At 46.5% G+C, this 48,382-nt stretch carries 45 protein-coding genes and 1 pseudogene (1 of these 46 only partly in view); 26 read left to right on the forward strand and 20 right to left on the reverse strand.

The window, feature by feature from the left end; all coding sequences use genetic code 11:
* On the reverse strand, positions 1-176 hold the 5' end (the start) of the coding sequence (moeA, locus tag BM082_RS02110; RefSeq protein ID WP_074925092.1) for a molybdopterin molybdotransferase MoeA. It extends 1,060 nt beyond the left edge of the window; 176 of the gene's 1,236 nt are visible here — the first part of the coding sequence; it begins with the start codon at positions 174-176; its stop codon lies off the left edge, out of view.
* Positions 177-398: 222 nt separating this feature from the next.
* Between moeA and folE the strand changes: the two genes are divergently transcribed.
* Positions 399-1,058: a GTP cyclohydrolase I FolE gene (folE, locus tag BM082_RS02115; RefSeq protein WP_017009890.1), complete on the forward strand. Its 660-nt coding sequence runs from the start codon at positions 399-401 to the stop codon at positions 1,056-1,058.
* A gap of 87 nt (positions 1,059-1,145) precedes the next feature.
* Here folE and BM082_RS02120 read toward each other — a convergent pair whose 3' ends face one another.
* Entirely contained in the window at positions 1,146-2,339 is a 1,194-nt protein-coding gene (locus BM082_RS02120; RefSeq protein WP_017011917.1) for an amino acid aminotransferase, read from the reverse strand.
* A gap of 380 nt (positions 2,340-2,719) precedes the next feature.
* The gene (gene asnS / locus BM082_RS02125) at positions 2,720-4,120 is read right to left on the reverse strand and encodes an asparagine--tRNA ligase (RefSeq protein ID WP_026024727.1); all 1,401 of its coding nucleotides are present in this window, start codon (positions 4,118-4,120) and stop codon (positions 2,720-2,722) included.
* A gap of 397 nt (positions 4,121-4,517) precedes the next feature.
* Here asnS and queD point away from each other — a divergent pair, with 397 nt between their 5' ends.
* Positions 4,518-4,880, forward strand: a complete 363-nt coding sequence (queD, locus tag BM082_RS02130; RefSeq protein ID WP_017011915.1) for a 6-carboxytetrahydropterin synthase QueD — start codon at positions 4,518-4,520, stop codon at positions 4,878-4,880.
* Between the two features lie 117 nt (positions 4,881-4,997).
* On the opposite strand, the gene queE is transcribed toward queD, so the two are convergent.
* Positions 4,998-5,663 (reverse strand): 7-carboxy-7-deazaguanine synthase QueE, encoded by a 666-nt coding sequence (gene queE / locus BM082_RS02135; protein ID WP_074925093.1) that lies wholly within the window; start codon positions 5,661-5,663, stop codon positions 4,998-5,000.
* Between the two features lie 258 nt (positions 5,664-5,921).
* Between queE and mlc the strand changes: the two genes are divergently transcribed.
* On the forward strand, positions 5,922-7,136 hold the full coding sequence (mlc, locus tag BM082_RS02140; protein ID WP_074925095.1) for a sugar metabolism global transcriptional regulator Mlc: 1,215 nt from the start codon (positions 5,922-5,924) through the stop codon (positions 7,134-7,136).
* A 76-nt stretch (positions 7,137-7,212) separates the two neighbouring features.
* Here mlc and BM082_RS02145 read toward each other — a convergent pair whose 3' ends face one another.
* The 8 genes from BM082_RS02145 to bioA all read right to left on the reverse strand — a co-directional run bounded on the left by BM082_RS02145 (position 7,213) and on the right by bioA (position 15,503).
* Complete coding sequence (locus tag BM082_RS02145; protein WP_074925097.1) at positions 7,213-8,052, reverse strand: energy-coupling factor transporter transmembrane component T family protein; 840 nt, start codon at positions 8,050-8,052, stop codon at positions 7,213-7,215.
* Entirely contained in the window at positions 8,049-9,743 is a 1,695-nt protein-coding gene (locus tag BM082_RS02150; protein WP_074925099.1) for an ABC transporter ATP-binding protein, read from the reverse strand. Before BM082_RS02150 ends, BM082_RS02145 begins: the two co-directional genes overlap by 4 nt.
* An 8-nt stretch (positions 9,744-9,751) precedes the next feature.
* Positions 9,752-10,300, reverse strand: coding sequence for an ECF-type riboflavin transporter substrate-binding protein (locus BM082_RS02155; RefSeq protein ID WP_017011909.1), 549 nt, complete (start codon positions 10,298-10,300; stop codon positions 9,752-9,754).
* A 387-nt stretch (positions 10,301-10,687) separates the two neighbouring features.
* A complete protein-coding gene (gene sstT, locus BM082_RS02160; protein ID WP_017011905.1) occupies positions 10,688-11,926 on the reverse strand; it encodes a serine/threonine transporter SstT in 1,239 nt (412 codons plus the stop codon).
* A 248-nt stretch (positions 11,927-12,174) separates the two neighbouring features.
* Positions 12,175-12,879 carry a ChrR family anti-sigma-E factor gene (locus BM082_RS02165; RefSeq protein ID WP_017016331.1) on the reverse strand — a complete coding sequence of 235 codons (705 nt, stop codon included), beginning with the start codon at positions 12,877-12,879 and terminating at the stop codon, positions 12,175-12,177.
* Positions 12,872-13,504 (reverse strand): sigma-70 family RNA polymerase sigma factor, encoded by a 633-nt coding sequence (locus BM082_RS02170; protein ID WP_017011903.1) that lies wholly within the window; start codon positions 13,502-13,504, stop codon positions 12,872-12,874. Before BM082_RS02170 ends, BM082_RS02165 begins: the two co-directional genes overlap by 8 nt.
* Before the next feature lie 67 nt (positions 13,505-13,571).
* A complete protein-coding gene (locus BM082_RS02175) occupies positions 13,572-14,135 on the reverse strand; it encodes an LON peptidase substrate-binding domain-containing protein (RefSeq protein WP_017011902.1) in 564 nt (187 codons plus the stop codon).
* A 99-nt stretch (positions 14,136-14,234) separates the two neighbouring features.
* The gene (gene bioA / locus BM082_RS02180) at positions 14,235-15,503 is read right to left on the reverse strand and encodes an adenosylmethionine--8-amino-7-oxononanoate transaminase (RefSeq protein ID WP_074925100.1); all 1,269 of its coding nucleotides are present in this window, start codon (positions 15,501-15,503) and stop codon (positions 14,235-14,237) included.
* A gap of 192 nt (positions 15,504-15,695) precedes the next feature.
* Between bioA and bioB the strand changes: the two genes are divergently transcribed.
* The 4 genes from bioB to bioD are packed head-to-tail and all read left to right on the forward strand — an operon-like array spanning position 15,696 to position 19,435.
* Positions 15,696-16,748: a biotin synthase BioB gene (gene bioB / locus BM082_RS02185; protein WP_026024724.1), complete on the forward strand. Its 1,053-nt coding sequence runs from the start codon at positions 15,696-15,698 to the stop codon at positions 16,746-16,748.
* Positions 16,749-16,763: 15 nt separating this feature from the next.
* Positions 16,764-17,942, forward strand: coding sequence for an 8-amino-7-oxononanoate synthase (gene bioF / locus BM082_RS02190; protein ID WP_074925102.1), 1,179 nt, complete (start codon positions 16,764-16,766; stop codon positions 17,940-17,942).
* On the forward strand, positions 17,935-18,762 hold the full coding sequence (gene bioC / locus BM082_RS02195; protein WP_017013818.1) for a malonyl-ACP O-methyltransferase BioC: 828 nt from the start codon (positions 17,935-17,937) through the stop codon (positions 18,760-18,762). Before bioF ends, bioC begins: the two co-directional genes overlap by 8 nt.
* The gene (gene bioD / locus BM082_RS02200; protein WP_017011897.1) at positions 18,755-19,435 is read left to right on the forward strand and encodes a dethiobiotin synthase; all 681 of its coding nucleotides are present in this window, start codon (positions 18,755-18,757) and stop codon (positions 19,433-19,435) included. The genes bioC and bioD overlap by 8 nt, the downstream gene beginning before the upstream one ends.
* Positions 19,436-19,541: 106 nt before the next feature.
* Here bioD and BM082_RS25035 read toward each other — a convergent pair whose 3' ends face one another.
* Entirely contained in the window at positions 19,542-19,715 is a 174-nt protein-coding gene (locus BM082_RS25035; protein ID WP_017011896.1) for a hypothetical protein, read from the reverse strand.
* A gap of 283 nt (positions 19,716-19,998) precedes the next feature.
* Here BM082_RS25035 and htpX point away from each other — a divergent pair, with 283 nt between their 5' ends.
* The 6 genes from htpX (at position 19,999) to BM082_RS02230 (ending at position 27,948) form a co-directional block, all read left to right on the forward strand.
* Positions 19,999-20,880: a protease HtpX gene (htpX, locus tag BM082_RS02205; RefSeq protein WP_017011895.1), complete on the forward strand. Its 882-nt coding sequence runs from the start codon at positions 19,999-20,001 to the stop codon at positions 20,878-20,880.
* Between the two features lie 126 nt (positions 20,881-21,006).
* Entirely contained in the window at positions 21,007-21,369 is a 363-nt protein-coding gene (locus tag BM082_RS02210) for a VOC family protein (protein WP_017013817.1), read from the forward strand.
* Positions 21,370-21,638: 269 nt separating this feature from the next.
* On the forward strand, positions 21,639-23,942 hold the full coding sequence (locus BM082_RS02215; protein WP_074925104.1) for a penicillin acylase family protein: 2,304 nt from the start codon (positions 21,639-21,641) through the stop codon (positions 23,940-23,942).
* A gap of 388 nt (positions 23,943-24,330) precedes the next feature.
* Entirely contained in the window at positions 24,331-25,860 is a 1,530-nt protein-coding gene (locus BM082_RS02220) for a DUF1800 domain-containing protein (protein WP_017015855.1), read from the forward strand.
* Positions 25,857-27,179 carry a DUF1501 domain-containing protein gene (locus tag BM082_RS02225; RefSeq protein WP_017015854.1) on the forward strand — a complete coding sequence of 441 codons (1,323 nt, stop codon included), beginning with the start codon at positions 25,857-25,859 and terminating at the stop codon, positions 27,177-27,179. Before BM082_RS02220 ends, BM082_RS02225 begins: the two co-directional genes overlap by 4 nt.
* Before the next feature lie 196 nt (positions 27,180-27,375).
* Positions 27,376-27,948, forward strand: coding sequence for a class I SAM-dependent DNA methyltransferase (locus BM082_RS02230; RefSeq protein WP_017015853.1), 573 nt, complete (start codon positions 27,376-27,378; stop codon positions 27,946-27,948).
* Between the two features lie 59 nt (positions 27,949-28,007).
* Here the strand turns inward: BM082_RS02230 and punC are convergent, their stop codons facing one another.
* Positions 28,008-29,219 (reverse strand): purine nucleoside transporter PunC, encoded by a 1,212-nt coding sequence (gene punC, locus BM082_RS02235; RefSeq protein WP_017010052.1) that lies wholly within the window; start codon positions 29,217-29,219, stop codon positions 28,008-28,010.
* A 181-nt stretch (positions 29,220-29,400) separates the two neighbouring features.
* Here punC and punR point away from each other — a divergent pair, with 181 nt between their 5' ends.
* Positions 29,401-30,303 carry a DNA-binding transcriptional activator PunR gene (gene punR / locus BM082_RS02240; RefSeq protein ID WP_074925106.1) on the forward strand — a complete coding sequence of 301 codons (903 nt, stop codon included), beginning with the start codon at positions 29,401-29,403 and terminating at the stop codon, positions 30,301-30,303.
* A 119-nt stretch (positions 30,304-30,422) separates the two neighbouring features.
* Here punR and BM082_RS02245 read toward each other — a convergent pair whose 3' ends face one another.
* Complete coding sequence (locus tag BM082_RS02245) at positions 30,423-30,965, reverse strand: hypothetical protein (protein ID WP_017015852.1); 543 nt, start codon at positions 30,963-30,965, stop codon at positions 30,423-30,425.
* 249 nt (positions 30,966-31,214) lie between these two features.
* Here BM082_RS02245 and BM082_RS02250 point away from each other — a divergent pair, with 249 nt between their 5' ends.
* Positions 31,215-31,784, forward strand: coding sequence for a LysE family translocator (locus BM082_RS02250; protein WP_407718796.1), 570 nt, complete (start codon positions 31,215-31,217; stop codon positions 31,782-31,784).
* Positions 31,785-31,877: 93 nt separating this feature from the next.
* On the opposite strand, the gene BM082_RS02255 is transcribed toward BM082_RS02250, so the two are convergent.
* The gene (locus BM082_RS02255) at positions 31,878-32,852 is read right to left on the reverse strand and encodes an MBL fold metallo-hydrolase (RefSeq protein WP_074925108.1); all 975 of its coding nucleotides are present in this window, start codon (positions 32,850-32,852) and stop codon (positions 31,878-31,880) included.
* A 121-nt stretch (positions 32,853-32,973) separates the two neighbouring features.
* Here BM082_RS02255 and BM082_RS02260 point away from each other — a divergent pair, with 121 nt between their 5' ends.
* From BM082_RS02260 to BM082_RS02285, 6 genes are all read left to right on the forward strand, one after another.
* Positions 32,974-33,900: a LysR family transcriptional regulator gene (locus tag BM082_RS02260; RefSeq protein WP_017015849.1), complete on the forward strand. Its 927-nt coding sequence runs from the start codon at positions 32,974-32,976 to the stop codon at positions 33,898-33,900.
* 38 nt (positions 33,901-33,938) lie between these two features.
* Entirely contained in the window at positions 33,939-34,553 is a 615-nt protein-coding gene (locus tag BM082_RS02265; protein ID WP_017013806.1) for a Crp/Fnr family transcriptional regulator, read from the forward strand.
* 130 nt (positions 34,554-34,683) lie between these two features.
* Complete coding sequence (locus BM082_RS02270) at positions 34,684-35,415, forward strand: SDR family oxidoreductase (protein WP_017013805.1); 732 nt, start codon at positions 34,684-34,686, stop codon at positions 35,413-35,415.
* The gene (locus BM082_RS02275) at positions 35,416-35,862 is read left to right on the forward strand and encodes a DUF2141 domain-containing protein (RefSeq protein ID WP_017015847.1); all 447 of its coding nucleotides are present in this window, start codon (positions 35,416-35,418) and stop codon (positions 35,860-35,862) included.
* 9 nt (positions 35,863-35,871) lie between these two features.
* Complete coding sequence (locus tag BM082_RS02280; protein ID WP_017015846.1) at positions 35,872-36,537, forward strand: TVP38/TMEM64 family protein; 666 nt, start codon at positions 35,872-35,874, stop codon at positions 36,535-36,537.
* A 133-nt stretch (positions 36,538-36,670) separates the two neighbouring features.
* The gene (locus tag BM082_RS02285; protein ID WP_244275895.1) at positions 36,671-37,966 is read left to right on the forward strand and encodes a ferredoxin reductase family protein; all 1,296 of its coding nucleotides are present in this window, start codon (positions 36,671-36,673) and stop codon (positions 37,964-37,966) included.
* A gap of 83 nt (positions 37,967-38,049) precedes the next feature.
* On the opposite strand, the gene BM082_RS02290 is transcribed toward BM082_RS02285, so the two are convergent.
* Positions 38,050-41,007 carry a calcium-binding protein gene (locus tag BM082_RS02290; protein ID WP_074925112.1) on the reverse strand — a complete coding sequence of 986 codons (2,958 nt, stop codon included), beginning with the start codon at positions 41,005-41,007 and terminating at the stop codon, positions 38,050-38,052.
* A gap of 619 nt (positions 41,008-41,626) precedes the next feature.
* Here BM082_RS02290 and BM082_RS02300 point away from each other — a divergent pair.
* The 3 genes from BM082_RS02300 to BM082_RS02310 all read left to right on the forward strand — a co-directional run bounded on the left by BM082_RS02300 (position 41,627) and on the right by BM082_RS02310 (position 44,864).
* On the forward strand, positions 41,627-42,292 hold the full coding sequence (locus tag BM082_RS02300; protein WP_244275897.1) for a protoglobin domain-containing protein: 666 nt from the start codon (positions 41,627-41,629) through the stop codon (positions 42,290-42,292).
* Between the two features lie 411 nt (positions 42,293-42,703).
* Positions 42,704-43,969 carry a glycoside hydrolase family 18 protein gene (locus BM082_RS02305; protein WP_074925115.1) on the forward strand — a complete coding sequence of 422 codons (1,266 nt, stop codon included), beginning with the start codon at positions 42,704-42,706 and terminating at the stop codon, positions 43,967-43,969.
* Between the two features lie 268 nt (positions 43,970-44,237).
* Positions 44,238-44,864, forward strand: a complete 627-nt coding sequence (locus BM082_RS02310) for a glycine-rich domain-containing protein (RefSeq protein WP_083417908.1) — start codon at positions 44,238-44,240, stop codon at positions 44,862-44,864.
* Positions 44,865-45,038: 174 nt separating this feature from the next.
* Here the strand turns inward: BM082_RS02310 and BM082_RS02315 are convergent, their stop codons facing one another.
* Together BM082_RS02315 and BM082_RS25265 are read right to left on the reverse strand one after the other, a co-directional pair.
* The gene (locus tag BM082_RS02315; protein WP_244275899.1) at positions 45,039-45,527 is read right to left on the reverse strand and encodes a hypothetical protein; all 489 of its coding nucleotides are present in this window, start codon (positions 45,525-45,527) and stop codon (positions 45,039-45,041) included.
* Positions 45,528-45,813: 286 nt separating this feature from the next.
* Positions 45,814-45,906: pseudogene (locus BM082_RS25265) on the reverse strand (transposase); the annotation flags it as partial.
* Positions 45,907-45,986: 80 nt separating this feature from the next.
* Between BM082_RS25265 and BM082_RS02325 the strand changes: the two are divergent.
* The gene (locus tag BM082_RS02325; protein ID WP_074925121.1) at positions 45,987-46,907 is read left to right on the forward strand and encodes an IS5 family transposase; all 921 of its coding nucleotides are present in this window, start codon (positions 45,987-45,989) and stop codon (positions 46,905-46,907) included.
* A 291-nt stretch (positions 46,908-47,198) separates the two neighbouring features.
* Here BM082_RS02325 and BM082_RS02330 read toward each other — a convergent pair whose 3' ends face one another.
* On the reverse strand, positions 47,199-47,975 hold the full coding sequence (locus BM082_RS02330) for a hypothetical protein (protein WP_074925123.1): 777 nt from the start codon (positions 47,973-47,975) through the stop codon (positions 47,199-47,201).
* Between the two features lie 194 nt (positions 47,976-48,169).
* On the opposite strand from BM082_RS02330, the gene BM082_RS02335 reads away from it, so the two are divergent.
* A partial coding sequence (locus tag BM082_RS02335) for a phage integrase N-terminal SAM-like domain-containing protein (RefSeq protein ID WP_208862512.1) occupies positions 48,170-48,382 on the forward strand: 213 nt, incomplete at its 3' end.

The following is a 48,382-nucleotide window of genomic DNA, read 5'->3' on the forward strand; positions in this document are numbered from 1 at the left end:
GCCGAGTTAGCAAAAGGCGGCACGTTAATCGGGGAGCAAATGTCTTCGGCTGTTATGCGGTTTTGCGCATCCATTAAGGACACAACATCGGTTTGAGTAAGTGGTGTGGTGTTTTCAAGCAAGGTAGAAATCGCAGTGGAAACTGGCATCAAACCCGGTGTATCGCAGCAACCCATAAATAGACTCTCGGTGGTTTTGAGCAAAACATGCTCAACACGTAGAAGAAAGCGGTCATTATCGCAAACTTTGTTCGCTCAAACTAATGTCCACACGCAAATCGAGGTGTAATTTTATTACTATTAACGTTATGCTTCAAAAATCTGACACAAATTGATCCTTGTCCTTAAAAGACGAGTATTTAATTAGATAACAACATTGTAACGACCCGAGGATTTTCTATGACAGCATTGAGCGATTCTGCAATTCGAGTGCGTGAAGCGCTAGTTGCACGGGGCATTGAGACACCAATGACGCCGGGATCATCGATGACCGCGACAGAAAAAAAAGAAAGAATTGAATACCACATGCGGGAAATTCTATCTGTTATCGATCTTGACCTGACAGACGACAGCTTAACCGAGACACCTGCGCGCATTGCTAAAATGTATGTGGATGAGGTGTTTTCTGGCTTAGACTACTCGAACTTCCCGAAAATCACAGTTATCGATAATAAGATGGGCTGTGATGAGATGGTAAGAGTGAAAAACATTACACTTACCAGTACGTGTGAACATCACCTCGTCACCATCGATGGTGCCTGCACAGTGGCCTATTTGCCGAAAGAAAAAATCATTGGTTTGTCGAAGATTAACCGCATTGTTCGTTTCTTCGCGCAACGTCCTCAAGTGCAGGAACGTTTAACGCGTCAAGTGCTCGTCGCGCTTCAGACATTGCTCGAAACCGACAATGTTGCAGTACACGTAAACGCAACGCACTACTGCGTAAAATCACGTGGTGTGATGGACGCGACCAGCGAAACCACCACCACTGCGTTAGGCGGTGTGTTTAAGAAAAATGCAGCAACGCGTGCAGAGTTCTTGCATGGCATTGGCATGTAGGCGTTTAACTCGTTACACGGTTTAGAAACAAAAAAAGCGCCAATCGGCGCTTTTTTTATATCTGCTAGCAGGGAAGAGATGTGTTGATTACTTCAGTACTGCTGCAATGGCTTTACACAATGGGCCCATGTTAGAACGCATCATGCCAGCAACACTGATACGGCCAGAGCCTACGATGTAAACGCCGAACTCGTCTTTCAGGCGAGCAACTTGTTCTTTGTTCAGACCTGAGAAAGAGAACATGCCGTTCTGACGCTGAATAAAGCTGAAATCACCTTCCACGCCTTCTTCTTTCAGGGTTGCAACGAACAGTTCGCGCATCTCTTGAATGCGTACACGCATATCCGCGACTTCTTGTTCCCATTCTGCACGCAATTCTGCGTTATCAAGGATCAAGGTAACGACTGCCGCACCGTGAGCGGGTGGGTTAGAGTAGATAACGCGCGCAATGCTCTTCACTTGGCTGAATGCTGTTGCCGTTTCTTGTGCTGTTTTACCAACAAGGGTAAATGCACCGACACGCTCATTGTAAAGACCAAAGTTTTTAGAGAACGAGCTTGCGACAAGCAGCTCTTCACAGGTGTCAGCGAAAATGCGTAGGCCTGCTGCATCTTCTTCAACACCAGAAGCAAAACCTTGGTAAGCGAAGTCGAACATTGGAAGTAAGTTCTTTTCGTTACACAGTGCCGCGAGTTGTTGCCATTGCGCCGTGTCTGGGTCGATACCAGTAGGGTTGTGACAGCAACCGTGCAGAAGAACAACGTCACCTGCGCTTGCGGTTTCAAGATCTGCCAGCATCGCGGCGAAATCCATGTCTTTGGTTTCAGCGTTGTAGTAGCCGTAAGATGCCACTTCCAAACCTGCCGCTGCAAATACACCGTTGTGGTTCGCCCACGTTGGGTTACTTACCCATACTTTTACGTCGCCAAGCTGACGTTTGATGAATTCTGCTGCAACACGCAGGGCACCTGTGCCACCTGGCGCTTGTGCAGTTTGTGCGCGTTTGTCAGCAATGATGGTTGCATCATCACCAAACAACAATTTTTGAACGGCCAAACCGTATTCAGGTGTACCTGGAATGCTTAGGTAGGACTTGGTGGTTTCTTTTTCAAGAAGGATGGCTTCTGCTTTTTTAACAGTCGCTAAAACAGGGGTGTTACCAGATTCGTCCTTGTAGATACCTACACCTAGGTTGATTTTCTCAGCACGGGCATCGGCTTTGAATTCTTCAGTAAGACCTAGAATAGGGTCAGCGGGAGCTGCAACAATTTTTTCAAACATTTCTTCATCCATGGCGTTAGTAAAGGAAACTGTCTTTGTTTATACCATTTTGATCCGTTGTAATAAAACCGAAATTTTCTGAAATTTTATTGTTCTTTGTATCGTGATATTTGCGCGATCATCCACACATTTTTTTGTTGTCGTCGAAATCATATTCTTATCGGCTTTGGATGCATGTCTCGTGGAAAGCCCAGCGTGTATAAGGTCGTGCGGAAAAGGACTGAATTTCATTCAACAAATCAGTGCCTCATAAAAACGAGAATGTGTGTTAACGAAACACAAAGGAATGACGGTGGGGGAGTTTGAGGGAAAATTACTAAAAAAAAGACCGCTAAGAAGCGGTCTTTTTAAACTGGTATTGAACGGGTTTGTTCAATAACTTAGAAGTTCGCGCTGCGTGGTGCACGTGGGAATGGAATAACATCACGGATGTTGCCCATGCCAGTAACGTAAGAAACCAGACGCTCGAAACCGAGACCGAAACCAGCGTGTGGAACGGTGCCATAACGACGAAGGTCGCGGTACCAGTTCATGTGCTCAGGGTCGATGTTCATGGCACGCATACGCGTATCTAAAACATCTAAACGTTCTTCACGTTGTGCACCACCGATGATTTCACCAATGCCAGGTGCAAGTACGTCCATAGCAGCAACGGTTTTACCGTCGTCGTTCAAACGCATGTAGAACGCTTTGATGTCTTTCGGGTAGTTCTTCACTACAACCGGCGCTTCAAAGTGCTTTTCAGCAAGGTAGCGTTCGTGCTCAGACGCCAAGTCGATACCCCATTCAACTGGGTTTTCAAACGTTTGGCCAGACTTAAGCAGGATATCAATAGCGTCGGTGTAGTCGATTTGAGCGAAGTCAGAATCAACAAACTTTTCTAGGCGAGTGATCGCTTCTTTGTCGATGCGTTGAGCAAAGAACTCAAGGTCATCACGACGTTCAGCAAGTACGGCTTTGAACACATACTTCAGCATGTCTTCAGCCAGTGTTGCCACATCGTCTAGATCTGCGAAAGCGACTTCAGGCTCAACCATCCAGAATTCCGCTAGGTGGCGGCTGGTGTTTGAGTTTTCAGCACGGAACGTTGGGCCAAAGGTGTAAACCTTGCTCAATGCACATGCATAAGCTTCTGCGTTCAACTGGCCTGATACTGTCAGGAAGGTTTCTTTACCGAAGAAGTCTTCATTGAAATCAACTTTGCCTTCGTCAGTGCGTGGCAAGTTTTCCATGTCCAGTGTAGAAACACGGAACATTTCACCTGCACCTTCTGCATCAGAAGCGGTGATCAGAGGTGCAGATACCCAGAAGTAACCTTGTTCGTGGTAGAAGCGGTGAATCGCTTGTGACAAACAGTTACGTACGCGTGCAACCGCACCGATCACGTTAGTACGTGGACGTAGGTGTGCAACTTCGCGCAAATACTCAATAGAGTGACGCGTTTTCGCCATTGGGTACGTGTCTGCATCTTCAACCCAACCAACAACTTTCACGTTTGTTGCTTGTAGTTCGAACGCTTGGCCTTGTCCTGGGCTTTCTACCACTTTACCGGTGACTTCAACAGAACAACCAGTGGTTAGACGGAGTACTTCTTCCTGGTAATTATTCAGCTCATTAGGAACAACCGCCTGAATAGGGTCAAAACAAGAGCCGTCATAAATGGCAAGAAAAGAAATACCGGCTTTTGAATCACGACGGGTACGGATCCAACCACGGACAGTGACTTCTGAGTCTACTTCCGTTTTGCCGTGCAGGACGTCTGCTACAGGCATATAGTTCATAATTTGCATCTAACTCCGTTGAAGATGGCTCGATGATGATGTTCACCGAGCAGAGACAATTCGCATTTGAACCAGCAAGTTTACCTGTATCCAGATAACCTTCAAGCGTTGTTATAAGATGCGAGTCTAATTTGATTGATACTTTATCAAATCAGCGCCAAAAGCTGCTCAAGGTTTGACCGGTTGGCATTGTTTCCGCAGAATTTGCGTCAAACCGCCTTTGATACCAGACAGGTTGTCAGGGGAATCGGCGACATCTGTTTGCGATTGCGTTTGAGGTTCTCACCAATATTGAGTAGCATCGCGGCGCATTGAAGATTTGATTGACGCATTTTTGCTCAGTAATGAGCGACATGTCGTCCATCCTAGTAACGCGCTATATACAGGAACGCACATTATGCACACTGAACTGTTCAAAGAATTCATGTTTGAAGCTGCCCACCATTTGCCACATGTTCCAGAAGGACATAAATGTGGTCGTTTGCATGGGCACTCTTTCCTTGTGCGTCTTTATGTGACGGGTGAAGTAGATCCACACACAGGTTGGATCATTGATTTCTCTGAAATCAAAGCCGCGTTTAAACCGATTTACGACCGTCTTGACCACTATTACTTGAATGACATTGAAGGGTTAGAAAACCCGACAAGTGAAGTGCTGGCGAAATGGATTTGGGATCAATTGAAACCTGAATTGCCTTGTCTAAGCAAAGTGATGATCAAAGAAACGTGCACGGCAGGCTGCATTTACACTGGCGAATAAAGCGAGGCAACGGTCTGGCTTTCGCTCTGTGCGAAAGACATGCATGTAGAAACTAAAAAAGGAGCCATAGGCTCCTTTTTTTATTGCGCAATAAAAGTGCGTGTTTTGGTACGACTGTTATGCGATATCGAGGTATTTGTGGGTTTGAATCGACAAGCGCCAGTTACGCTTGATGCAGGTTTCAATACACAATGCCGTTGCACGCGGCTTTTGGCTAATAGGCTGCAGTGCGATTTCTACGTTTTCACGCAGTGCAACACCATCTAACAACGCTTCAAGCTTTTCAATGTCAGATTCAGTGCCAACAGGGTGCTTGATTTCATTGGCACGCTCGAGTGCGCTTTCCAAAACAGGCAGTTTCCCGCGCATGTTGATTTTAGGTGACACTGTCACCCATGTGCCTTCTGTGGTTTCTACTGGGTACGTTCCGCTGGTTTCGATTTGGCAGCGATACCCCGCAGATTCAAGCCGTTCGGTTAACGGGCGAAGATCGTAAATACACGGTTCCCCGCCAGTGATCACTACGTGTTTAGCGGTATAGCTATTTTGTAGGTGCGTCAAAATGTCATTGGCGTTGACAGCAGCCCAAATCGGACTGTCTCCGGTTTTGGTGATGATTGCGCCAAAGTCGCGTTCGTCGGTGGGCAAGGTGTCCCAGGTCTGTCGTGTATCGCACCAAGGGCAACCAACAGGGCAGCCTTGTAGGCGAACAAATACGGAAGGGACCCCTGTGAAGGTGCCTTCGCCTTGAATCGTTTCAAAAATTTCGTTGACGTTGTACATACCGCTTTAACAATCAGAATCGCATGTGGGGCTGGATTATGTCAGCTTATAGCACGAGTGTCTTGGCTTGTTGTTATTTGAAGTATGAAGTGCGGTAAAAGCGAGCGATAACTTATTGATTTTTTTTAGTTGGACGCAGGAAATGGAAGATATTTGATTTAGCTCGTGATGTGTATCACGACATCATCTCAATGTGCTTCACAATTACTTCGCAAAGTAAAAAAATTCAAAGATAGGATTCACTTTAGGGAAAATGGGATGATTCTTGCCCAGCCGGGACACATAGATCACATTAAGCGTAATAACGCTGGCACAGTATATAAGTTGATCGATCAGCTCGGGCCTATCTCTCGAATCGAACTATCAAAACGCAGCCAACTAGCACCTGCGAGTATCACTAAAATCACCAGAGAGTTGATTGATGCACACCTCGTAAAAGAAACCGAGTATGGCGAAACCGCAGCCCGCGGACGCCCCGCCGTCGGGCTTGTATTGAATAATGAAGGGTGGCAGTTCCTGTCATTGCGCTTAGGGCGCGGATACCTAACCTTGGCGTTGCATGAACTGGGTGGCGATATTCTGATAGAGAACCGTCACGATATCCATGTGCTCGACCAAGACCTTCTTATCGAACAGGTTCTTGAACACATCAATCAATTCTTTGCCAAGCATTCCTCTGTGGTTGATCGTGTTACATCTATTGCAGTATCACTCCCAGGGCTCGTAAATAGCGCTCAGGGCATCGTGATTCAAATGCCCCACTATGATGTTCATAACATGCCCTTAGGGGCGGCAATCCACCGTGCGACAGGTTTACCCGTGTTTATTGGTAACGACACACGGTCATGGGCATTGGCAGAAAAATTATTTGGTAATGCACGTGATGTAGAGAATGCGGTATTGGTGGCCATTCATCATGGTGTAGGTGCCGGTATCATGCTGGATGGAAAGGTGTTGGAAGGGCAGGTTGGCAACATTGGCGAACTGGGCCACATTCAAATCAAACCGTTCGGTAAGCGTTGTTTTTGCGGAAATAGCGGGTGCTTAGAAACGGTAGCGAGCCTTCAAGCCGTGCTGGAAGAAACGAAACTACTGCTCGCGCAAGGCCATGAAAGCGTGCTACAGGAAAAGCCTTTAACCATTGATCGTATTTGCGACGCTGCGGAATCGGGAGACGGTGTTGCGGTGAAAGTCATTACAGAGTTAGGGCATCACCTCGGTCAAGCCATTGCGATCATGGTGAATCTTTTTAACCCCGAAAGAATTCTCATTGGGGGTGAATTTAACCGTGCGAAAGGTGTGCTGTATCCCGCCATTATCGACTGTGTGAAAAGCCAAAGCATGCCATGTTATACCGAGAACCTGATGCTAGAAGAAACCTATTTCTATACTCAGGCAACAATGCCAGGTGCTGCGTTAGTCAAACGCGCTATGTATAACGGCTATCTGTTGATGAAGGTCTTAGAAGGCTAATAGCGTTATTGTTGGTAGATCAACTCAGTCACGATGAGACAAACAAAAAGGAGCCCTAGGCTCCTTTTTTCGTCACTTAGAATGGATACCACACCGTGGCGGCTTCTAGGTGTCGTTTGTAAAGCGCAAGCACAACACATAAGGCGATACCTGAAAGTACCACGATGTCTTTTCGTGTCAGCGGGCGATAGTTATACCAAGTCCGTGTTTTACTTCGTCCGAATCCACGCAGTGTCATCGCATTTGAAATTTCATCCGCGCGGTCGAGGCTAGAGAAAATCAACGGAATCAGGATTTTCGCTACACCTTTAAAGCGTGTCATCAATGGCGCATTCTTTGAAAAATCAACGCCACGCGCTTGTTGAGCATGCATGATATTGATGAAGTCGCTTTTTACTTCAGGCAGATAGCGTAAGGTTAGGCTGACAGCATACGCGATTTTGTAAGGCACACCGATACGGTTAAGACTCGACGCAAACTCAGTGGGGTGCGTGGTAAAGACGAACACCAGTGCAATCGGGAACATACTGAAGTATTTCAAAGTGATTGTGCACAGATAGAACAAGGTTTCTTGCGTCAGTGAGTAACCCGCAGGAAGCTCTAGCAGTGTCGTGGTAGAACCGACCCACTCAGAGCCTTGTTGCGGCGCAACCAAAAACATAAACACGGCATTCATACTCAACACACTGATGGTGCCAAACAGCAGTGGTTTATAGGCTTGAAACGCCACACCCGTCATTTTCAATAAGGCTAAACCGAGCAACACCATGCTGACGATAAGGCGAATGTCGAAGGTCGTCAGTACTACAGTTACCCATGCCATAAACAGAGCAAACTTGGTGATGCCATTGAGTGCGTGAAGTGGCGATTTGGTATCAACGTAATTGATGCCGAACTTCATTTTTGATGCTTTCATTTGGCGTTGCTCTCCGACTGAATAAATGTCTGCATAAATCCGTCGATGTCTTCAATACCTGCCTTCTCAGCAAGTTGGTACAAACTGGTGGTGGTAAGGTTGGCTTCATCCAACAAAGTGGGTTGGCTGAACACACTCGTCATTGGCGCATCCGCAAGCAGCTTACTGTCTGCTATCACGACAGAGCGCGTTGTATATTCCAACACCAAATGCATGTCGTGAGAAATGATCATCACACTGATGCCTTGCACCTCATTGAGTTGCTTAATGAATTGCAGCATCGAGGTGTAGTTGCGGTAATCTTGGCCTGCCGTCGGTTCGTCCAAAATCAGAAGATCTGGCTCCATCACCAAAATAGACGCGATGGTGACGCGTTTTTTCTGGCCATAGCTCAAGGCATCTACCGGCCAATGGCGGTATTTACTCAAACCACACAGTTCTAGAACGTCCAGCACACGTTTTTCGATGTCAGCGTCGCTCAGTCCTTGGTTCATTAAACCGAAGGCCACTTCATCCATAATCATGTGGTGCGAAATCATATGATTAGGGTTTTGCATGACAACGCCGACTTTACGGCTGCGCTCGAAAATAGACAGTGTTGAGAAATCTGCGCCGTCGAAAACAATGTTGCCTTCATCTGGGTCTATTACGCCCATGATCAGCTTGGTGATGGTGGATTTTCCTGAACCATTTTTACCCAATACAGACATCATCTCGCCACGATTGACCGTAAAGCTGACATCCTCAAGGGCATTTTTCTCGCCGTCATAGGAGTAAGTGAGATGATTCAGTGTTAGCAAGGCTTCAGACGCGGGTTTCTTGTCGTTGGCTTGCGCATTACGATGCCAGGTCGTTAACGCTTCTGCATATTTCGCAACGGGCAAATTAGCCATGTTTGATGGTTTATCTGATTGCTCCACCGTGCAGCCTGCATGTTTGAGCGCAGAGAGATACAAGGGCTCACGAATGCCATGGGTGTTAAGCAATGACGATGTCAGGATCTCGTCTGGCGTGGTATCAGCAACGACCTCGCCGTTGTCGATAAGGATCACGCGGTCGATGTGTTGCGTCAGTACATCTTCTAAACGGTGTTCAATGATGATGATCGTTTTGCCCGTATCACGATGAAGTTGGTCAATGATCTCTATAGTGCGCTTGCCCGTTTTCGGGTCAAGTGCGGCAAGAGGCTCATCAAACAAAAGGACGTCTACGTCATCCACCAAAATGCCCGCAAGGGAAACGCGTTGTTTTTGCCCGCCAGACAAGTCATGCGGGGCATGATAAAGCAGGTTTTCAAGATCGACCATTTTCGCGGTGGCCTTGACCAATGGGTACATGTCAGCGACGGACATGCATTGGTTTTCAAGCGCAAACGCGATGTCTTCACCCACACTCAATCCGACAAACTGGCTGTCTGTATCTTGTAGTACGGTGCCGACTTTCTCTGTGTATTCCACCAAGGTCATTTTTTGGCTGTTCTTGCCATCGATCAGTAATTCACCGTCGATGTGTCCCTCAATTGCGTGGGGAATAAGGCCGTTAATGCACTGACCCAGCGTGGATTTACCACTGCCGCTTGGGCCAATGATCAGGACTTTCTCGCCTTTCTCTATGGTTAAGTTGATGTTTTTTAATGTTGGATTTACCAACGCATCATAGCGAAAGGAGAAGTTTTTAAATTCGATGGTCATTGAGAAATTTAGGCCTCAGTCAGATTACGGCACTGTCTGTTGCGTTTGGCCACAGATTGCAAAATGAAATAGCCAACAACGGCAACCAGCAAGGCGTTACCCGCAGCAATAATACAAAGCTGAATGAAGACTTTGGTAAAAGGTTCGGCATAAAGCACGGTATCAAGGAAAGCAGACGTGCCATATCCAATCACGTTGCCAAGCAAAGCAAGGAAGGCGAAAAGTACGATATCAATCGGGCCAAAGCTCCCGTATTTCAGGCGACGTTTGGTCAGAATAGGGAATAAGCCAATGACGAAGCCCACGATGCCAGAACCTAATACCCAGGTTAGCCAGACACCCCAACCCGCGAACATGTCGGTAACCCAGTGGCCGATGAAGCCAACAAAAAAGCCCACGCCTGGGCCAAACAACACGGAGAAAAGCGCAAGAATGGCCATTGCAGGCTTAAGCGTCGTGTTTGCGAAAACAGGAATACCAAACATTGGCAAGCCGCCAATGCCATAGAGAGCAGCACCAATAGCAATGATAACGACAGTCTTTGCTGAGAAATTCATAGATAAACCTTTGTGCTGGACAGGATCTATTTGTCCAGCGCATATTTTGACGCCAGTTATTTTAAGTGGCTCACAAAAAAAGAGGCGGGATTATAAAGATAAACGCATAGAAAGGAAAGCTAACAGTCTAGACGTCTAAAAATGTCTGTAAACCAAGATACACAGATTGTTGATGTAGTGAGCGGATCAGAGTTGAGAACGTCGAAACTTAGGGCGATAGACGGAAGGTGAGAACAGGGAATTGCGGAGGAAAGGTGTCAGCTTCTATCTGTTTCGATGCTGCAACCTAGTGTTCACTGGCTTGCGTTTGGGAGATAAGGAAAGGGTGCCATGGGGGAAGTAAAAAAGGCGCAGAAGCGCCTTTTTTGGGTGAACAGGGTGTTGCGCTTATTTCACTGTGGAGGTTTGCAGTTCTTCTGCTTCTTTTGCGCGGCAAGCTGCTGCGGTAAACACAACGTCAGTTGAGCTGTTCAATGCAGTTTCTGCTGAATCTTGAACAACACCAATGATGAAGCCGACGGCGACTACTTGCATTGCGATGTCGTTTGGAATACCAAACAAATTACACGCAAGTGGAATCAACAAAAGTGAACCACCTGCAACACCCGACGCGCCACATGCAGATACGGCAGCAACAATACTCAGCAGGATTGCTGTCGCAATATCAACTTGAATCCCCATGGTGTTAACGGCTGCAAGTGTCAATACCGTGATGGTAATAGCTGCACCGCCCATGTTGATGGTTGCGCCCAATGGAATAGAAACAGAGTAGGTGTCTTTATCCAATTTCAATCTGCTACATAGCTGCATGTTCACAGGAATGTTCGCTGCAGAGCTACGTGTGAAGAAGGCGGTCACGCCACTTTCACGCAGACATTGAAATACCAATGGGTATGGGTTGGTGTGGGTTTTAAGGTAAACAATCAATGGGTTCACAACTAAAGCGATAATCGCCATGCTGCCTAGCAATACTGCAAGCAAGTGTGCGTAACCTACCAATGCTTCAAAGCCTGTTTCTGCAAAGGTCTTAGCGACCAAGCCGAAAATACCAATAGGGGCAAGTTTAATGATGAAGCGAACAATGAAAGAAACACTTTCAGCAACGTCGCCAAATACGGTTTTGGTGGTGTCTGATGCGTGATGAAGCGCAATTCCTAAGCCAATTGCCCAAGCAAGAATACCGATAAAGTTGCCGTTCATCAGTGCATGAATTGGGTTGTCGACAACGCTAAACAATAGCGTTTGGATAACCTGAACAATGCCTTCTGGTGGTGCAATAGCAGAATCTGTTGTTGTTAGCGTGAGCTCTGTCGGGAACAAAAAGCTCATGGTGACAGCCGTGATCGCTGCAGCGAAAGTACCAACTAAATAAAGGGTGATAATTGGACGAAGATGAGTGTGTTGGCCTTTCTTCTGATTTGCGATAGATGCTGCTACCAATACAAACACCAAAATAGGTGCAACGGCTTTTAGAGCATTTACAAATAAGCCGCCTAGAAACCCAATGGCTTTGGCACTTTCTGGCGAAAGGCTAGCGAGGGCAACACCGGCGATAATACCTACCAAAATCTGGACGACCAGACTGGCGTTAGTAACACGTGCTAAAGGGGAGTTTTTTTGCTTCATTTTTCTCACTTCACTGTGTATGAGCTGTTAACGTTTGGATTAAATCAGCTGGATTAGTAATCTGTAAAGCAGTAAATGAAATAAAATATGATGATAGATCGCATATGCCTGATTATATATAGCAATAATGTTTTACGGCGATGTAAAATATTGTGATAGTTATTGTAATGAGGCTGTAAATTCCAGAAACGAAAAAGCGCCACGAAGGCGCTTTGAAATGTAGTTTCTATGTTAACCAATTAGATTGATTAATAAATAACGCGACCCACGGCATTTAACAACTGGCTAACGCCTTTAGTAAAGTGCAAAGGGGCATCTGAAACAGTGTAACAGAGGCAGCCGTCGTGAGTTTGCGGCGTGTGATGATTGCTTGCGTCTAACATAATGAAGTCACCCGGCACATAAGTGTCGTGTTCGTCTTCAAAATGGCCGCCTAACAATAAAGTAAGCTCCGTGCCTTTGTGGGTATGGCTAGGGACACTACCGTTCATGCCTATGTGCAAAAGGCTGGCTCGTGTATCGCCCTCATTCAATGGAAGTCGTGCGCGGCTAATGGTGCCGATAGAGCTCCACCCCAGTTGATGATAACGGCGCAGTGCTATCGGGAGTGAGTACGTTTCCCCGCACACGCTGATTTCAGCTTTTGGTGTAGGCGTAATGAGTGTTTTGGGCACCATTTCGTCAGACATGATGTCAGCAAGCATGTTGCCGAACATCGCATTCATGTCCAAGGGTTCTTCTTGCGTATTGACACGGCTCGCCACTGCATTTTCGCCATGCGGCACAGGTGCATCGAACGCCAGTTGGGCAGCTTGTTCGGTAAACTTAGCCAATTTTTTCGTACACTGTTCGCACATCTCGCAATGTGCCGATACGGCAATAGACATTGAAGCTGCAAGCTCGCCAACAGCATGTGCTGCAAGCATTTCATCCGTTGGGTGATACTTAATCATCGTTCACCTCCAAGTGTGTACGAAGCTTTTGAAGGCCTAAACGAAGGCGAGATTTAATCGTACCCAAGGGGACGTCGAGCTGCTCTGCTAGCTCCTGATGAGTTAACTGCTTCAAGTAAACGCCTCTAACGACTTGCTGCTGTAGGTCGGGCAAAAGATCAATGTATGATAGGAGTTGGGTTTGTATCTGCTCTTGCAGTGCTTCATCTTCTTGGTCACCCGATTCTCCATCGATGAGAGGCCAAATATCGCCACTCAAACAATCTTCTCTGTTGCTTTTCACTTTACGCAACATGTCAAAACTGACATTTCGCATGATAGTGAAGACCCACGTCGATGCGCCCCCTTTGGAACCATCGTACAAGTGTGCTTTGCGCCAAACCAAAATCATTGTTTCTTGGACTAGCTCCATGGCATGCCCATCGACACGAAGGTGACGTAAGCCGTATGCACGGAGTTTAGGTGCGAAGTGCTTAAACAACGCAGCAAACGCTGCCTCGTCACGCCCTTCAGCGACGCGTTGTAATAGTTCTGCCAACTTTTCGGGAGTGGGAACTGACATAGGTGTCTGACTACTCGAACGTTTTGTGTTGTTAGCATTATACGTACTTCTGGCCGTTTCCATTATCAATGTTTCCTGTAAGTGCCAATTTGTGACATGTATTGGTTAACGTAATGAAAAAGGAATTGGATCAATATTCTCTTTGAGTTTCTTCGGTAAGAAGTACGGTTATGAACTGCATTGCATCTTCTGCGTCGTGTTGCGCAATAAACCATTGGCGCTGATTGTTGGCTAAAGGCAGCACTTCTAACCAGCGCTGGCATACCCAATTAACGTCATTGAAACACAACACTTCCTCGTATTGCGAGGCATGTTCGGGGTGTGTTTTGAACAGGGCTTTCAGGGCTTCGCCGAGCAATCCAGTATCCGCATTGCTTGGAGGCCAATCAGGCAGCGCCTCGGTGTGCCCAACCCACAGGCCGTCATTTTCTTTGTCAATGTGTGACAACTTGACCCGTGATAGACCTTTTATGGTGATCCCGAGCAACCCATCTGGCAGGGTTTCAAAGTCGATAATTTGAACGTGCGTTCCGTAGGTACAGATAGCATCGCCTTCTTTCATCGCAAGGACGAACCCTTTTTGCTCTGCCATGGATTCTTTCACAAGGCGAACATAACGAGGTTCGAAAATTCTAAGTTTTGTAATGCCCCCTGGGAGCAAAAACAGGGGTAGCGGAAATAGACCCAATTGCATGAAGAACCTCCATAAATAACGTTAGAATTTACGAAGGTGTTTCATGATGCGATCACTTCGGGCATCAATTAGGTACCGTGTAACAAGGCGTGTGCGTGCTTATGACATGTTTTCTACTGCACGTTGAATGGCATCAACCAGTTTTTGTAGTTGCTCTTTACGCATGTCAAAAGGTGGCATGATATAGATAAGACGTCCAAAAGGACGGATCCAAACACCTGATTCAACAAAGTGTTTTTGAATTGACTCTACGTGTACGGGGGTGTTGAGTTCAACAACGCCAATCGCCCCAAGCCACCTCACGCCTTTTACTGCATTAAGGCTTTCTAGTGGGGGCAGCATGGATGCAAGGTGTGACTCAATGGTCAGCACTTTTTCCTGCCACGGAGTGTCTTTTAAAAGCTGCAAGCTTGCATTTGCCACGGCGCTGGCGAGAGGGTTGCCCATAAACGTCGGACCATGCATAAAACAGCCTGCTTCACCGCTACATACGGTATCAGCAACGTGTTTTGTTGTGATCGTGGCGGCCATGGTCATATAGCCTCCTGTTAGGGCTTTACCTACGCAAAGAATGTCCGGCGATATACCGGCATGTTCACAGGCGAAGAGCTTACCTGTACGACCAAATCCGGTGGCAATTTCATCGCAAATTAGCAACACCCCATGTTCATCACACAGCGCACGCACCCGTTTCAAAAATGTGGGGTGATAAATACGCATGCCGCCTGCGCCTTGAACGATAGGCTCAAGGATCACTGCGGCAATGTCGCTAAGGTTATCTGTCAGTTTGGCTTTGAAATCAGCAATGTCTTCTTCTTTCCATTCGTCATAGAAACCACATTCGGGCGAATCGGCAAAGATGTGCTCAGGAAGAAAACCCTTGTACAGCTTATGCATGGAATTGTCTGGATCGGTGACCGACATAGCCGCAAAGCTGTCGCCGTGATAACCGTGTCGCAGTGTGAGGAACTTCGATTTTGGCTCGCCTTTCGCGTGCCAATACTGCAACGCCATTTTGAGTGACACTTCCACCGAGATTGAGCCTGAATCGCACAGAAAGACTTTGTCTAGCGGCGCGGGTGTCATGTCGACTAGCTGTTTGCATAGCGCAATCGCAGGTTCGTGAGTGATCCCACCAAACATCACGTGAGACATCTTCCCAGCTTGATCAATCAAGGCCTTATTCAAGACAGGATGGTTATAACCATGAATTGCTGCCCACCAAGAAGACATGCCATCAATGAGCTCAGTGCCATCTTCTAAATAAAGAAAAACGCCATCTGCGCGCGCGATGGGATAGCACGGAAGCGGGTTGATGGTTGAGGTGTATGGGTGCCAAATGTGTTCACGATCGAAAGCAATATCCATGTATAAATAATATCCAGTTGTAAACCATAGAAACTAATCACCGTTGACATTGTAAGGCTTCACTTTAGACTGAACAAGTCACCATACCCAAATCACTTTGTCTTCTCGCTATTTACGAGAAAGGGTTGGCACTCAGGTGCGTCTCATTAGGTGTTTTGGGTATGTCATTCATTCCAAATTGAGGTATTACAGGTGGAAGTTCGCCATAATTGGACTGTCGAGGAAGTGCAGGCCTTATTCGAAAAACCTTTTATGGATCTGATGTTTGAAGCGCAGCAGGTTCATCGACAGTTTCATCCCGCCAATGAAGTGCAAGTGAGCACATTGCTTTCTATCAAAACGGGCGCATGCCCAGAAGATTGCAAATATTGCCCTCAAAGTGCCCATTACCGTACCGATGTTGAAAAAGAGCGCCTGCTAGAAGTCGAGCGCGTTTTGGATGCAGCGGATAAAGCAAAACGTTCTGGTGCAACCCGATTCTGTATGGGTGCTGCGTGGAAAAACCCGAAAGCGCGTGACATGCCATACCTCAAGGAAATGATCCAAGGGGTGAAAGGCATGGGGTTAGAAACCTGCATGACCTTGGGCATGCTGGATGAAGCTCAAGCCTCAGAGTTGGCAGGTGCGGGTTTGGACTACTACAACCACAACCTGGATACGTCGCCAGAATACTACGGCAACATCATTACCACGCGTACATACCAAGATCGTTTGGACACATTGTCAAACGTGCGCGGCGCGGGCATGAAAGTGTGTTCAGGTGGCATCATCGGTTTGGGTGAAAATGCCCGTGATCGCGTGGGTTTGTTGATGGAGTTGGCTAACCTTCCTCACCACCCTGAAAGTGTGCCAATCAATATGTTGGTAAAAGTGAAAGGGACGCCGTTAGAAGACGTTGATGATGTCGAGCCGTTCGATTTTGTCCGCATCATTGCCGTTGCGCGCATCATGATGCCGAAATCTGCTGTTCGCCTTTCAGCCGGCCGTGAAAACATGAACGAACAAATGCAGACCATGTGTTTTATGGCAGGTGCTAACTCAATTTTCTACGGGTGCAAACTGCTTACTACGCCAAACCCAGACGAAGATGCTGACATGATGTTGTTTAAAAAGCTGGGAATTAACAGCGAACAACGTGCTCAAAAACCCGATGAAATCCAAGAGGAAACCTTGCTTGCTGAAGTGGCAGAGCGTGTTGCAGCTCGTCCTGACAAGGATGACTTGTTTTACGAAGCCAGCGTTTAAGGTTCGCAATATTCCATGAGTGAATCAAGCCGACTGCCAAGCCGTATCGCGCAGAAGCTTGCTGAACGTCAGCAACAAGGGCTTCATCGTTCAGTGAGGGCTTTCCATCATCAAGATGGGAAGCTCATTGACGAGCACAACAATACTTACCTGAACTTTTCGGGCAACGATTACCTCGGTCTTGCCAATGATCCTGCTTTGATTTCAGCGTGGCAGGATGGGCTATCTCTTTACGGTGCTGGTAGCACAGCATCGCCCCTTGTGACGGGCTTTTCACACGCGCATCAAGCGTTAGAAGCATCGCTATGTGAATGGCTTGGTTTTGACAAAGCGCTGCTGTTCAATAGCGGCTTTTCAGCGAATCAAGCGGTGATATTTTCCTTGCTTGAGAAAGGGGATGTACTGTTTCAAGACAAGCTCAATCACGCGTCTTTAATGGAAGCGGGTATCTTGTCAGAAGCTACCATGTTGCGATTCCTACACAACAACATCGCCAAACTCGACAGTGGGTTAAAAAACCAAGCCGATGCGTCATCTCGCTTTGTTATCACAGAAGGTGTATTCAGCATGGACGGCGATTTGTCGCCACTCGCCGACATTGCATCTGTGTGCCGCGCCAATGAGGCGTGTTTGATGGTTGATGATGCGCATGGCATCGGTGCATTGGGTAAAGAAGGGCGAGGCTCTTGCGACAATGCAGGCATTCAGCCTGACATCCTGATTGTGACCTTCGGAAAAGCCTTTGGAATGATGGGTGCTGCTGTCATGTGCAGCGCGCAAGTACACGATTATCTGACGCAGTTCGCGCGGCACTATGTGTATTCCACTGCCATGCCGCCCGCACAGGCTTATGCGCTGTCAAAAGCCGTAAGCATAATAAGAAAAGACAACTGGCGCAGAGAGAAATTACATGAATTGTCTTCACGGTTTCACCGTGTGTTGAGTGAACACCATGAAGTCGTGGAAACGCAAACACCGATAAAACCCGTAGTGCTTGGTGATGTCACAACGATGCTAACAGCGGCAGAACATCTTAAATCAGCAGGCTTTTGGACGGGTGCTATTCGGCCACCGACGGTGCCACCGAACTCATCGCGGCTTCGTATTACTTTGTCTGTGAATCAAACATTGGATGACGTTAACGCGTTAGCCCGCAAGGTACGCCACATACTAGAAGGGGATCGACATGAGTAACGCAGCATCACTCGGTTCCTTGTTTGATGAAGAATTAAACGCACAGCAACATGATGACAAAGCTGCAATCAAAGCGGCGTTTGGCCGAGCGGCAAACTCATACGACAAAAGTGCAGCGTTTCAGCGTCGAGTTGGTCATGAATTGATGGCGATGCACCATGACTGGAAGGGTAGGCACATCCTCGATTTGGGCTGTGGGACGGGATATTTCAGCGCGCAGTTGGCCGGTAAAGGGGCGTCAGTTATCGCGCTTGATTTGTCTGATCGTATGCTTGAAAAAGCACGAGACCGTTGTGGCGATTCACTGACTTATGTATCGGGAGATGCTGAAGCATTGCCATTGGCGTCGAACAGTGTCGATATGGCGTTCAGTTCGCTTGCTCTGCAATGGTGTAAAGATCTCTCTGTGCCTTTGTCTGAGTTAAAACGCGTGGTAAAACCCGGCGGGACGATTTTGTTTTCAACGCTTCTCGACGGTTCGCTGTTGGAACTGAAAAAAGCGTGGGAAGTCGTCGATTCTGAACAACATGTGAATGCCTTTATAGACACTAAGGCGGTAAACATTGCGCTCGCGCAAGCCGGCTTCACAGGGTACACCCTAGAATGCAAAGCGATAGCAGAGAGCTATCCTTCGGCTTTTGCACTGATGAAAGATCTTAAAGGCATAGGTGCAACGCATTTAGACGAAGGAAGAAAGGCGGGATTAAATGGCAGAAAAGCATTGCTCACGGTAGAGTCGGCGTATCGTCAATTCCAACGTGCTGATGGCACTGTCCCCGCGACTTATCAAGTTTGCTTTGGAGCGATAACCAATGACTAAAAGCTATTTCGTGACTGGCACAGATACCGAGGTGGGTAAAACGGTCGCCTCTGTAGCAATAATGCAAGCAGTGGCGAAAGCTGGGCTGCTCGTCGGTGGATATAAACCGATTGCAGCAGGCAGTGACGAAACACATGAAGGGCTGACAAATGAAGATGCAGTGTGCTTACGTGCGGCATCAAATTTGGCCCTAGGTTACGATGAAGTTAACCCTTGTTTGCTTCATGAACCGTGTTCTCCGCACATTGCTGCCGAGCTAGAAAACAAAGAGATTATGTTCTCCGTGCTAACTGATGGATTGAAAAACATCCAAGCAAAAACAGATTTTACGTTGGTGGAAGGCGCGGGCGGCTGGCGAGTGCCTGTCACGTATGATGCGACACTGGCAGATTGGGTAAAAGAAGAAAAGCTTCCCGTTATCCTTGTTGTAGGCATCAAACTTGGCTGTTTAAATCATGCCTATTTAACGGCAGAAGCGATTCGTCGTGACGGGCTTGAAATTGCAGGTTGGGTTGCTAACCGTATTAATCCCGGCACAGAACATTACAGTGATATCGTCAAAACGTTGGAGCATCACTTACAGGTGCCAAAACTCGGTGAAATACCTTACATGACGAAAGTGAAAACACGTGATCTAAGCGCCTATATTGATGTAAAACCTCTTGGACTTTAGTCTGATAGATCGCTCTAAAAAAGCGTAAAAAATTAGACATTAAACAACAAAAAGCCAGCACGAATGCTGGCTTTTCAATATTCTTTATCTGCTCAGTGCAGTACGACTATTTGCTGTCTTCTAGCAATCCCATTAGAGACTGCTGCATTTCAGAAACCTGTTGCAACTTATGGTTCTCGTCATCAGCGAGACCAAGTTCTGCGCAAGCTTCGTCAAAGCTCATGCCTAAGTGACAGCAAAGTATATCGATAGCGACACGATAGTTCTCTTTGTCAGCCATGGTTTTCTCTCCTTAGAATCGCATCCAAACTTGGATGCAAAAGCGTATCAACCTGATGCGCTCACCGTTTCAAACACACTATTCTGGATAGTGCCTAAAGACAACTCGACCAAAGTCTAATCCCTTAAAACTTTTTAAACGTCGGCTGTGCTGTATATAAAAGAGGCAGTGTTCTAATTCGTCAAGCTAATGCGTAACAAATTGCTACATGGACTTGTTTTTCGCACGTTTGACCCTACTATCTCACCTGAGCGCTTCAATCATTTCGGAGACAAGATTACTCATGAAACGCATAGCTTTATTCCTGTTGACCAACCTCGCGGTTGTTTTCGTCTTCAGTATTGTTCTTAACATCGTATATGCCGTCACCGGCATGCAACCTGGCAGCCTGTCCGGTTTGTTGTTGATGGCTGCGTTATTCGGTTTTGGTGGTTCATTGATCTCTTTGATGATGTCAAAATCAATGGCACTACGTTCAGTGGGCGGTCAAGTGATTGAACACCCGCGCGACGAAACAGAACACTGGTTGATGAGCACCGTAAGCCGTCAAGCGCAACAAGCGGGCATTGGCATGCCAACGGTTGCTATTTACTACTCAGACGACATTAACGCGTTTGCTACTGGTGCAAAGCGTGACGACTCGCTGGTAGCCGTATCAAGTGGTTTGCTTGAAAACATGACCCGCGACGAAGCAGAAGCTGTACTTGCGCACGAAGTGAGTCACATCGCGAATGGCGATATGGTGACACTGACGTTGATGCAAGGTGTAGTGAATACTTTCGTTATCTTTATCTCTCGTCTCATCGCCGGTGCGATCAGTGGCGTGAACAATGATGAAGAAGGCGAGGGCGGTGGTAGCTTTATGACCTACTTCATCGTGTCATCGATTCTGGAAGTGGTGTTTGGTATTTTGGCGAGCATCATTACCATGTGGTTTAGCCGTCATCGCGAATTTTATGCGGATGCGGGCTCTGCTAACTTGGTTGGCCGTGAGAAGATGATCGCTGCACTTGAGCGTCTGAAGGTGAGCCATGAGAGCCGTCTTGAAGGTTCGATGGTCGCTTTCGGTATCAACGGTAAAAAATCACTGAGCGAATTGTTCATGACGCACCCGCCACTGGACAAACGTATTGATGCGTTACGTCGTGGTGAATACGTAAAATAATTCCTGAGTTCGAGAAAAAGCCTCCATTTATGGGGGCTTTTGTCGTTTTGGGTGAAAAAGAAAAGCATCATGCGCTAGTGTTAATCAATGTGTTAGCGAGTCGAAAAATAGGCAAAGGAGTCCTGCTTGAACCCTGTTACTTGGTTTGAAATTCCCGTCGAAGACATGGAAAGGGCGATCGCTTTTTATGAGCGTGTGTTTGCTATGTCTCTTAAACGTCATGATATGAACGGCACGGACATGGCATGGTTCCCCGTGCAAGAGGGCGCAGCATACGGTGCTACTGGTACGCTAATCGCTGGAGAAGGCTGCACGCCGAGCGCCGCGGGCGTTATGGTGTATATCAATGTTGAAGGCATGGATGAGGTGTTAGAGCGCGTAGCAAAAGAAACTGAAGTGCTCGTGCCTAAAACTGACATTGGTAACAATGGCTACTATGCCCATATTAAAGACAGTGAAGGCAATCGTATTGGTCTTCATGGACATTAACCATAAAAACGGCAGTGTTGCCCACTAAGCCATATTGCGTAGCCCATTAAAACTACGGATCCATACATCGTTATTGAGACCATCTGTATTTAGTGCGTTGTATTTTGAATTGACTATTTTTTGTTCATCATCAATGTGCTGAAATGGTATGCATAGTCATTCTGGGTATATAAATAGATAACGACTAAACAGCTCAACGTTTGGGGTATGAGGTTTTTTTCAAAGCGGATAGAAAACGTTCATTGCGCTTTGGTTTAAGGTTTAGGGACATGTTTAAAAAGATCAGGGTGGTCCTTGTAGCGCTAATACTGTTGGGCTTGCTTGCTACAGCACTTTTTTATGGCGCGCTCACGATCAGTTTGCCGACATTGTCGGGAAACACGGTGTCCTCTGTGATCTCTAAGCCCACTCTTTTACGTCGCGATGAATTGGGCACAGCGATTGTACATGCTGAAAATCGATTAGATGCTTCGTATGCGCTTGGCTATGCGCATGGTCAAGATCGCTTCTTTCAGATGGATTTACTCCGCCGCAACGCCGCAGGTGAGCTTGCGGAGTTGTTTGGTGCTGCCGCATTGCCGCTCGATGAAAAGGTACGTTTCCACCAACTTCGAAAACGCAGTCAAAAAATGTTCGCCGCCTTTCCTGAGCAACAAAAAGAGATGCTGTCTGTTTACGCCAAAGGCGTTAACGATGCACTTGCCCATGCGTCCTTTCCAACGTTCGAATACTTGCTCACGCAGTCAAAGCGAAAACCTTGGAAGCCTGAGGATTCATTGCTGGTTGTGTATAGCATGTATTTGGATTTGCAGGGACCGAGCATTGAAAGAGATCTTGTCTATCACGCCATTCAACAAACTTTTGGTGCTAACACCCTCGCTTTTCTGACTCAAGCCAGTGAATTCCAAGCCGCGTTGGATGGCAGTCGCCTTCCGCTTAAGAAAGTGTCAATTCCAGAGCTCGACAGTACTTTCCTAAAAACGGCGATGGTGACATCCATAGAGAAAAACGCAGAAGTTGGCAGCAACAATTGGGCTGTGAGCGGTGCGTTGACTCGTAATGGTAAGGCCATGTTGTCGGACGATATGCATCTCATGCTCAGCACACCAGTGATTTGGTACCGCGCGCAGCTCAACATCATCAATAATGAAAAACAGACACAGGTGACGGGCGTGAGCCTACCGGGTGTGCCTGCGATAGTCGTTGGCTCAAATAACAAGGTTGCGTGGGGATTTACGAACTCGTATGTCGATACGGCAGATTGGATAAAACTGTCTGATAAAGACAAAACGGCGCTTGATGCTGAAAGCATTCCTTTGCCAGATGGCGAGAAGACATTCTATGTCGAAGTGAGCCATTTCGGACCAGTAAGACGGATTGATAACGAGAAATATGCGCTGACCTGGGTTGGCTATCAGGATTACGCCATTAATTTAAATTTGATGAATCTTGAATGGGCAGATTCCGTGTCCGAAGCGCTGGCGACAAGCAAGAATATCGGTATTCCAGCACAGAACATGGTGGTTGCGGATAGTAGTGGTGATATCGCATGGCAAATCACGGGTGCAGTGCCTGATAGGCGCAAACCGAGTGACGTGCCTGTTTCATCTTCACGTTTTGATGATGCTTGGTTACAACAAGCGCGCGACCTTCCCTCGCTGGTTAACCCCAAAGATCAACGAATCTGGACAGCGAATAGCCGTGCCGTGAGTGCTTCTCAGCATCGACGGTTTGGTGATGGTGGTTATGCACTTGGTGCGCGCAGCGAGCAGATAAAAGCACGGTTGTTTGAGAAAGACGTGTTCGACATTGATGATTTCTATCAGATTCAATTGGATAACGAGGCGTTGTTTTTAACGCGATGGCAGGGCTTTTTGCTTGGTGTATTGAAAATAGATCCTGATTTGTTTTCCGAAGACATCAAGGAAGTAGAAGGGTGGCAAGGCTGTGCATGTGCCGATTCCGTCGGTTATAGCTTAGTGAAACGTTACCGAGATACACTCATCGATCAGCTGTTCGCGCCCATAGAGTCTCAACTTGCTGCGCAGAACCTAAGTCTGGCGTTAATAGAAAGACAGCTAGAGCCTGCATTGTGGCAACTCGTTAAAACGCAGGCTGACAGTTGGAAGCCTCTAAGCGCGGCCAATTGGAACGTCTTTTTCACAACCGCATACATTGATATGCGCGCGCAACTCATGGTGGACATGACAGGGCATGAAACCGGATCGTTGAAAGCGCTACGTTGGGGGGATGTGAATCGTCTTCAAATTCAACATCCGTTCAGTCAGCAAATCCCAGTGCTGAGTAATCTGCTGAATATGCCCGAGGTGGAAGGGTTTGGAGACAGGTTTATGCCCGCCGTACAAGGTAAGCATTTTGGCGCATCACAGCGTCTGATTGTTCAGCCTGGCGATGAAGTGAATGGTGTTCTCACACTGCCAGGCGGGCAGAGCGGCCATCCACTTTCACCGTTTTACCGCTCGGGGTTTGGTGAATATGCCAATCAAGAATCAACCCCGTTCTTACCGGGTAGTGTGCTTCATCAAATTGAATTCATTCCGACATCGCCTTAGCCCGTTGTTTCCGAATAAAACGAGAGCCAACAGGCTCTTTTTTATGCGATATAATTCAGGCGTAAAAAACATTTCATTAAATTACCGTAATTTAATGAAGAGAAATAATTTAATTACCAATGCTTTACGAAGTTTTATTACAAATTCTCGTTTCAAAAATTGGAATAAAATAAATTGCTAGCGCATATGACTGTAAATAGTCAATGCCACATGTGTTTCTATATTGAGATTTGGTCTATTATTCTGACTCTCTCCCAATAAATAGTCAGGCTTTATTTGCAGAGTGAAATATATGAATATTCTTAAATGTGTGTCCAATGGTTCAAAAGTGATAACCAGTAGTAAAAATACAAATCACTTTTGCCCGACTCATTTAAGGGTAATTGATATGCAATTTGATTCTTTCACACATGCTTCACGTTGGTTGGATCTCGCGACGTTTGGTCCGAAGCAGGGCGAGGCAAATGCATTAGTCAACAAACGCGCTAAGGCTTGGTTCGATGAACAAGTGAAGCTGCCAGCTTCCTCTCACTTAAAGCAATGCGAAAAACAATTCGCTGCACAGGGTTACGGAAAAATGATATCTCGTTCGACACGTATTCGTGCATGGCTAGATATCGCGCTGTATGGCGATGACCAACTGCGACAAAAAGTGGGTTACGCGCTAAGCCAAATTTTTGTGGCCTCAGATCAAGATGCCACCCTCATTAACCACACACCTGCAATCGCTCACTATAACGATTTGCTGTGTGGGCATGCGTTTGGGAATTACCGAGAATTATTGAAAGCAGTGTCTCTATCGCCAGTGATGGGGCATTACTTGACCATGGTAGGCAATCAGATGGGTGACCCTTTAACAGGGCGTCGTCCAGATGAAAACTACGCACGTGAGATTTTACAGTTATTTTCTGTTGGACTGTATGAACGTGACATTGATGGTAGCTACATCATGGGAAACAACGGCCAACCCGTTGCTTGCTACGACGAAAAAGACATTCAAGAATTGGCACGTGTCTTCACAGGTTGGGACAGCCTTGATAGCCACATGATAGAAGCCATGACCAACAACGGTCAGTATCATGACCCTGGTGAAAAGATGATCATGGGGCACCGTTTCCCCAAAAACACCAGTGCCGATGTAGAAATGGATCGCGTGATGGATATGCTGCTACATCATCCTTCTACAGCCCCTAACATCAGTAAAGGCTTGATTCAAAAGCTGACCACATCTAATCCATCACCAGACTATGTTCGTCGTGTGACCGAAGTGTTCTTGAATAACGGAGAGGGTGTTGTCGGGGATCTAAAAGCGGTTGTTTGGGCTGTGCTTGCAGACGAGGAAGTGTACACCGCCACACCAATGACCATGAGTAAAATCCGTGAGCCTTGGTTATCTTTGGTTTACATCTACCGCGCATTAGATGCACAACCGGGGGCAGGTAGCGCATTGGTAGAAACGGATTTAGTGTATCTGAAAACGTGTAACCAATATCCGCTGGGTTCACCGTCTGTATTTAACTTTTACTTACCTGATTACGCCCCTAATGGTGTTGTAAGTGAAAACAATTTGGTCTCCCCAGAATTACAGATTATTGATTGGTCCCATATTATTTATGTGCACAATTTCATATATGGAATATTCAGACTTAATCTGCAAGACAAAAATAAACCACTAAAAAAACAACTATATATCAACGTTGAAGATTTAAAAGCGCCATTTGATACCAAAGATATTCAAGGCTTTGTTACTGAAGTATCAGAACGATTTTTTAATGGCGCTATGCCGGTAGAGCTGCAACACATATTGTCTGATCATTACAACGGTCTCGATATGCACGCAGGTAAGTGGGTTCAGCGATTAATGTTTATCGCTTTATCTTCCCCATATTTCCATGTTCAGGAGAACCGCGCATCATGAAACTAACACGTAGAGATTTCATCAAATCAGCCGGTATTGCAGGCGCTGCTGCTGCCGCACCTATGAGCTTTAGCCTTCAAGCACGAGGCGTTGAAGACTACAAAGCCTTAATCTGCATTTTTATGAATGGCGGTAATGATTTTTTCCATCAAGTTTTGCCGCTGGATAGCGAGAATTTCAATAAATTCAACGCATCACGCCAAGGCATTGCAGTACCGCGCAGTCACGTTATGCCGCTTAACATTAAAGATAAAAATGGCGTGCAATTTGGCCTGAACAAATCCATGCGTGCACTCATGCCGTTGTTTGAAAAAAACCAAGCGAATGTCGTCATGAATGTAGGTCCATTGCTCGCGCCGACATCAAAAGAAGATCTTGAGTCTGGCCGCGCAGAACTGCCGCCTTATCTTTTCGCTCATAACAAGCAGCAAGAAGTATGGCAACACAGTTGGATGGGAGAGGCGTACAGTCAGCACGGTTGGTTGGGGATGTCGATGGATGTGATGGCCCGCTCTATGGCTGACATGCCAAATTGCTTCTACACCGGCCCTAACTCTATTTTGGACAGCTATTCCACGGATTCCATGTTCGTGAACAAAAATGGCTTTCAAGAACTACAAGCCTTGTCGAGTGCAGTTATTCGCTCGAGCTATGAATCCATGGCGAACCAGCATTATGACTCACCGTTGGTCGCAGGGTATGCCAATGTTGTGCAACAAGCGGTATCGGCGCAAAAACAAATGGAGCCGATTGTTGAAGGCATTCCTATGGATGACCGAATTCCGACATCAAACCTTGGCACCCAGCTGCGTGGCATCAAGCAAATGATCGATGCAGCACAGCTTTTGGGTCATAACCGTCAGGTGTTTTACGTCTCTATCGGTGGTTTTGATACCCACGATAATCAAGTTCGCCGTCAAGATGACCTGATGAAAGAGTTTTCAGAGGCGGTCGCTGGGTTGTATGCCGCGCTGGAAGAGGATGGTTTATCTGAAAACGTACTGACATGTTCACTGTCTGAGTTTGGACGCACCATGCACGATAATGCCCGTAAGGGCACAGACCACGGTTGGGGCGGCGGGCAGTTTATGTTTGGCGGACCCACACACGGCGGCGAATGCTGTGGCGAGTACCCAGATTTCACTCGTGGTGGCAAAGACGACAACGGTGAAGGTCGGATCATCCCGAAAATAGCGCACGAACAATATGCTGCTTACATTGTGAAATGGCTTGGATTGGGGAACGGTGCCCTTAATACCGTCTTCCCAACGTTGCCGAAATTTGGTGGACCGATTGAAATGGGTTTGGTGTCTCGCTGATCGAGGCAGCCAAAACCCAAAAAACGAACAAGCCAGAGCCAATTGCTCTGGCTTTTTTCAAGGGAATTCTTAAGTTATCTAGGCAAGAGGTGAACCAATCACTCAATACGCTACAAAACGCATGGGGTTTGGTGGCAGCGAATAGTGATTTGCCCTAGTATTTTTCTCTTATTCGCCAAGCTGTAGGAAGCAGAACATGAGTAAAAGTTGGGATGATATGGCTGCAGAATGGGATTCCAATGCAGCGGTTATCGCCTATTCGGAAAAAGTAGCTAGTGCGTTGGCGAACGTTGTGGCAATCAAGGGAAGTAAGATCCTCGATTTTGGGTGTGGTACCGGTTTGTTGACAGAAAAGCTGTCGCCGAAAGTGACTTCAATCACTGCCATTGACCCCTCTGTGGAAATGATCAATGCCTTGAAAGCAAAAGATTTGCCGAACGTGAGCACCGTGAACGGTGTAGTTGATGAAATATTTGTTCGAGAATACAAACAAGCGGGTCAACGTTTTGATGTGATCGTGGCTTCATCATCGCTTGCGTTTGTGCCGGATTATCAAGAAACCATCGCGTTGTTAGCCATGCTGTTGGTGGATGGTGGTTTGTTGGTGCAATGGGATTGGGAAAAAAGCGAGAGTTCAGGCGCCGGTTTCACCGTGAGTGAAATTGAAGAGGCGTACACGGACGCGGGCTTGAACGTCATTTCGACCTCCATTCCATTCAACATGGGGGACATGCGAGTGTTGATGGGGGTCGGTCAGCGTACTGCATAAACAAAAAACCGCCGATAAGGGCGGTTTTTTTATGTTTTTTCGTCTGTTGTTTCGATGAATTATGCCGCTTGTGGGCCTTCTTCTAACGTCGCACGGTTGCCGTTCCAGCTAAGCGCGAGACCAAGTGCAACGGAAGCTGCAGCGCCCATCATTACCGCAGAGACTGTCAACAAACCGCTAACGGCTAGCGCTGATACAATGCCACTTGCAACAAAACAAATCATGGTTTGTAGGAAGTTCAATAGACCTGCAGCGGTTGCGCTACAGTGTTTGAAATCTTCCAACGCTTTGTTCACCACGATTGGGTAAATCGCACCGTTCGCCACTGCCAAGAAACAGAATGGGATCAATACTGGCATGATGGTAGAGACATCAGACTGCCAAGACACCACGAAAATGGCCGATACGCTCGCGATAAACAAACCCACATACCAAGGAAGAAGCACTGAACCATCATATTTGTTCAACAATGCACGACAGCTATAACCACCCACAATGAACGCGATAGTTTGTGGTACGTAGCTCATACCAATGTCAGCACCGCTATAACCCATTTCTGTCATCACGAACGGTGAGCCGGTTAGCCATGCAAAGAATGCCGCTGAACAACCAGCGAAGATAAGCATGTTGCCGACAAACTTGCGTGAACTCACGATGTGCTTGTAGTCGCTAACCAGTTTCGCGCCCATTTTTTCATTCGTATCTACGGCGGGTGCGCTTTCTTCTTGGCGAAGCGTGGTAACAACCAACAACACACCCAAACCCACCAACGCGATAAAAATGCTGCGCCAGCCGAAGTGAGATTCCAGTGCAGCACCCGCAAGTGGTGCTAAAGCTGGAGACAATGCAACCAACGGCATGACCGTTGCGAAAACACGTTGAGATGTTTTGCTGTCATAGCGGTCAATCACAATGGCTTGCCAAATCACAGATGCACTGCATGCACCTAACGCTTGAACAAAACGCGCAGCAAGAAATACTTCAATGCTGTCGGATAGGAAACACGCCACCGTCGCTGCAGTGAACAGCGCCATACCGCCGACCAGCACTTTAATGCGGCCAATACGGTCAGACAACGGACCATAAACCACTTGGCCTAACGCCATGCCCAACAGGAACACGGTCAGTGACAGGCCGATCATGGATTGCGTTGTACCCATTTCAAGACGGATGTTTTCAAAAGCGGGTAGGTACATATCGGTAGCAAGGAAGCCAAGCATGCTCAAGCCTGCAAACCACACCATAGTTGTCATAGGAACAGAATTTTTCATTTTACGTTGTCCGTTCGTTTATCAATATCGTGGAGTGTATCCGCCAAGAAAAACTCTGTGAAACGGTAAAATTTCGCTATTGCTTTCAAAAAATTTGATTTGATGGCTAAGTGTGACCAATATAAGGCAATATTTGCTCGTTGAGTGGCAGGTACACCAATGAAAAAGGGCGTCTTCGCACATGTTTTCTTATCCCGATCTTCAAGTTATTGATGCTGTTGCACGACGCGGCAGTTTCTCGGCTGCGGCTGAAGAGCTTCACAAAGTCCCAAGCGCGGTGAGCTACACGGTTCGCCAAATGGAACAAAAGCTTGCTGTGAATTTATTTGAACGCTTGCATCGCTCAGTGAAATTAACGCCTGCAGGGGTATTTTTCGTCGAAGAAGCTCGCGGCTTGATGAAACAAATGGATGAAATCCGCACACAAACACAACGTGTCGCAAACGGTTGGACACGCAGTGTGTCGCTTGCTTTAGATAACGTCGTGCGAGAAGACCGTGTCGATTCATTGGTTCGTGACTTTTATGATGCCTTTCCTGACGTTGAATTACTGCTGACGATGGAAGTGTTTAACGGTGTATGGGATGCATTGGCTTATGACCGCGCAGACATTGCTATCGGTGCAACAGCGGCGGTGCCTGTCAGTGGAAACCTCAGCTATCGTGACATGGGCATTTTGACGTGGCGTTTTGTGGTATCGAAAAATCACCCCTTAGCCAGTGAACAAGAGCCGATTCGTCACGAACAATTATTGGGTTACCCCGCCATTTGTTTGGAAGACACCTCGCGCATTTTACCAAAGCGAGCCACATGGTTGCTGGACAATCAACGCCGCTTAACCGTCCCTAACTGGCACAGTGCCATTCAATGCTTTCGCAGTGGGTTAGGGATTGGCGCAATGCCATCACACATGGCGGAACCGTATTTGAAAAGTGGCGAGCTAATAGAAAAAACCTTGGTTGAGCCACCAAGCAAAAGCCCGTGTTGCATCGCATGGCGAACCGACAAAGAAAACCCTGCGGTGAATTGGATTCTGGATTACTTGGGCGACGCAGAAAAAGCGCACAGAGAGTGGCTAGAGTAGTAACTGTAGGATCCTAAAAAGCGGGGTTTCTGAACATTGACCAAAGTCAGCCTAAAAGGAGACTTTGGTCGTTTTTGTCACGGTTTACGGAATCGATACCGCATAAGCTTCTTTCACGTTCACAGTAAATGAGCGGTTGCTTGGCGTGCTTCTTTTTCCATGGGTGCGTTGTAGTAACCGTAAATGAACATTTGAATGAGGTATTGTCGTGTTTGTTCAGTCAGCCCTAACTCTTCAGCTTGTTTTACATGAACAAGCTCATGGGGAAGCAGATCACGCTGATTCTTATAACGATGGTGTATCCAAATACCATAGCCGTAGGCGTAGCCCGCCATATTTGGGTTGGTATACCCCACGCGTTTAGCGATCTCTAGCAGCTCAGGATCTGTGGGTGCAGGCAATTTATCAACGTAATAAACGCGCACTTTCTCAGGGTGTTGAACACCCATCTCCTTCGCAATCACAATTTGAGCATCGGTGAGAGGTTGCCCGTTTTTTAGCGCCTCTTTTTGGGCGTCATGGACAAACTCACTCGCGGCGGGCATCAGCTTATTAACACCATCAATCAGTTCTTGCGGTGGATTTGCATATATCTCATCTCGGTTTACACACCCTGTTAAAACGAGCAAGCCTAAGCAAAGCGTAAAGACCTTTTTGTTCATTATGAATCCTGCATCTTCAGATTATTTGCGTATAGGGTGAAACTATCATCAAAATAGGATGCTGGATTGTTGTCAAAAACGTTCTTGGAGACAATACACAGTGTGGAGAGAGTCTGATGTAACGTGTGGATTGACGATCCTTGTTGTTGGCACGTAATCTGTTTCTCTATTGTCTGGTGACTAAAAAGAGAAAAGGCCGTGGATCTGCTTTCATTACTGCTTTTTGTGCCCGCATGTTTTGCTTTGAACATGACACCGGGGCCGAACAATCTACTCGCGATGAACAATGCGCGTTGCTATGGCTTTCGCGCATCAATGATTGGGAGCTTAGGACGAATTCTGGATTTTTCTGCAATGATTACTCTGACGGCTTCAGGCTTGGCCGTGATCTTGTATGCCTCTGAAACGGTTTTTTTCGCCATTAAACTGTTTGGCGCGCTCTATCTTTTCTGGATTGCGTTTCAACTGTGGCGCTCAACTAGCATTCCTGTGACCGATTCTGAACGTCATAAACCGTTAAAAGCGTTGTTCAAGCAAGAGTTGGCTTTGGCGGCAGGAAACCCGAAGGCAATATTGATATTCACGGCATTTTTACCGCAATTTGTTGATACTTCTGCAAGCGTGAATACGCAGTTTTTCGTTCTCGGCGTGACATTTCTGGGCCTAGAAATCGCGGCCATTGCGATTTATGCCGTGTTTGGCATTTACCTCAGGCAGTGGTTTGAACAGCCTAAAATGGCACGATGGTTTAACCGTGGTTGCGCATTTGTTTTAGGGCTTTCCGGTGGGAACTTGCTGTTGATGAATCGGCAGTCATGATTGTTGTTGAGAATTGAAAGCCATCCGTTTGGATGGCTTTTTCGTCTCTGTTTTTTGGTTTCTGGTCTTTTATTTTTGGATCGTGGCTATCGTCTATTTCGCCGACAAATCTCGATAAGCTGCTGGCACGTTCAATGCTGGGTGAACCCAATCACGCAGGGCATAGCCTGTAAACTCTGGCAATTGCACTTTTGCCACGGTCTCTTTCAGCGTGAGTCCATCATCAAGTGCCGCTTGAACTTGCGTTTTTACTGCTTCCAGATAGTCGATGTGCCATTGAATATCAGCAGGTGTCATGGGCGAACCATGTCCCGGTACCACATTGGCATCATCAGGCAGGAAGGCTTTCACTTTTTTCAGTGAATCCAGTGTTTCTAGTAGATGCCCGTCCAAAAGCCACGGCAGGGAAGGTTTAACTGTGATGATGGGGTTACCCGTCCACATGGTTTTGGATTCAGCTTCCCACACAAACAAATCACCACCGGTTTGCGCAAAACCAAAGTCCATAATGTCGACAAGCTTGCCGCCCAAATCAACGGTGATACTGCCACCTGTGCTGATAAGAATATCTGCATCGGTTGGTGTGATGTCTTCAATGCCTCGACCTTTGCCGAAGTTCTGCATCATAAACTGGGTGTCGTGCTCAAAATGCGTATCGATGTAGTTTTGCGTCACTTGGTGTTGAATGATTTTTGTCTCTTTCGGTAAGTACATGTTCCCGTAAGAGTGATCACCGTGGAAGCTTGTATTGACCGCGTAAACAATCGGTTTACCCGCTTCGGTTTTGACCATATCTTGCACTTGCTTGTTCAAGCGCTCGTTCAACATGGTATCAATGATCATGACGCCTTTTTCACCCACGATGAAACCGCCGCTGGTCGCAACAGGTAGGCCTTTGTTTTCCAATTCTTTAGCGTCAGAAGGGTAGTAAGCGTAAACGCCTTCACCTAGCTTTTCTGAAATGAGTTGTACCTTATTGGCATCCCATACAGGCTCGTTGGCAAAAGCCGCTGTAGACCCAAAAATGGAGGTGGCGATGAGAGCGGCGCTGATGATTGTTCTTTTCATGTTTATCGTCCTTTTTGTTTACTTCCTGAACATTCCTTGGAAGTATAAGAATGTACTAATGGAGAATAAACCAGCATTCAGACAAATGAATGTTCTCTAAAATAGAACAATTGAGGAAAGAATGGATAAGTTCACCAACATGGAAACCTTTGTTCATGTCGTGGAGTTCGGGAGCATCAGTGGCGCTGCTGAACATATGGAAATCGCAAAGTCAGCAGTCAGTAGGCGCTTGAAAGAGCTAGAGACTTATCTCAATGTGCAGCTTTTTCATCGTACAACACGCTCCATGCAGCCGACTGATACAGGCAAGGCGTACTACGCGTTTTGTCTGAGAATACTTGAAGACCTACGTGAAGCTGAACATGCGACGGCACAAGCGCATTGTGTGCTTAAAGGACCACTCAAAGTCGCGATGCCTTCTACATTTGGTGTCATGCACATGAGTGCGGCAATCAATGATTTCTTGGTTGAGCACCCTCACATTGAGTTTGAACTGGATTTCAACGACAGGCAGGTAGATCTGATTCAAGAAGGCTATGACTTAGCCATTCGTATTGCGGATTTGCCGGATTCCACGCTACTTGCTCGTCGATTTGCACCGGTGAAACATGTGATTTGCGCTAGTCCGTCTTACCTCGAAAAACATGGGACGCCGACGTGTCTCGATCAGCTTTCTGAGCATCAATGCCTGACGTATAGCTTGAGCAAAGACTCTCATCACTGGCGAGTAAAAACGACCGATGGCGTGCAGAAAAAAGTGAAGATAAACACCATATTGAAGGCCAGCAGCGGGGAGTATTTATTGTCTGCTGCGGTGTCAGGGCTTGGGATCGCGCATTTACCTACCTTTGTCGTGTCTGACGCCATCAAACGCGGTGAGTTAGTGCCGATTCTAGACGGTTGCGGGTTTAATGAACTTAACGCTTACGCGGTTTATCCGCAAACGCGTCACCTATCTCGTCGTGTAAGAATCTTCATAGATTTCCTTGTTCAGCGCTTTGAAGGCACGCCGTACTGGGACGAGTTAGATCTCAGTGAGCCTCGTTAACGTAATCAAAGGGTTAGCATGTCAAACAGGATGACAACATGAACAACCAACAGATTCTGATGCAGTTCGAACAACGTTTTCGAAACGTGTTCAGTCTGACAGATGAAGAATGGCAAGCGTTCGCGAACCAAAGCGTGGTGCGAATCGTTGCCAAAGGTGATGCACTTTTTAATGCGGGAGACGTTGCTGATAAGGTACGTTTCGTGTGTTCCGGTACCTTGTGTAACTTCTATCTCACGCCAGATGGAAACCGCAGGAATAAATCATTTCTTCAGGCGGGCGAAGTGTCTGCGTGCTTGTCATCATTTGCGCGAGGACTACCCGCCCGATTTAGCTGTGAAGCGCTAACAGATGCCGTCTGTGTTGAAGTCTCAGCAAAAGCGTTGAAGGCATTGAGCGAATCGACTGTGGGTTGGCAAAATGCGTTTCTACAAATGGTCACCGTGCTTGCTTTGAAAAAAGAAGCCCGCGAAGCCGACCTTTTATTGCTGTCATCCACTGAGCTGTATACACAGTTCCTTGAAACCCATTCAGCGCTTGCACAATCGTTGGCGAACTATCACATCGCGTCTTATCTCGGTATCACTGAGGTATCACTCTCCCGCATCCGCGCCAAACTCGGTGTGCAGCATACGTATACCCGAACAACCTGAATCTTCAGGTTGTTCGGGGCTATCAGTGGCACTAAAAAAGAAAATCGCCGATTTTAACCTTTGTTAAGGTGTCGGTTTTCTCACCTCGATATTCTGGCTTCAATTCAATGAAGAAAGGAAGCCAGCCAGCATGAAACTTATCAACAAAGCCATTGTATTAACCGGGGGAACTGCCGGTATTGGTCGACAACTGGTCGAGCAACTTGCCGAACACAACCAAATTATTGTGCTGGGGCGCGACCAAGCCAAGCTCGACGAACTCAAAGCGCAGCAGCCTTCGGTGATGACATTTCAGGTCGATTTGTCTGATGTTAAGCGTGTTCATCACGTGGCCAAATCCATTGCGTTAACGCTCCCGACGGTTGATGTGTTGGTGAACAACGCAGCAGTGCAGTTTATGCCCAAATTTAACGATGAAACCTTCCATTTCGATACCATTCAGCGCGAAGTCGACACCAACTTTACGTCGGTGTGTGCACTGATCCACGGGCTAATGCCTTCGCTTTCTTCGTCCACGTCATCCCGTATCGTCAACATTAACTCTGCGCTTGGCTTGGTGCCCAAAACCTCATCTGCGGTTTATTGCGCGACGAAGGGCGCACTCAACATTTTTTCTCAAAGTTTACGATATCAATTCGAAGGGTCAGCCATTGGTGTTCAACAAGCCTTTCTGCCGTTAGTGGACACAGCAATGACCACAGGACGAGGCAAGGGAAAGATTTCTGCGTCAGCGGCGGCTTCTGAAATTATTTCGGGTATCGAGAAGGGAAGCAAAGATTTTGATATTGGGATGACGCGAGTACTCAGAGTCCTGCTCGCTATTGCGCCTTTTGCTGCGAAAAGATTGTTGAAGGGGGCGTAAATGTCGTTGAAACAGGCCGTTATTAGCATGATTTTAGGGGGAATGTCGATGAGTGTTAATGCGTTAGAAAACAGCGTGGAAATTCGGGTCAAAGGGATCGAGACGAGCCGTCCAGGGCAAATTTTGGTGATGCTATTTCAAGAGGAAGGGTTTCCTAAACAGCACGATAAAGCGTTAGAAATTAAGCCTTACCCAGCGACAGATGCGGAACGTTCGGTTGTGTTTGAAAACGTGCCTGAACGGTTTGCCATTAAGGTGCTTCATGATGAAGACGAAGATGGCAAAGTCACCAAAAATTGGACGGGTATCCTCCCAAAAGAAGGGTTGGGGTTTTCCAACGGCGCGCGCATTACCTTCAAAGCGCCAAGCTTTTCTAGCGCTCTTTTGACCGTGGCAGATATTGAAGAAAGCAATGCGCCACATGACATCACAATGCGTTATCCATAGGACGGATTTATGACATCACTACTTAAACTGATGGGCTTGATGGCAGCCTTTTTTGCCTCGACGTTTTTAGTTGCCAATACCATGGGGTGGCTGACAATCGATCAAATAGAATCATGGCTAACACAGGCCAATACACTCAATGCCGTGACCGTCGCGGCGATCGTTATTGCTCTGCTGTTTCTGGATCTCTTCATCGCCGTGCCAACACTGTCGATTATGTTGTTAGGTGGGTATTTTGCGGGGGCAACGGTCGGTGGGCTAGCTGCCTTTACCGGTACCTTACTTGCGGGCATCGGGGGCTACGTATTGAGCGCTATCTATGGCGACAAGCTGGTCAATGTGGTGGTTCGCGACGAAGAAAAACGCCACGCGCTTCGCGCTCAGTTTTGTCGTCATGGGGTGATGATGATTCTGCTCTCTCGCGCCATGCCAATTCTGCCTGAAGTGACGGCGTGTATGTCAGGCATAAGCCGCATGAAATTTTCAACGTTCTTAGTGGCGTGGTGCACTGTGAATCTGCCATATACCTTTATTGCCGCTTATGCAGGATCAATCAGTACATTAGAAAACCCAAAGCCTGCCATTTTGACCGCTATTGGTTTCACCGTGTTCTTCTGGTTGGGTTGGGGAATGCTAAAACGTTTTTCGTTGAAAACGCCACTTAAAGCAGACTAAGCGAAGCCTACGACCAAAAGAGTGTATTGATTTTGGGATTTCACGGTTTTTCGACCATCGAAGATCTATATTTTACGAGAGGAAGTCTTTCTAATTCAGAACAAAATTGACTCTTTTATGGTAGGCGCGGCTTTTGAAATTGAATATGGTACTGGATAACAAAAAGACTATTTTAGTATTGGCTCTCGTCTTGTTGAGCTTTATTGGCATAGGGAGTTTGTTGCCTGAGGAACTGACGCTGCAACGCTGGGTTGCGGCGTTTTTCGCAGCGAATGCACTGGTGGCGATGGCATTGACCTTTGTGTTGTCTACGCGGCTTGAGATCCTCGAAACAATCTTTAGGGGGCTAGATCGCGTCTATAAAGCGCACCGTTGGGCGGGCATGTGGTCCGTGTTTTCCATCTTTATGCATTGGTGGTTAGTACCACAATCGGAAACGCCGCGTGATGAATCAAGCTTGATGGAGATTGGTTCTGATACCGGAGAGTGGGCAACGTGGCTGTTGCTCGCGCTGGTGGTTATCAGCTTTATGCGCATCTTGCCGTATCACCTATGGCGGTGGAGCCATCGCCTGATGGGCTTGGTGTTTTTCGTGTCTGTCTTCCATTACTTGTTTGCCGTTAGACCTTTCCAATTGTTTTCGCCAGCCGGCATTGCGATGAACGTTACCGCCATTGTGGGGTTGGCGGCGTGGTGGTATTACGCGTTTGGTAAATCAACGAGTAAACACCATCTTGCCAAAGTGCAGAATGTGAAGAAAGAAAACGGTGTGGTGAGCTTTGAAGCTAAGCCCCTTCAAGGCAGGCCAACGTGGAATGCAGGCCAATTCGCATTCATCTCCGTACTTCATCATGAAAAGATCGCCAAAGAACCGCATCCATTTACGATTGCGAGCAGCCAACATCAAGGTGTTGCGCGTTTTTCTGTTGCTGGGCTTGGGGATTACACCAAAACCTTGTATGACCATTTAAGCAATGGTGACATGGTGCGTTTGGACATGCCTTATGGTCGATTCAAGCTGAACCGCTCGTCGTCACCGCAAGTTTGGATGGGTTCAGGGATCGGTATCACGCCTTTTGTTGCTTGGCTTCAAGAGCTTAATTACACCGGTGCTTTAACATCAAAACCGTGTCCGAATGTGGTGCTGTATTACTTGGTGAAAAATGCAGAGGCTGCGATTTTTGCCGAGGAGCTGCAACAGCTCACTGAAAACTTGCCGTCTGTGACATTGAAGATTGTCTATTCCGAAGAAGGGCGCATCACGCCGGAACGCATTGCGGATGATCTCAACGGCAATGTCGACAATGCCGAGCTGTATTTCTGCGGAAACCCTGAGGTGAGAAAAGCCATGCAAGAAGGCTTGGAGTCTCTTGGTATGCCGAAAAACAACACGCATTACGAATTGTTCGATTTCCGCGGAGCGATATAAGGTTTCACACTGCTCGAAACAGCAAAGAAAAGCACAATCCCCGAACAGGGATTGTGCTTTTTTATCAGTGAGGTTTAGGGGCATTAGCCCGAGTAAAAGAACGCAAAGTCGTTGGCGCTGATGTCTGCCGCATCAATTCCTTTGAGAAGAACATTGACGTCGGCATCACTGTATTGATTGCCACCTGAGGTGTATTCGCGGATGATCTGTACTAGGGTGTCGTCACCTTGCTGGGTCACGACGAAGTGATCGAAGTCCATATCAGCGTGGTAGTAATCATCGAAGGCGATTTTATCTTCGCCGATAACGAAGTCAGTGATGGTGTCTGTTTCAATGACAGCGTAGTTTGAACGATCGTCGTCTACGACGAAGGTATCAGCCCCTTCGCCGCCTGTGAGCGTATCAAAGCCTACGCCACCTTCTAGTCGATCGGCACCGTTACCACCTTCCAACGTATCATTGCCATTTCGGCCAATCAGGGTGTCATTACCATTCCAGCCCACGATGTGGTCAGCCCCGTTTCTGCCAATCAAGGTAACGTTAAACAGGTCGCCTGAAATATCGTCAATGGCGGTGTTTTCGAAAGTGATGGATGCATTGCTAGAGGCCTCTAAGACCACATCGTCTCCCATTTGATCGAGAAGACTACTGGCTCGAAAAACACCGTCTGCATCGAGATGATGAAGGCTTGCATTGTCGATGATATGGGTGAGGTTGACCGAATCATTGTCTGTTTCGAAATCGGTGATAGTGGTGTGATAGGTTAGATTTTGTGACAGGCTTTCACTGCGTCCTATGTCGAAGGTATCTGAACCTGCGCCCCCTGTGAGAGTGTGATTGCCTTGTTGTGTTACGAGAACATCATCACCCATGCCGCCATCGAGTTCATTGTTCCCGCCACCACTATTTAGCGTATCATTACCTTCTTCACCAAAGAGCGTGTCGTTTCCGCCGTCGCCCAAAAGCACATCATTCCCTGCTCCGCCATTTATCGTATCATTGCCAGAGCCACCATCGAGTGTATCGTTACCACCGTTACCTTCAATGATGTCGTTACCTGATTTACCCAAGATTGTGTTAGCGGCTTCATCGCCAATTAACGTTTCGTTTCCATTATTGCCAGTCACGACATAAGAAATTTGCTCACTTTCAAACGTAGAGGCGTCGACGTTTTTCAGGACGATGTGGAAGTATTCATTGAGTTCTAAAACGGTGGATGAGCCGACTTGTTTCGTGGAAATCGTCGACAAGTCAAGGCCTTGTAAATTGTAAGAATAAAAGGCGATAGTTAATGTGTCATCGCCAACCGTGAAATCTTCAATCTGAGTAATTTGTATATCAGTAGAGGTGATATTGAAGGTTGAGAGGTTAGGTTGTCTCACTTCAAAGGTATCGTTACCTTCTCCGCCGACCAAAATATCGTTACCTCCCGTCGAGATTATTGTGTCATTACCCGCACCACCATCTAAGTACTCATCTGCGCGTGAGCCGTCCTCCAATACGTTGTTAGCACTATTACCGATTCGCTTGATATCGTTGGTGTCGTTATACCAACTCTGATCGGGGTGGGCTGCTGTTGAAAAACCCCAGTAGCTATCGGCATAGCTCTGCCAATCTCCAAGTCGATCGGAATACGTGTTTGCGCCTGTAAATGCAAAATCTGACGCACTGAGCTCATCCGCTTTGATCGTGTTTAGAATGATGGTTGAGCCATCTGACAGGGTGATGCGCGTTGTGATGCCATGCTGCTCGATGATGAGATCATCAATGCTATTCGCAAGGCTCGTATCAATGCTGATGGTGTCGATACCTTTTTCGAAATCGACAATACGGTCATGACCAATGGCTGCGGCCTCATTAGGGATGGCGTCTTCGCTGTGTAAAATCGAATGGCCAAAATGAAATATATCTGCACCGCTTCCGCCAATCAGAAGCTGGTCTTCACCGTTTCCTGACAAGTAATCGTCACCCGCGCCGCCGAAAAGGCGCGTGTTATTTGCTGTTGAGCCTTCGACGAGTAAAACGTCATCTCCACTTCCACCTTGCAATGTGTCGTTCTTTCCAAAGCTCACTAACACATCATTACCACTTCCGCCGCCAACTTGGTCGTCGCCATAGCCTTCAACCCAGTCAGTGCCCGCGCCTCCAATGGCAACATCGGCAGTGTGTGCGTTGGCGAAAATAATATCTTTGCCACCGGCACCGATGGCCAGTTCGCTATCAATGATCGTATCGTCGCCTGACGCGCCATATGCGCGGTCATATCCGGAGCCACCATCTAGCGTATTATTGCCACTGCCTGCGAAGAGCGTGTCATCCCCTTGATCGCCGATGAGCATGTCATCACCATCTTGACCATGCAGCGTGTCGTCGCCTTCATTACCATAAATGTAATCGTGACCTTCTCCGCCATAAAGGGTGTCGTTTCCTGCATTGGCAACGAGGGTATCATCGTCTGCACCGCCGTCTAGGATGTCATTGCCTGCACCGCCAGTGAGTTCGTCATCACCCGAACCGCCTTCAAGCTGGTCGTTTCCGGCATCGCCAGATATCTCATCATTTCCTTCTCCGCCAGAAAGAAAATCATCGCCAGCGCCACCATACAGGTGGTCATTGCCTTGATCACCGTAAAGGACATCGTTGTGCAGTCCGCCATAGAGGTAATCCACCCCTAAACTTCCGTAAAGCTCATCGTTTCCCCTCTCGCCATATAGACGGTTAAGCCCATAGTAAGGGCCCGTTGGCGTGGTATCTGTCATGCCGTAGAGTTTATCGTCGCCATCGCCACCGTAAAGTGTATCAGAGCGCGAACCGCCATAAAGTTCGTCATTGCCGCCGTAGCCATAGAGTGTGTCGTTGTAATCGAGTCCATAGATACGGTTATCGTTTTCATCACCATGAAGGGTGTCGTTTCCATTGGTGCCAACAATGTCTGATAAAACACGGGGGGATAAGGCAGTGTTAACGGCGTCGTTCTGCAGCTCGTCGAGCGTCAGTGAGAGTGAATTTGGCTCAGATAGATCTTGATCGTTGATGTTCATACCTTTCTCCAAGTGATGCATGTCGCGAGTCATGAATGCGTTTTACTGTCGCGGACGTTAATGCTGAAAAAAATGGCTAATAATTGTTGTTTGCCACAGCACTAATTAGAAGCAAGGAGAGGGATGAAATCTGTAGTAGCTTTTAGACAGCCAAGCATCCTTTCGTCTAAGTTCACAAAACAGTGCGAAAACATGCATAGATGACGGATTTCAAACAGATTAGATGCATATGGATGGGCTTTTGTGAAAGGGGGATGTGCACGATCACCGCACGCATTGGAAAAAGTGGGAAAGACGCGCTGTGGTTGCGAAGGTCGCCAAAATGCGGAAGCGGTTGATGGGAGCCAATAACTGAATCTGACGTATCACTCTGTCGCATTTGTGGTTTGCTAAAAATACCTGTCGCTGTAATTCCCATGTCCCAATAACTCCCACAGTCGTTCCATTTCTAGCCTTCGCTTAACTTGACAGTATGTGAACTTTCATATAGTTTCGACTCGACATGTTATGGTTTTGACTCAATACTATAATATGTTAATCCTCCCTGAATTGGTAGGACAGTTAAGAGTTGATAAAAACACGAACTAGTTACTTAAAATGGAAGCAATGAGAGGCAAATATGAAGAGAGCAATATATGCAATTTTTAGTATTTCCATACTGTTGGGGTGCACAACCACTGTCAGTGCAGGAAATAGTGGGAAAGGAGTGCCAGGCTACGATGCGGATTCCAAATCTCTAGAAAGGTCTCCCGTATCACAGGAAGAATTCGCACTTTTACAAAAAACGATCTTTTTTGGACCTGATGATGTGAAGGCTCTTCATCAAGCTCAAAAAATTCTCAAGCCTCAAATCAATGAAATTTTAGACACATGGTATGGGTATGTTGGTGCGAACCCTCATTTACTTTATTACTTTTCGAACAAAGACACCCATGAAGCAAATGGCGAGTATTTATCACGTGTCCGTGCGCGTTTTGAGCAATGGATACTTGATTTGACGAGTGCGAATTATGATCAGCAATGGCTGGATTATCAGCATGAAATTGCGAAACGCCATCATCGTGTGGGTAAGAATCGCGCTGATGATGTGAACTCCGTTGATCATATTGACTACCGCTACATGGTTGCGTTTATTTATCCCATCACAACCACAATTAAGCCGTTTTTAGCAAAAGGTAATACTTCACAAAAAGAAGCGGATGCAATGTACGAAGCGTGGAGAAAAGCGGTGATTTTGTCAGTTGTGCTTTGGACTCACCCTTATATTAAAGATGGTGATTTTTAGGCGAGGTTGATTGAACGTTAGCTTTAAACGTTAACGCTAAACATAAAATACAGATGTACAGCCCTCCCAGTTTGATTATGGGGGGGCTATTTTCGTGGCGTAATACCAGTTCATACACAGAAGAAAGAACGTAACGCTGCCCACCAGTTATCACTCTGCCAACGCTTGGCTTTTTAATGCGATCTTCCAAAAAAATGACTTAAGTGTCGGACTCTAAGAGCGCTGAATACTAAAGATGAACAATGCAAGACGCTCATCGCATGATAGAAAAATCGGAACAGTGCTGATTGCGCTGGATGAATACAAAAAACTACATTAACTCGTTGTTTAAAAATATAAATGTTGCATGGCTGTAATGCTTTGTAATGAACAAAATAGATCTTTTTAACCATGATTTTATGTAGGAATACGATGAAGATAATGACACAAAGCCTAATCACATTAGGCTTGATGATTTCCTCAACCTGTTTAGCGCAATCACTCCCCAAAGATCACGACTTTTTTTCCGGTGAATTTGGCCGATATCAACAAAACAGCGGAAAAGTTGTCGGGACATATATTGGAAATTGGATTGAACCCAGCGAAGTAAGCAAAATCAATGGCAACAACGTTACCCACCTGATTTATGCGTTTGTAGAGACATGCGGTGATAAGCAACGTGCGGTGCTCAATGAGGTGTGTGACAAGCTGGAAGATAACCAATTAGCGGTCAATGACAGCACCGTTGATACCACCTTTATTACTCAATTTAGTCGACTAAAGCAGCGATACCCTGATTTGAAAATTCTGCTTTCAATTGGCGGTGGTGGTCGTTCGGCGACATTTGAACAAGTCACCTCGAACAAAGAAAATAGCCAAGTTTTCATTCAATCAACACTCGACTATCTGGCTAAATATCCGGTATTTGACGGCATTGATATTGACTGGGAATACCCGTTAACCCATGAACAAGGCGCTGCGTTTGCCACGTTAATGAAAGATCTGCGTGTTGGGCTTGACCAACTTGGCGTAGAGCAGGGACGTAACTACATTAACTCAACCGCGGTTAATACCATTGACTACCTCACTCAATTCGTTGATTACACGCAAGTAGCGCCAAGCACAGACCTCATTTTCATGATGACGTATGATTTTTATGGCAGTTGGACTGAAAAGAACATTGGTCATCACACGAATTTAAAAAACCACCCAAACAACACTGAACAAGGCTATGGCCATAGTGTTGACGCTGCTGTGAATAAGTTCCTCTCTTTCGGCATTCCTGCAGACAAGCTCGTTATTGGTGTCGCTAAATATGCGAGAGGATGGCAAGGCGTTTCTGAGCATGAAAACGGAGGGCCATTTGGCACTGCAACCAGCGAGTTATACCCAAGCGCCATTGAAGAAGCAGGCGTGATGACCTATGCGACGCTTTACGACACCGTCTTGGGCCAAAAAGGGCAGGGTAAAGATGGATTTGAAATTCGTTACGACGCCAAATGTGAATGCCATTACGCGTGGCGCGACAAAGATTCAGCCCTCATCACCTTTGACCACCCGATTGATGTTTACCAGAAAGCGCAATACGCCGTTAAACGAAACTTAGCAGGCGTATTTTCATGGGCATATCAACAAGACAACGGCGACTTATTGAATGCGATGAATGTTGGTATCGGGAATAAGGTTGAAACAAAGTAATTAGCGGCGAGAACTGCAAGAAATCAATCCTGCCTATGCCCGTTGTTGATGCGAACTCATATGGGGTAATCAAAATGGTTGGTCTAGAAAACGTATCGTTCTAGCGCCAACCATTTTAGCGTAAAGCGCATATTGGCTCTTCATTTCAGGGGCTTAATTTAATGGTCATTCGGTTGATGAAACCGCATTTCTTGTTCAAGAAATCAGGCGTTTATTGTTAGATCTAGATACGATAGCCTAGTCGTACAAAAAGGGAATGGACGAATTGATGAATATAGGGATATTTCTCATCGTGTTGGTGAGCATGTTTTGGGGTGTGTTTGCCTACAAGAAAAAGCGGAAAGCGCAGTTGGTTTTCATTGGGACTTATCGTTTCAATTCAGTGATTAAAAAGAAAGTCGCGAATAAATACCCGCATCTCACTGATCAAGATTTGATGTTAGTGATAGATGGCCTCAAAGATTATCTCACCATCTGCAATCAGGCGAACAAAAAGCAGGTTGCGATGCCTTCACAGGTGGTTGACGTTGCTTGGCACGAGTTCATCTTGTTCACCAAGGAATACCAGCAGTTTTGTGATAAAGCGTTTGGACGGTTTCTTCACCACACACCGACAGAAGCGATGAAAACCCCCACCTCCGCTCAAGAGGGGATCAAACGTGCTTGGCGCTTAGCTTGTGCAAGAGAAAGTATTAACCCAATTCACCCAGCTAAACTTCCACTGCTTTTTGCCATTGATGCGAAGCTCAATATCGAAGACGGTTTCATCTATTCGCTTGATTGTCAGAAAACGTCATCATCGTACTGCGCCAGCCATATTGGCTGCTCATCTGGCTGTGTGGGTTCGAGCTGCGCAAGTGGCGATGGCGGCGGAGGATGCGGTGGTGGGAGTTAGTGCCAGTCTCAGATCATTTGCAGTCAAAATGGTTGGCGATCAAACGATATGAAAAGCATGTTGTTCCAAAACCAACCATTTATCTTAAATTACCGTCTATGAGCTTGAGGGTACTGAATGCATGTAACTGATAATGTTGTGCTTTTCTAAAAGTGCCTGTCCCCGCTATTCCTCTTATCCGCAATCTGGCCGAAAGCTAGGTAGGGTGTTATCTATTTTTTCACAACTCATGAAAATGTTGAGGTTTGCTTCACAGTAACTTTTTATTGCGACAAGAAGCGAGTCGGCGGTTTCAACTTTGCCACTATCTCGAAGGTGACTTCGAACGATGAGCGCAGTCGCCATAGACTGCTCGTGAGTCTTCGTTGTTTGGTGTGTGATAGTACCCAGAAATAAGCTAGTTAAAGAGAGTGCTTCGGGTATATCTGACGAAAGTTCTCCGTCACAAGACGATTCAAGGGCGAGGGCGTTAGATACTTTTATGATTTCGTTTGCTTCATTGCTATAAGAGTATCGTGATAAATCCAATTGGTTTTGAGCCATTTTTGAAATCAGTTGATTTTTGTGGTCTAAGATATCACTGACGAAATAGAGCCCAATGGTAAAGCAAAATGCTGCGCCCAAGGTGAACACGCTTAGTAATTTCATCCATTGTTTTAGCAATTCAATATCCCTTTTCTACACATAGCAACCTTACCGAAGGCGGCGTATTCAAGTAAGGTCAGTTTCTTGCGTTGATTACAAAACGTCCTCTTACTCTCGCTTCCATACATGTGTGGCTTACCTTCAATTGTTCGCCCGATACCTGAATATTCAAAGTGATGGTAACAGTATCTCACGCTAATTAGTCTTTTATGTCAGAGGCATACGGAGTGATTCACAGTTTATAGGTTCTAGCTGCCATTGCTTGGAGAACGTTGCTAAGGGTATCGCTGGGCTTGTTCGTCTACCCATAAAGAAATGATCGCCGAACACAACGTGAAACGCAGTGATAGTAAGGGGTTGCGTCGATACTGATGAGGGATGAGCGGGGTTTAGTCATTAGTGAGGCGTTGTTTCCTAAATCATTGAACTAATCCCAATAGTAGCGATCAGATCATCAGAGTCTGCAAACGAGTGACGATGAAGAGTAAAGCCAAGTACAAAATCAGCAACTGGAAGCAATACAATCAAGCATTGATTAATAGAGGTTCAGTCACCTTTTGGGTTGATGAAGCCGCTATCCAGAGTTGGCACTGCAAAGAGCATCATGGCAAACGAGGAAGAGGCTTTACCTTTACCGATAGTGCCATTGAAACTGCGCTAATGATTAAAGGCATTTTCAAGCTCCCTTTGCGCGCCCTTCAGGGCTTTCTTGACTCGATATTTGTCCTGATGGACGTGCCGCTGAAATCGCCGTCATACAGCTGCATCAGCAAGCGGGCAAAGACCGTTGAAGTTCAATATAGGTTACCCAGTCGTGGACCTATTGCGCATGTTGTTATTGATGCAACAGGCTTAAAGGTGTTCGGCGAGGGAGAGTGGAAAATGCGCAAGCATGGCAAGGAAAAGCGCCGTATTTGGCGAAAGCTACACCTTGCGATTGACACCAGTTCACATGAGGTCATTTCAGCTGTCATCAGCTTAGAGTCTGTCGGTGACAATGAAGCGTTGCCGACGTTGCTCAATCCATTACGCCGAAAAATCGCTCAGGTCAGTGCCGACGGCGCTTACGATACAAAAGCCTGTCATCAAGTGTTGAGGAGAAAAGGCATAAAACCGACCATTCCACCGCGCAGCAATGCTGGCTATTGGGAAGACGGCCATCCTCGAAATGAAGCCGTCAGCGCCTTGAAATCAGGTCAGTTGGAAGAGTGGAAACGAGAAACGGATTACCACCAACGTTCCTTGTCAGAAACGGGGATGTATCGGTACAAAAAGTTACTCAGTCCACAACTGGCCCTGCGAGATTACGATGCACAAGTCGGCGAAGCACTGGCAAACGTGAAAGCAATGAACAAAGTCATAAGACTAGGTATGCCTGTCAGTTACCGAGTTGAGTAATACGGTTAACACTCGTTGGATCAGCACGTTAGGTGACTGATTTGATCAACAACGCCCATTAGTGATCAAAATGGTTGGCAATCAAACAATATGAAAAGGATATCGTTCCAAGGCCGACCATTCATCTTTACTAAGCGTCTTTGAGCTTGGGGGCACTGAATGTATTCAACTGATAATATTGTGCTTTTCTAAAAGTGCCTGTCCCCGCTATTCCCCCGACGCCACCAGAAGGGGCCGAAAAACCAGAGCGAAGCGGCGGTTTTTTGGTCCCTCTGGCTGGCTTTGTTAAACTTATTCCGTTGATGTAAATGCAGCCCATTTCCTCTTAAACCAACCGTCTTCTTTATGATCTCTAACCTCTTCATACTTTTCAATTGTGAACTTTACTTGATCACTAGTTAGATCTGAGGAAGTAGAGGAAAGTGCATCTTTAAATTTATTAGTAAACCTGTTTTTTGAACGTTTACCAGAATAGTAAGCCCAAAAACCAAATGGAATTAGTAGTACAGTGTATACAGCAAGAACTATTAATATTACCAGTGAGTTATCCTTCCATTTTTTGTATTTGACTATATCAATATTCGTATTGCCAATACTTATGTCGGTTTCTGGAGCCTCTCTACCTTCAAAAATCAAGCTCAAGTAGTAGTATTCATCTCCAGTTTTCTTTAGTACTCCCACCTCAAACCCCAAAACATTTTTAGAGCCAGTATCTATATCTTCTATATCTAATGCTGGTATTTTATTTGGCGGCGAAAGTTTTCTGCTTATTAACTTAAATTTTTTATCGCTCTGTACTTTTACGTATATTCTTACCTTTTCTAAATCAGTAAAAGTCCTATTGTGAATAGCATACTCAACAACTGAAATATTATCAATTGGTGTGGTCTTATGCCTAATTTCCAAATCCTTTTCAATTGCATCAGGGTAACTAAAATAAGGCGCCCTTGAACCATCTCGATATTCAAGTTCATTGCTCCCATTTATCCAAATCGTAAAAAATATTGTTATTGCCGCAATAATAGAAGCTTTAACAACCTCTAAAACAAAGTTCTTTCCAGATTCCATGCTTATCCTTTAGAAATTTAACGCCGCATTAAGGTGTGAGCGGCGCTTGGCTATACTTGAGCGAAGCGAAACTGCCAAGCGTTGCGAATCACTCTTAAATGCTTTGTTGAACGAAGCCGCTACGCGGCAGAATAGAATATCCCGCCTACGTTTCTCTCAACCCTGCCAATCGGGCAGCGGACAGGAGAAATACCATGAACCGTCAACAACAACAGCACTTCGATGCGCTTTACCAACAGCACCTCAATAATTTAACGCTACAAGGCAAACGACCCGCCACCATTGATGCCTACAGCCGTGCCGTACGGCGTATCGCCATGTTCTTTGATTGTCCGCCGGATAATCTCTCTCAGCAACAGCTCAAAACCTACTTCGTGAACCTTATCGGAACCCATTCTTGGAGTACC

The sequence above is a fragment of the Enterovibrio norvegicus DSM 15893 genome (assembly GCF_900115495.1).
GTDB classification, from domain to species: domain Bacteria; phylum Pseudomonadota; class Gammaproteobacteria; order Enterobacterales; family Vibrionaceae; genus Enterovibrio; species Enterovibrio norvegicus.

Excerpts from the sequence above, each read along its gene's own strand:
- folE (WP_017009890.1), top strand. The coding sequence starts at position 399 with ATGACAGCATTGAGCGATTCTGCAATTCGAGTGCGTGAAGCGCTAGTT.
- BM082_RS02120 (WP_017011917.1), bottom strand. The coding sequence starts at position 2,339 with ATGTTTGAAAAAATTGTTGCAGCTCCCGCTGACCCTATTCTAGGTCTT.
- asnS (WP_026024727.1), bottom strand. The coding sequence starts at position 4,120 with ATGAACTATATGCCTGTAGCAGACGTCCTGCACGGCAAAACGGAAGTA.
- queD (WP_017011915.1), top strand. The coding sequence starts at position 4,518 with ATGCACACTGAACTGTTCAAAGAATTCATGTTTGAAGCTGCCCACCAT.
- queE (WP_074925093.1), bottom strand. The coding sequence starts at position 5,663 with ATGTACAACGTCAACGAAATTTTTGAAACGATTCAAGGCGAAGGCACC.
- mlc (WP_074925095.1), top strand. The coding sequence starts at position 5,922 with ATGATTCTTGCCCAGCCGGGACACATAGATCACATTAAGCGTAATAAC.
- BM082_RS02145 (WP_074925097.1), bottom strand. The coding sequence starts at position 8,052 with ATGAAAGCATCAAAAATGAAGTTCGGCATCAATTACGTTGATACCAAA.
- BM082_RS02150 (WP_074925099.1), bottom strand. The coding sequence starts at position 9,743 with ATGACCATCGAATTTAAAAACTTCTCCTTTCGCTATGATGCGTTGGTA.
- BM082_RS02155 (WP_017011909.1), bottom strand. The coding sequence starts at position 10,300 with ATGAATTTCTCAGCAAAGACTGTCGTTATCATTGCTATTGGTGCTGCT.
- sstT (WP_017011905.1), bottom strand. The coding sequence starts at position 11,926 with ATGAAGCAAAAAAACTCCCCTTTAGCACGTGTTACTAACGCCAGTCTG.
- BM082_RS02165 (WP_017016331.1), bottom strand. The coding sequence starts at position 12,879 with ATGATTAAGTATCACCCAACGGATGAAATGCTTGCAGCACATGCTGTT.
- BM082_RS02170 (WP_017011903.1), bottom strand. The coding sequence starts at position 13,504 with ATGGAAACGGCCAGAAGTACGTATAATGCTAACAACACAAAACGTTCG.
- BM082_RS02175 (WP_017011902.1), bottom strand. The coding sequence starts at position 14,135 with ATGCAATTGGGTCTATTTCCGCTACCCCTGTTTTTGCTCCCAGGGGGC.
- bioA (WP_074925100.1), bottom strand. The coding sequence starts at position 15,503 with ATGGATATTGCTTTCGATCGTGAACACATTTGGCACCCATACACCTCA.
- bioF (WP_074925102.1), top strand. The coding sequence starts at position 16,764 with ATGAGTGAATCAAGCCGACTGCCAAGCCGTATCGCGCAGAAGCTTGCT.
- bioC (WP_017013818.1), top strand. The coding sequence starts at position 17,935 with ATGAGTAACGCAGCATCACTCGGTTCCTTGTTTGATGAAGAATTAAAC.
- bioD (WP_017011897.1), top strand. The coding sequence starts at position 18,755 with ATGACTAAAAGCTATTTCGTGACTGGCACAGATACCGAGGTGGGTAAA.
- BM082_RS25035 (WP_017011896.1), bottom strand. The coding sequence starts at position 19,715 with ATGGCTGACAAAGAGAACTATCGTGTCGCTATCGATATACTTTGCTGT.
- htpX (WP_017011895.1), top strand. The coding sequence starts at position 19,999 with ATGAAACGCATAGCTTTATTCCTGTTGACCAACCTCGCGGTTGTTTTC.
- BM082_RS02215 (WP_074925104.1), top strand. The coding sequence starts at position 21,639 with ATGTTTAAAAAGATCAGGGTGGTCCTTGTAGCGCTAATACTGTTGGGC.
- BM082_RS02220 (WP_017015855.1), top strand. The coding sequence starts at position 24,331 with ATGCAATTTGATTCTTTCACACATGCTTCACGTTGGTTGGATCTCGCG.
- BM082_RS02225 (WP_017015854.1), top strand. The coding sequence starts at position 25,857 with ATGAAACTAACACGTAGAGATTTCATCAAATCAGCCGGTATTGCAGGC.
- BM082_RS02230 (WP_017015853.1), top strand. The coding sequence starts at position 27,376 with ATGAGTAAAAGTTGGGATGATATGGCTGCAGAATGGGATTCCAATGCA.
- punC (WP_017010052.1), bottom strand. The coding sequence starts at position 29,219 with ATGAAAAATTCTGTTCCTATGACAACTATGGTGTGGTTTGCAGGCTTG.
- punR (WP_074925106.1), top strand. The coding sequence starts at position 29,401 with ATGTTTTCTTATCCCGATCTTCAAGTTATTGATGCTGTTGCACGACGC.
- BM082_RS02245 (WP_017015852.1), bottom strand. The coding sequence starts at position 30,965 with ATGAACAAAAAGGTCTTTACGCTTTGCTTAGGCTTGCTCGTTTTAACA.
- BM082_RS02250 (WP_407718796.1), top strand. The coding sequence starts at position 31,215 with ATGACACCGGGGCCGAACAATCTACTCGCGATGAACAATGCGCGTTGC.
- BM082_RS02255 (WP_074925108.1), bottom strand. The coding sequence starts at position 32,852 with ATGAAAAGAACAATCATCAGCGCCGCTCTCATCGCCACCTCCATTTTT.
- BM082_RS02260 (WP_017015849.1), top strand. The coding sequence starts at position 32,974 with ATGGATAAGTTCACCAACATGGAAACCTTTGTTCATGTCGTGGAGTTC.
- BM082_RS02265 (WP_017013806.1), top strand. The coding sequence starts at position 33,939 with ATGAACAACCAACAGATTCTGATGCAGTTCGAACAACGTTTTCGAAAC.
- BM082_RS02270 (WP_017013805.1), top strand. The coding sequence starts at position 34,684 with ATGAAACTTATCAACAAAGCCATTGTATTAACCGGGGGAACTGCCGGT.
- BM082_RS02275 (WP_017015847.1), top strand. The coding sequence starts at position 35,416 with ATGTCGTTGAAACAGGCCGTTATTAGCATGATTTTAGGGGGAATGTCG.
- BM082_RS02280 (WP_017015846.1), top strand. The coding sequence starts at position 35,872 with ATGACATCACTACTTAAACTGATGGGCTTGATGGCAGCCTTTTTTGCC.
- BM082_RS02290 (WP_074925112.1), bottom strand. The coding sequence starts at position 41,007 with ATGAACATCAACGATCAAGATCTATCTGAGCCAAATTCACTCTCACTG.
- BM082_RS02300 (WP_244275897.1), top strand. The coding sequence starts at position 41,627 with ATGAAGAGAGCAATATATGCAATTTTTAGTATTTCCATACTGTTGGGG.
- BM082_RS02305 (WP_074925115.1), top strand. The coding sequence starts at position 42,704 with ATGAAGATAATGACACAAAGCCTAATCACATTAGGCTTGATGATTTCC.
- BM082_RS02310 (WP_083417908.1), top strand. The coding sequence starts at position 44,238 with ATGAATATAGGGATATTTCTCATCGTGTTGGTGAGCATGTTTTGGGGT.
- BM082_RS02325 (WP_074925121.1), top strand. The coding sequence starts at position 45,987 with ATGAAGAGTAAAGCCAAGTACAAAATCAGCAACTGGAAGCAATACAAT.
- BM082_RS02330 (WP_074925123.1), bottom strand. The coding sequence starts at position 47,975 with ATGGAATCTGGAAAGAACTTTGTTTTAGAGGTTGTTAAAGCTTCTATT.